This is a genomic window from Nocardioides sp. GY 10113 (assembly GCF_004919105.1).
Lineage (GTDB): Bacteria > Actinomycetota > Actinomycetes > Propionibacteriales > Nocardioidaceae > Nocardioides.
The window spans coordinates 111,473-169,143 of the sequence record NZ_STGK01000009.1 but is presented as its reverse complement, the minus strand read 5'-3'; the positions used below and the strand labels follow the sequence as shown (position 1 = coordinate 169,143).

The 57,671-nt window shown below is 73.8% G+C and carries 47 protein-coding genes (2 of these 47 running past the window's edge); 26 read left to right on the top strand and 21 right to left on the bottom strand.

Going from position 1 to position 57,671, the window contains the following annotated elements:
* Positions 1-146, bottom strand: partial view of a hypothetical protein gene (locus tag E8D34_RS21360; protein WP_240771323.1) — the 5' portion only. The gene continues 31 nt to the left of window position 1, outside the view; the window shows 146 of its 177 coding nt (coding positions 1-146); its start codon is at positions 144-146; the stop codon falls past the left edge of the window.
* Between the two features lie 67 nt (positions 147-213).
* Here E8D34_RS21360 and E8D34_RS12535 point away from each other — a divergent pair, with 67 nt between their 5' ends.
* Positions 214-2,367 carry a hypothetical protein gene (locus E8D34_RS12535; protein WP_240771322.1) on the top strand — a complete coding sequence of 718 codons (2,154 nt, stop codon included), beginning with the start codon at positions 214-216 and terminating at the stop codon, positions 2,365-2,367.
* A 164-nt stretch (positions 2,368-2,531) separates the two neighbouring features.
* Here the strand turns inward: E8D34_RS12535 and E8D34_RS12530 are convergent, their stop codons facing one another.
* The 5 genes from E8D34_RS12530 to E8D34_RS12510 form a co-directional block, all read right to left on the bottom strand.
* A complete protein-coding gene (locus tag E8D34_RS12530) occupies positions 2,532-3,533 on the bottom strand; it encodes a right-handed parallel beta-helix repeat-containing protein (protein WP_136594972.1) in 1,002 nt (333 codons plus the stop codon).
* Positions 3,534-3,690: 157 nt separating this feature from the next.
* On the bottom strand, positions 3,691-5,121 hold the full coding sequence (locus E8D34_RS12525) for a sugar porter family MFS transporter (protein WP_136594971.1): 1,431 nt from the start codon (positions 5,119-5,121) through the stop codon (positions 3,691-3,693).
* A 90-nt stretch (positions 5,122-5,211) separates the two neighbouring features.
* Positions 5,212-5,823 carry a calcium-binding protein gene (locus E8D34_RS12520; RefSeq protein ID WP_136594970.1) on the bottom strand — a complete coding sequence of 204 codons (612 nt, stop codon included), beginning with the start codon at positions 5,821-5,823 and terminating at the stop codon, positions 5,212-5,214.
* A gap of 17 nt (positions 5,824-5,840) precedes the next feature.
* Positions 5,841-6,890, bottom strand: coding sequence for a hypothetical protein (locus E8D34_RS12515; protein ID WP_136594969.1), 1,050 nt, complete (start codon positions 6,888-6,890; stop codon positions 5,841-5,843).
* A 136-nt stretch (positions 6,891-7,026) separates the two neighbouring features.
* The gene (locus tag E8D34_RS12510; RefSeq protein WP_136594968.1) at positions 7,027-8,574 is read right to left on the bottom strand and encodes a hypothetical protein; all 1,548 of its coding nucleotides are present in this window, start codon (positions 8,572-8,574) and stop codon (positions 7,027-7,029) included.
* 580 nt (positions 8,575-9,154) lie between these two features.
* On the opposite strand from E8D34_RS12510, the gene E8D34_RS21355 reads away from it, so the two are divergent.
* The gene (locus E8D34_RS21355; protein ID WP_136594967.1) at positions 9,155-10,033 is read left to right on the top strand and encodes a resuscitation-promoting factor; all 879 of its coding nucleotides are present in this window, start codon (positions 9,155-9,157) and stop codon (positions 10,031-10,033) included.
* 96 nt (positions 10,034-10,129) lie between these two features.
* Here E8D34_RS21355 and E8D34_RS12500 read toward each other — a convergent pair whose 3' ends face one another.
* Complete coding sequence (locus E8D34_RS12500) at positions 10,130-11,317, bottom strand: cation:proton antiporter (RefSeq protein ID WP_136594966.1); 1,188 nt, start codon at positions 11,315-11,317, stop codon at positions 10,130-10,132.
* A 188-nt stretch (positions 11,318-11,505) separates the two neighbouring features.
* Here E8D34_RS12500 and E8D34_RS12495 point away from each other — a divergent pair, with 188 nt between their 5' ends.
* Positions 11,506-12,915, top strand: coding sequence for a methyl-accepting chemotaxis protein (locus E8D34_RS12495; protein WP_136594965.1), 1,410 nt, complete (start codon positions 11,506-11,508; stop codon positions 12,913-12,915).
* A gap of 13 nt (positions 12,916-12,928) precedes the next feature.
* On the opposite strand, the gene E8D34_RS12490 is transcribed toward E8D34_RS12495, so the two are convergent.
* Both E8D34_RS12490 and E8D34_RS12485 read right to left on the bottom strand, forming a co-directional pair.
* Positions 12,929-14,902: a hypothetical protein gene (locus E8D34_RS12490; RefSeq protein WP_136594964.1), complete on the bottom strand. Its 1,974-nt coding sequence runs from the start codon at positions 14,900-14,902 to the stop codon at positions 12,929-12,931.
* A gap of 71 nt (positions 14,903-14,973) precedes the next feature.
* Positions 14,974-15,369 carry a DUF2237 domain-containing protein gene (locus E8D34_RS12485; protein WP_136594963.1) on the bottom strand — a complete coding sequence of 132 codons (396 nt, stop codon included), beginning with the start codon at positions 15,367-15,369 and terminating at the stop codon, positions 14,974-14,976.
* A gap of 163 nt (positions 15,370-15,532) precedes the next feature.
* Between E8D34_RS12485 and E8D34_RS12480 the strand changes: the two genes are divergently transcribed.
* Positions 15,533-16,189 (top strand): YitT family protein, encoded by a 657-nt coding sequence (locus tag E8D34_RS12480; protein WP_240771321.1) that lies wholly within the window; start codon positions 15,533-15,535, stop codon positions 16,187-16,189.
* 91 nt (positions 16,190-16,280) lie between these two features.
* On the opposite strand, the gene E8D34_RS12475 is transcribed toward E8D34_RS12480, so the two are convergent.
* Complete coding sequence (locus tag E8D34_RS12475) at positions 16,281-16,919, bottom strand: hypothetical protein (protein WP_136594961.1); 639 nt, start codon at positions 16,917-16,919, stop codon at positions 16,281-16,283.
* 64 nt (positions 16,920-16,983) lie between these two features.
* On the opposite strand from E8D34_RS12475, the gene E8D34_RS12470 reads away from it, so the two are divergent.
* Positions 16,984-17,598 (top strand): DNA-3-methyladenine glycosylase, encoded by a 615-nt coding sequence (locus E8D34_RS12470; protein ID WP_136594960.1) that lies wholly within the window; start codon positions 16,984-16,986, stop codon positions 17,596-17,598.
* Here E8D34_RS12470 and E8D34_RS12465 read toward each other — a convergent pair.
* Positions 17,595-18,485 (bottom strand): alpha/beta hydrolase fold domain-containing protein, encoded by an 891-nt coding sequence (locus E8D34_RS12465; RefSeq protein WP_136594959.1) that lies wholly within the window; start codon positions 18,483-18,485, stop codon positions 17,595-17,597. The two genes, E8D34_RS12470 and E8D34_RS12465, sit on opposite strands and share 4 nt — an antisense overlap.
* A 53-nt stretch (positions 18,486-18,538) precedes the next feature.
* Positions 18,539-19,834, bottom strand: a complete 1,296-nt coding sequence (locus tag E8D34_RS12460) for an MFS transporter (RefSeq protein WP_168929418.1) — start codon at positions 19,832-19,834, stop codon at positions 18,539-18,541.
* 74 nt (positions 19,835-19,908) lie between these two features.
* On the opposite strand from E8D34_RS12460, the gene E8D34_RS12455 reads away from it, so the two are divergent.
* From E8D34_RS12455 to E8D34_RS12445, 3 genes are read left to right on the top strand one after another with little or no spacing between them, the layout of a single operon-like run.
* Positions 19,909-20,403, top strand: a complete 495-nt coding sequence (locus tag E8D34_RS12455) for a hypothetical protein (protein WP_136594958.1) — start codon at positions 19,909-19,911, stop codon at positions 20,401-20,403.
* A 26-nt stretch (positions 20,404-20,429) separates the two neighbouring features.
* The gene (locus E8D34_RS12450; protein ID WP_240771320.1) at positions 20,430-20,966 is read left to right on the top strand and encodes a gluconokinase; all 537 of its coding nucleotides are present in this window, start codon (positions 20,430-20,432) and stop codon (positions 20,964-20,966) included.
* Positions 20,967-20,973: 7 nt separating this feature from the next.
* Positions 20,974-21,612 carry a class I SAM-dependent methyltransferase gene (locus E8D34_RS12445; RefSeq protein ID WP_136594957.1) on the top strand — a complete coding sequence of 213 codons (639 nt, stop codon included), beginning with the start codon at positions 20,974-20,976 and terminating at the stop codon, positions 21,610-21,612.
* On the opposite strand, the gene E8D34_RS12440 is transcribed toward E8D34_RS12445, so the two are convergent.
* Both E8D34_RS12440 and E8D34_RS12435 read right to left on the bottom strand, forming a co-directional pair.
* On the bottom strand, positions 21,609-22,208 hold the full coding sequence (locus E8D34_RS12440; protein ID WP_240771319.1) for a mismatch-specific DNA-glycosylase: 600 nt from the start codon (positions 22,206-22,208) through the stop codon (positions 21,609-21,611). The two genes, E8D34_RS12445 and E8D34_RS12440, sit on opposite strands and share 4 nt — an antisense overlap.
* A 42-nt stretch (positions 22,209-22,250) precedes the next feature.
* On the bottom strand, positions 22,251-23,561 hold the full coding sequence (locus tag E8D34_RS12435) for a phosphodiester glycosidase family protein (RefSeq protein ID WP_136594955.1): 1,311 nt from the start codon (positions 23,559-23,561) through the stop codon (positions 22,251-22,253).
* Positions 23,562-23,918: 357 nt separating this feature from the next.
* Between E8D34_RS12435 and E8D34_RS12430 the strand changes: the two genes are divergently transcribed.
* The 3 genes from E8D34_RS12430 (at position 23,919) to E8D34_RS12420 (ending at position 30,191) form a co-directional block, all read left to right on the top strand.
* The gene (locus E8D34_RS12430; protein WP_136594954.1) at positions 23,919-27,704 is read left to right on the top strand and encodes an OmpA family protein; all 3,786 of its coding nucleotides are present in this window, start codon (positions 23,919-23,921) and stop codon (positions 27,702-27,704) included.
* A gap of 163 nt (positions 27,705-27,867) precedes the next feature.
* On the top strand, positions 27,868-29,067 hold the full coding sequence (locus E8D34_RS12425) for a site-specific DNA-methyltransferase (RefSeq protein ID WP_136594953.1): 1,200 nt from the start codon (positions 27,868-27,870) through the stop codon (positions 29,065-29,067).
* Positions 29,064-30,191 (top strand): DNA polymerase IV, encoded by a 1,128-nt coding sequence (locus E8D34_RS12420; protein WP_136594952.1) that lies wholly within the window; start codon positions 29,064-29,066, stop codon positions 30,189-30,191. The genes E8D34_RS12425 and E8D34_RS12420 overlap by 4 nt, the downstream gene beginning before the upstream one ends.
* Positions 30,192-30,194: 3 nt before the next feature.
* Here the strand turns inward: E8D34_RS12420 and E8D34_RS12415 are convergent, their stop codons facing one another.
* Complete coding sequence (locus tag E8D34_RS12415; RefSeq protein WP_206056699.1) at positions 30,195-31,325, bottom strand: glutamate--cysteine ligase; 1,131 nt, start codon at positions 31,323-31,325, stop codon at positions 30,195-30,197.
* Positions 31,326-31,393: 68 nt separating this feature from the next.
* Between E8D34_RS12415 and E8D34_RS12410 the strand changes: the two genes are divergently transcribed.
* From E8D34_RS12410 to E8D34_RS12400, 3 genes are all read left to right on the top strand, one after another.
* Entirely contained in the window at positions 31,394-32,491 is a 1,098-nt protein-coding gene (locus tag E8D34_RS12410; protein ID WP_136594951.1) for an FUSC family protein, read from the top strand.
* Positions 32,492-32,577: 86 nt separating this feature from the next.
* The gene (locus E8D34_RS12405; RefSeq protein ID WP_276606596.1) at positions 32,578-34,251 is read left to right on the top strand and encodes a threonine/serine exporter family protein; all 1,674 of its coding nucleotides are present in this window, start codon (positions 32,578-32,580) and stop codon (positions 34,249-34,251) included.
* A gap of 109 nt (positions 34,252-34,360) precedes the next feature.
* Entirely contained in the window at positions 34,361-35,374 is a 1,014-nt protein-coding gene (locus E8D34_RS12400) for a DUF222 domain-containing protein (protein ID WP_136594950.1), read from the top strand.
* A 203-nt stretch (positions 35,375-35,577) separates the two neighbouring features.
* On the opposite strand, the gene E8D34_RS12395 is transcribed toward E8D34_RS12400, so the two are convergent.
* Together E8D34_RS12395 and E8D34_RS12390 are read right to left on the bottom strand one after the other, a co-directional pair.
* Positions 35,578-36,420: an SDR family NAD(P)-dependent oxidoreductase gene (locus E8D34_RS12395; RefSeq protein WP_136594949.1), complete on the bottom strand. Its 843-nt coding sequence runs from the start codon at positions 36,418-36,420 to the stop codon at positions 35,578-35,580.
* Positions 36,417-37,952, bottom strand: a complete 1,536-nt coding sequence (locus E8D34_RS12390) for an NAD(P)/FAD-dependent oxidoreductase (RefSeq protein WP_136594948.1) — start codon at positions 37,950-37,952, stop codon at positions 36,417-36,419. The genes E8D34_RS12395 and E8D34_RS12390 overlap by 4 nt, the downstream gene beginning before the upstream one ends.
* Positions 37,953-38,025: 73 nt before the next feature.
* Between E8D34_RS12390 and E8D34_RS12385 the strand changes: the two genes are divergently transcribed.
* Positions 38,026-38,646 carry a TetR/AcrR family transcriptional regulator gene (locus E8D34_RS12385; RefSeq protein WP_136594947.1) on the top strand — a complete coding sequence of 207 codons (621 nt, stop codon included), beginning with the start codon at positions 38,026-38,028 and terminating at the stop codon, positions 38,644-38,646.
* A 42-nt stretch (positions 38,647-38,688) separates the two neighbouring features.
* On the opposite strand, the gene rocD is transcribed toward E8D34_RS12385, so the two are convergent.
* Positions 38,689-39,918 (bottom strand): ornithine--oxo-acid transaminase, encoded by a 1,230-nt coding sequence (rocD, locus tag E8D34_RS12380; RefSeq protein WP_136595035.1) that lies wholly within the window; start codon positions 39,916-39,918, stop codon positions 38,689-38,691.
* A gap of 127 nt (positions 39,919-40,045) precedes the next feature.
* On the opposite strand from rocD, the gene hrpA reads away from it, so the two are divergent.
* From hrpA to E8D34_RS12365, 3 genes are all read left to right on the top strand, one after another.
* Positions 40,046-43,921, top strand: a complete 3,876-nt coding sequence (hrpA, locus tag E8D34_RS12375) for an ATP-dependent RNA helicase HrpA (protein WP_346763609.1) — start codon at positions 40,046-40,048, stop codon at positions 43,919-43,921.
* Between the two features lie 242 nt (positions 43,922-44,163).
* Positions 44,164-44,775, top strand: a complete 612-nt coding sequence (locus E8D34_RS12370; protein ID WP_240771318.1) for a hypothetical protein — start codon at positions 44,164-44,166, stop codon at positions 44,773-44,775.
* 257 nt (positions 44,776-45,032) lie between these two features.
* Positions 45,033-46,439: an extracellular solute-binding protein gene (locus E8D34_RS12365; protein WP_136594945.1), complete on the top strand. Its 1,407-nt coding sequence runs from the start codon at positions 45,033-45,035 to the stop codon at positions 46,437-46,439.
* Between the two features lie 9 nt (positions 46,440-46,448).
* Here the strand turns inward: E8D34_RS12365 and E8D34_RS12360 are convergent, their stop codons facing one another.
* Complete coding sequence (locus E8D34_RS12360; RefSeq protein WP_136594944.1) at positions 46,449-47,696, bottom strand: ribonuclease D; 1,248 nt, start codon at positions 47,694-47,696, stop codon at positions 46,449-46,451.
* Positions 47,696-48,307 carry a DUF3000 domain-containing protein gene (locus E8D34_RS12355; protein WP_136594943.1) on the bottom strand — a complete coding sequence of 204 codons (612 nt, stop codon included), beginning with the start codon at positions 48,305-48,307 and terminating at the stop codon, positions 47,696-47,698. The genes E8D34_RS12360 and E8D34_RS12355 overlap by 1 nt, the downstream gene beginning before the upstream one ends.
* A 70-nt stretch (positions 48,308-48,377) precedes the next feature.
* Between E8D34_RS12355 and hemE the strand changes: the two genes are divergently transcribed.
* Entirely contained in the window at positions 48,378-49,418 is a 1,041-nt protein-coding gene (gene hemE / locus E8D34_RS12350; RefSeq protein WP_240771317.1) for a uroporphyrinogen decarboxylase, read from the top strand.
* 9 nt (positions 49,419-49,427) lie between these two features.
* Here the strand turns inward: hemE and E8D34_RS12345 are convergent, their stop codons facing one another.
* Complete coding sequence (locus tag E8D34_RS12345; protein WP_136594941.1) at positions 49,428-50,228, bottom strand: NYN domain-containing protein; 801 nt, start codon at positions 50,226-50,228, stop codon at positions 49,428-49,430.
* 50 nt (positions 50,229-50,278) lie between these two features.
* Between E8D34_RS12345 and hemG the strand changes: the two genes are divergently transcribed.
* The 7 genes from hemG to E8D34_RS12310 form a co-directional block, all read left to right on the top strand.
* On the top strand, positions 50,279-51,715 hold the full coding sequence (gene hemG / locus E8D34_RS12340; protein ID WP_206056698.1) for a protoporphyrinogen oxidase: 1,437 nt from the start codon (positions 50,279-50,281) through the stop codon (positions 51,713-51,715).
* A gap of 89 nt (positions 51,716-51,804) precedes the next feature.
* The gene (locus E8D34_RS12335) at positions 51,805-52,587 is read left to right on the top strand and encodes a hypothetical protein (protein ID WP_206056697.1); all 783 of its coding nucleotides are present in this window, start codon (positions 51,805-51,807) and stop codon (positions 52,585-52,587) included.
* A gap of 90 nt (positions 52,588-52,677) precedes the next feature.
* Positions 52,678-54,738 carry a GAF domain-containing sensor histidine kinase gene (locus E8D34_RS12330; protein ID WP_136594939.1) on the top strand — a complete coding sequence of 687 codons (2,061 nt, stop codon included), beginning with the start codon at positions 52,678-52,680 and terminating at the stop codon, positions 54,736-54,738.
* A complete protein-coding gene (locus E8D34_RS12325; protein WP_206056696.1) occupies positions 54,731-55,450 on the top strand; it encodes a response regulator transcription factor in 720 nt (239 codons plus the stop codon). Before E8D34_RS12330 ends, E8D34_RS12325 begins: the two co-directional genes overlap by 8 nt.
* A gap of 89 nt (positions 55,451-55,539) precedes the next feature.
* Entirely contained in the window at positions 55,540-56,289 is a 750-nt protein-coding gene (hemQ, locus tag E8D34_RS12320) for a hydrogen peroxide-dependent heme synthase (protein ID WP_136594938.1), read from the top strand.
* Positions 56,290-56,394: 105 nt separating this feature from the next.
* A complete protein-coding gene (msrB, locus tag E8D34_RS12315; protein ID WP_136594937.1) occupies positions 56,395-56,796 on the top strand; it encodes a peptide-methionine (R)-S-oxide reductase MsrB in 402 nt (133 codons plus the stop codon).
* Positions 56,797-56,911: 115 nt separating this feature from the next.
* Positions 56,912-57,671, top strand: partial view of a DNA polymerase domain-containing protein gene (locus tag E8D34_RS12310; RefSeq protein ID WP_136594936.1) — the 5' portion only. The gene runs 347 nt beyond the window's last position; the window shows 760 of its 1,107 coding nt (coding positions 1-760); the start codon lies at positions 56,912-56,914; the stop codon falls past the right edge of the window.

Below are 57,671 nucleotides of genomic sequence, written 5' to 3'. Positions count from 1 at the left end.
CTGGGGCCGTCCCGCGCAGCGCGGGTCACGGTGACCGCGCGGGTGGCGAGGTCGGTGCCGGAGGGCCGGTACTTCGTGGTGGTGTGCGCCGACGCGCGCGGCACGGTGCGCGAGTCGCGCGAGGGCAACAACTGTGCTGCCTCCAAGGCTCGCTCCACGGTCGTGCCCCCGCCGGCTCCCCCCAGGGAGGACGCGCCGTCCGATGAGTGGTGGGTGGCGCCCACGCGGGTGCGTACCGGGCAGGTCTTCGAGTTCGCCGTCCGCATCGACGGCGGTGGCGCCGCGGTCTCGACGTCCTCGCTCGAGCTGACCGCGCCGACCGAGGGCGAGCAGGTGTCTCCGCCGTCCGACGTCACGCTCGCCGATGGGAGGGCGACGGTGGCCACGGGTGCGGTCGCGGCGGGTGACGAGACCTGGGTACGGCTGCGCTGGCGAGCGCCGGCCGGGATCACGGTGCTCCGGCTCGACGCGACCCGCACGGTCGATGGTCGGCGGGACAGCGCCGTGGCCGAGGTCCGGGTCGTTGCCGACCCCGGGGGTACGACCTTCGCCGACAACCTGGCCACCGTTCGCACCACCCGCGCCGCCACGACGAGCCCAGCGGGCGTCGCGGGGCGGGGGCTGCTCTGCTGGACCGCGATCGGGCACGGCACGGCACGTACCGTTCCCGAGTTCGCGACGGCCCGCGCGCAGGCACAGGACCTCGTCGCCGCCCAGATGGTCGAGGCGCATGCCGACGAGTGGCGGTCGCTGCCCGCGATGGGCGACGCGGACCTCATCGACGACCTGGTCCTGATGGCGCTGGTGGACCAGCGGCCCGCTGCGGCGCTCGCCGCCGCGCTGCGGGGGATGGAGCTGGCGCCCGACGATGCGGTGCACCTGACCAACGCCGCAGTGGCGGCCATCCAGCTCGACCACTCGGAGTGGGCCGTCGCGTTCACGGAGCGGGCGGGCGGGCTGCCGCTCCCGCCCGCCGTCGGCGCCGATCCGGAGGGGCTCCGTCTCGCGACGATGGGGCATGCCTGGGGGATGATGGGGGACTACGGACGGGCCGAGGCATCGATCCGGCGTGCGTTGGCCCACGACCCGACCAACCCTCTCATCCACCAGCAGCTCGGCGAGCTGCTGCGCTGCCAGCCCGACAAGGCGGGAGCGCTGCCCCACCTGCGCCGGTCCGTGCGGGTCGACGATGGCGCCGACCCGGTCGTGAGCGAGATCGCCGGTTCCCCCGAGCTCGGTCGGAGCTACCGTCCGGCGACCGAGGTCTACGACCTGTCCGGAGCGACCGATCTCACCGCGACGGTCCCGGCGCTGAACGTCACGCTCGACCAGTTCGTCGGCCTCAGCGATGCCACCGGTGCCGACGGCAACGGCTACTACCAGGCGGCGTACGACGCCGTTCGGGCCGAGCACTCCGCTGTTCGGAGCCGACGCTCGGAACGGCAGGCGGACTACTTCGCCGTGCGGGCCGGCTTCCAGCCGGTGCAGGTCCAGGACATCCAGAACGTCCTCACCCGGACCGAGTACCAGTTCGACCAGCCGCTGCTGGATGCGAGCGAGGCGCTGTGGCAGGCGCAGTCGGCGCTGCTCGACTGCACCGCCTGGGCGGGGAGGACGTACCTGTGCGGGGGCCAGGAGAGTCCGACCGTCTCCTGTGCCAACGCGCGGATGGTGTTCGCCGACTGGCTGCCGCGCGCCCAGGTGTACAGGGAGCGGCTGCTCACCTGGCTCGACCTCTACTGGAAGCACGCCAGCGGCCTGCGCGCCACGCTCGCGACGCCGGAGGCCCATGAGCTGGCGGGCGAGGTCGCCCAGGACACGATGCTCGGCCGGGTCGAGACCTTCCTCTGGTACGTCGAGAGCGCCTCGTCGGCGCTGGGTCGGCACCGCGACGAGACCGACTCGTGCTTCGGCAGCGAGGCGCCCACCCCGGAGCAGCAGGTCGACGTCGAGGTGGTGGGCGGGGCGCCGAGCGTGTGCACCGACGACGCCAAGCGGATCGGCGGTCAGATCGATCTCAAGGTGGTCACCTTCAAGGTCACCTGCGAGAAGTGGAGCCTCGAGGCCGCCGCCCCGCTGGTGCCGGCCCTGGCCGCGTTCGCGAAGGTCGAGGTGACGTGGGCGGGCAACGGCGCGACGTACTACGTCGGGGTGAAGTCCTCCCTCCCGGACGCGCCCGTGGCCTGGGAGCAGGCCCTGTACCTGGAGACGAAGGTCCGCAACGGTGCGGTCGAAGTGACCGACTTCGGCGGCGAGGCTGGACTGGCGTACGAGGCGGGTGTCGGGATCGTGGTGCAGTACGCCGACGACGACAAGGTCAGGTTCAGCGCCATGGCGGCCTACGCGGACGAGCTGAAGGGGCAGTGACGTGGGGCCTGTCGCACGGCGCGGCGACTACCGCGCGATCAAGTGGCGCACCGCTGAGGGCCCGCTGTCGGGCGGAGTGCCGCACCGGCGAATGGCAGCCGGGCGGCGAGCCCGCCGACCGTCGGCGCGGGCGCTGTGCGGGGCATTGAGGCGGCTGGTCGGGCTCAGGGCGAGCAGGTCAACCCCAGGCACTGGGCGGGCTCGCCGTTGTTCCGCGCCACGTTGCCCCAGGCGCGCACCGGCGCCCACGCGACGATGCCCCAGGCGGTGTTCCAGGCCGCGTAGTTCTCCGCCAGCGTCGTGCGGGTGGCGCCCGCCTCGACCCAGATGCCGTCGACGCCGTTGGCGATCGCCCGGTTCTTCTTCACGAGGCTTCCGGTGACCGTGCCGTCGAGGTAGATGCCGGTCTCTGACGCCTTCTTGGCGGTGTTCCCGACGACCCGGTTCCCGCTGGTGCCCCCGGTCAGCGCGAGGCCGGACCTGCCGGCGCCGACGACGGTGTTGCGCTGGATCAGGTTGCCCGTCGACTCCACGCCGTCGGACAGGATCCCGAACCAGGCGGGGCCCGTCACGACGTTCCTGACGACCTTGGTTCCCGTGGCTCGGACGATGACGCCCCACGTACCGCCGTAGATCCGGTTGCCGGCCAGGACCGTGCCCCGCGAGTAGTCGACGATCAGGCCCGTGCTGCCCGTGGTCGTGACGTGGCGGACGAGATTGTCGCTGCCGTAGGAGACCGAGAGCGCCACCCCGTTCCCCTTGAGGGTGACGTCCTCCACGACGCTCCGGTTCGTGATGTCCAGCCAGATGCCGTTGGTGAACTGCTGGATCCGCCCGCCCCCGGTGATCGTCACGTCGTCGTACGGCTGGTGCACGTAGATGCCCCACCGCAGGGGCTCGTACCCCGGACCGGTGCCGTCGATCGTGTGCCCGTTGAGGTCGATCGTGATCCCGCTCGCTCCGGCCACGAGGCCGTTGCCCGGGCAGTTGTAGAGGTCGTTGCCCACCACCACGTCGGACGTGATCACCTGGCCGCACGACACCTTCGTCGGGTGGCCGCTGCCGGCCACCGCCGGCGGCGGGGCCCCAACGACCATCAGGGACAGGGCGACAGCGACCGCGCCGACCAGCAGGTGCCTGCTTCCGATCCCGATCTTGCTGCTCATGGTGGTCCCCTTCGTCGCGGACTTGTCTCGGAGGTCGCCGGCAAGCCCGCTGATCCGGAGCCGACGGTGAAAGCCCCCATCCCACGCTCACGCCGAGTCGCTCGGCGGCCCAGGGCCCAACGGCCACAGAACCGGGCCGTTGGGCTCGGGGACGGCGTCAGTACCGGTTGCGGATCGCCCGCTGCAGCTCCTTGGGGTCCTCCCACATCCGCTGGACCTCCTCCAGCGTCCGCCCCTTCGTCTCCGGGATGAACCGGGCGTTGAACCACAGCGTGACGCCGCAGAAGCCGGCGAACATCAGGAACGCGGTCGAGGTGCTGGTGAACTCCACGACGCTCAGGAAGAACTGCGTGACCAGCCAGGCCGCCATCCAGTTCAGGGCGGTCGCGGTCGCGACGCCCTTGCCGCGCACCTGGGCCGGGAAGACCTCGTTGATCACCGTCCACACGATCGGGCCGAGCGAGAAGGCGAAGCTGGCGATGAAGACGACCATGCCCACCAGCGCCAGGTGGCCGGCGTTGCCGGGCGCACCGCTGGCGGCGTCCGAGGTGGTGACCTTGTCGAGACGGAAGAACGCGCCGGCGACCAGCAGCAGGCTGAGCAGCATGCCCCAGGACCCGATGGTGAGCAGCGGCTTGCGGCCGAAGCGGTCGACCCAGAAGACCGCGACGAGGGTGGCGACCACGTTGACGCCGCCGACGGCCCACAGCGTGGCCAGGCTCTGCTGGGTGGGGGAGTCGAAGCCGGCGGCCGCGAAGATGACGTTGGCGTAGTAGATGATCGCGTTGATGCCGCTGAGCTGCTGGAGCACGGCCAGGCCGGCGGCCACGACGAGGGGCTTGCGCCACCGCGCGGAGAAGACCTCGCCCCAGTCGGCCTGCTCGTCGGCCGCGATCGCCTCGGAGATCTCGCGGATGCGCGTCGCGGGATCGGCCTCGGGCTCGGCCCGGCGCACGACGTCCTCGGCCTCCTCGATCCGGCCGACCTTGACGTACCAGGTGGCGGAGTCGCGCAGCGGCACGATCGCCAGTACCAGCAGGACCGCCGGCAGGGCGGCGATGGCCAGCATCACCCGCCACGTCGAGTTCTCGATCAGCAGGTAGTTGGCCCAATAGGCGAGGAAGATCCCGACCGTCACGGCCATCTGGTACATCGAGACCATCCGGCCGCGATCACGGGCGGCGGCGTTCTCGGAGCCGTACAGCGGACCGGCGACCGACGCGATGCCGACGCCGGCGCCGAGCACCAGCCGGCCGATGGTCAGTACGACGGTCCCGGGCGCGAAGGCCTCCAGCAGTGTGCCGACGACGAAGATGGCCGCCGCGAGCATCAGCGCCGCGCGCCGGCCGAGCCGGTCGGCGATGACGCCGGCCGCCAGGGCGCCGACCATCGCGCCCAGGGTGACCCAGCTGGTGATGATCTCGATGACCAGCGTGCTCGGGTCGAAGTCCTCCTTGATCCCGCCCAACGCCCCCGAGATCACGCCCTGGTCGTAGCCGAACAGCAGGCCGCACAGCAGCAGCACCAGCCCGACGGCGTACACGTAGCGGCTGGTCTTGGCCGGCCGGTCCATCTGCGTTGATGTCACCCGAGACTCCTGCCCTCAGGCAGGATCGTGGCACAGGAGCGACGCGCCGGGAACCGTCGAAGTGGGGTGGTTCGGCCCGGAGGCCGGCCGTCAGGGATGGGCGGAGAACTTCTCGCAGCCGACGAAGCGGTCCCGGGGGTCGCGGCCGTCGCCGCGGTAGACGCGGTCGTGCCCCGGCCCGCAGCGGATCACGTCGCGGCGACCGTCCACCCCCACGAACACGGCGTCGGAGCCCCGGCCGAGGCGCACCGTGTCGGCGCCGGAGCCCAGGTACACGACGTCGCCGTCGGGCCCGCCGACCACGACGTCCCGGCCGGCCCGGTCCTCGAAGGTGTTGGTGCCGGGGCCGCCGACCAGCGTGTCGTCCCCCGGACCTCCGACGAGGATGTCGAACCCGGGGCCGCCGGAGACCAGGTCGTCGCCCGGTCCGCCGAACCCGAGGTCGCCGCTGGGCCCTTCGAGCAGCGGGTTCGGGCCGAGGTAGAGGTCGTCGTCACCCGTGCCGCCGTAGACGCGGTCCGCCCCGCGCAGGGAGCGGATGACGTCGTCGCCGGCGTGGCCCCGGATCAGGTCGCCGGCGTTCGTGCCGCGGAGCACGTCGTCCCCCGGACCGCCGTCGATCGTGACGGCCACGACCGGTGGTGCGGCGCCGAGGAGCAGGCCGGTGACCCCGGCGGCGACGACGGCACGGATCCAGAGCATCGTAGTCCTCCCGGGCCTCAGCGGTCGGCGAGCACCACGGGTGGGGGTGCGTAGTAGAGCGATGGCTCGGCGGGCAGCGGCACCCGCCAGATCCTGCTGGCGCGCTCGCAGGCGCCGCTGAGGTCGCAGCGCAGGATCGCCGCGCGGCCGGCGTCGCTCTGCGCCAGGGTCAGGAAGTGAGCGTCGTCCTCCCAGACCGCGTGCCAGTCGAGGCGGCCGGTGATCGTGGCCTGGCGCCGACCGGTCCGCCCGTCGGCCACCCACCACCGGTCGGTCCCGGCGGCGTCGAAGTAGACCGGAGCCGCGACCACGTGCTCGCCGTCGGCGGTCCACTGGTGCGGGTGCAGCCGGCAGCTGCGCCACAGCGTCCGGCTCGGGCGCGAGAGCACGGCGACGCGGTTGCAGAACTCGCCGCGGCGAGGAGCGCTGAGCACGACCTTGTCCTGGCGCGTGTCGGCGTCGATGGCCGCCTGCCCGTGGATGCGCCGCAGCGTGTCGCGCCGGTAGTTCCACCACTGGGTGGCCGGGTCGCGCCAGTGGGCCCTCCGGCCGAGCAGGACGCGGGAGTCGGTGACCGCGGCGAGGGTGGCCAGCCTTAGCTCGCGGCGCGCGACGGTCCGACCGGACCGTGGGCGCACCACCGAGACCACCGACCGCACCTGCAGGCTGCCGGGCCAGGACTGGATCGCCAGCCGCCGCCCGCTCGGCGACACTCGCGCCTCGATCCAGTTCCGCGACCGGATGATCCGGCGCCGCTCCCCGGCGCGGCTGACGAACGTGAGCACGACCCGGCGCCGGGGTCCGACGTTGTAGTCGCGGACCACGTAGCCGCCGGCCACGACCCACAGGGCCTCGTGCCGGCCCCGGGTCGTCGCCGGCACCCGGCGGTCGCCGTCGCGGATCGTGTCGCGCACCAGGTAGGCCACCGAGGGGTCGTCGCCGCGCGGCAGCGCCGCCGGGTCGATGTGCGGCGCGCCCCGGCCGACGGCCGGTGACGCGGTGAGCAGCGCCGCCGCCACGACCAGTGCCACGGCGACCGCGAGTCGACGCCGACCCGAGCTCCTCATGTCTCGATCTCTACGCCGCCGCGGTGCCGGAGGGCAGGGGCGTCGGTCAGCGGGCGGTGGGGACCAACGGCCCGACCCGCGCGGAGCGTTCCGCCTGGGCCGCTGCTCGTCGGAGGGTCGACAGGGTGCGTCGGGTCTAGCGGCGTACGCGCCAGCGCAGCCGGCTGACCGAACCCCGGTTCCCGAATCGGTCCACGCCGTACGCCCGGAGGTCGTGGGTGCCCGGTCCGACCCGGAACCGGACCGTCGCGTCAGTCACCGGACGCCGGGCGCTGCCGCCGCACCGGCGCCACTCGCCCCGGTTCAGCGAGCAGTGCAGGACCGCGGGCTCGTCGGAGCGCATCGCGACCTCCTTCACCCCCGAGCGCCGCCCGTGGAGCTCCATCGTCCGGGTGGCATGCCCGCGGAAGGCGACGAACGGTGCGGTGCCGTCGACGTAGAACCTTCGGGACGCGGTGGCGGTCAGTGCGACCCGGTCGGTCCCGCGCACCGTCAGGGTGTGGTGGCCGTCGGTGATGCCGGTGAGGACGAGGGTCGCGCCGCAGGGCGACCACTCGCCGCGGTCCATCCGGCACTCCTGGGTGGTCAGCGGCTCGTCGGGTGCGATCGCGAACGACCGCTTGCGCGTCGCACGCCGCTCGGGCGGCGACACGGCGATGGTCGGCGGCGTCACGTCGTACTCGAAGGTGTCCTCGAGCGTGCCGACGTTGCCGACGAGGTCGATGGCGCGCACCCGGAAGTGGTAGGGCCCGCTGCCCGCGGTCGGCGTCAGCACGGCCGATCGTCCGCACGGCTGCCAGTCGGGCTCGGCTCCGGTCGGCGTCAGGCTGCACTCGGTCGTGGCCGGGTGTGGCTCGACCTGCAGCCAGCGCCATGTCAGCGGGGCGTCGTCGGCGCCGACGAGCTCCGCAGGGGCCGCACTGAAGCGGTTCGCCAGGAACGCCGGCTTCGTGCCGTCGACGGTGAAGCCGAAGGTGTTGGTGAGTCCCGTCGTCGTGTCGGGGAGGATGCTGCGGACCCAGAACGTGTGGCCGCCGTCGGCCACCCCGGTGTACGCCGCCGGACTGGTGCACGGCTGCCACGCCTTCCCCTCGAGCCGGCACTCGTAGGTCACGCCGGGGACTCGCGAGGCGAACGCGAACGACGCCGCGGGGCCGGTGAGCGTGGCTCCGTCGATCACAGGGGCATCGGGATGGCGCTGGTAGGTGAACGACCGGGTGACGGTGGTGGTGTGCCCCGCCTCGTCGGTCGCCGTCACCGCGAGGACCCAGCTGCCGAACGACAGCGTCGGGTGGTAGGGCGTTCCGGCGGAGCAGGCGTCGCCGCTGTGGTAGCCGGCGGCGCTGGTGATCGTGCACCGGACCGTCACCGCGGAGGCGCTGTCGGAGACGACGATGTCCCAGTAGGGCGGCCGCACCTCGGGGTAGAACGCGGGGTCGCCCTCGCCGCCGTCGGTCGGCGCGACCGTCAGCGTCGGCGGAGAGTGGTCGACGACGATGGTGGTGGACGCGGACAGGCCGTTGACATCGAGACGGACGGTGTGGACGCCCTCCGTCAGGCCGGAGACGTCGTAGGTCGCCGGCAGCGAGGTGGCGATCCCGGCCGGGCGGTCGTCGATGGTGAAGTCGAACGCGGAGGCCGAGACGAAGCCGGTGGCGTTGAAGGTCGCGCTGGAGTCGACCACGCGGGGGCTCGCCCACACCTGTAGCTCGGAATCGGCTTCGGCGGCGGGTGGATCGGTCACCCCGATGGCGCCGAGGAGGAGCGCGGACGCGACTACCAGAGATCGTCGACGTCGCCTCACCGTTGTTCCCCCCTCGGCAGCGGTCCGTCGGCTGCGCGCGGACGTTAGCACGGCCGCGCAGGCGGGCCGCCGGTAGCGGAGGAGGGCCGGACTAGCCCACATTCAAATGTGGCCTTTATCACACGTCAAGATGCCTTCTGGCCTGCGAGTTCCACTTTCGGCGACCCGGATCCGCGCTGTTTGGCGGCCGGAGCGATTTCAGGTGGCCTCCGACGTCACCTACCGTCGTTGGCGCGCACGTGGTTCGCCGGCTAGGTCCGGTGGCTCGTCCCGCCGCCGACTCGCGGTGGCCCCCAAGGCGGTGGCCCCGATGGTGGTGGCCCCGACAGGAGGGGCCGGTTGGGCGAGGAGCGTGGCGCGAGCCGCGAGGCATGGGGCCGCAGTTCGGCCTGCCTCGGGCACCCCGAGTCACCGCCGGCGGTGAGCGCTGCCCGGACACACCCTACGAGTGAGGAGACGCATGCCCATGCGTGCCATCACCCGCGCCGTGCGAGGCGGCGCCACTTCCATCGTGGCCGGCGCGCTCGTCGTCGGCCTCGCCGCGGCGGCCACCGCCGACCCGACCGACCCGTCGACCCCGACCGCGGAGCCGACGAGCGATCCCACTGTCACCACCGAGCCGCCCGCCCCGGACGCGAGCGTCCCGGTGGTCGACGACCGCATCGCCGTCCGCCTCAAGGTCGGCCGCAAGGCCCGCGAGCGCGTGAAGACCGACGCCGCCCGTCCCCAGGGACTGCTGGAGGACGCCGGCGTCCGGGTCGACGGCGACGACAAGGTGCGCCTGGTCCGCGACGGCCGCACGGTCCGCTCCGCCGAGCGGCGCGAGCTGCGCCAGGGGGACCTGGTCAAGGTCGTCCGGGTGCGCCACATCAACCGCGTCCGCACCGTCGACGTCGACCACGGCCAGCGCACCCGGAAGGTCGCCTCGCTGGCCCCCGGCAAGCGCAAGGTCGCGCAGCGCGGCCGCGACGGCGTGCGCAAGATCCGCGTCCACAGCGAGTGGCGCAACGGCCGCCGCCTCAGCCGTGAGGTGCGCACGCGGTGGGTCCGCAAGCCCCAGCCGCGCGTCGTGCTGGTCGGCCAGGCGCGGCGGAGCGTCTCGGGCACCGGCGGCCTGAACTGGGCCGGCCTCGCCCGCTGCGAGTCCGGTGGCAACCCCCGCGCGGTCAACCCCGCCGGCTACTACGGCCTCTACCAGTTCGACCTCGGCACCTGGCGCAGCGTCGGCGGCGCCGGCATCCCCAGCCAGGCCTCGGCGTCCGAGCAGACCTTCCGGGCCAAGAAGCTCTACGCCGCACGCGGCCGCTCCCCGTGGCCCTACTGCGGTCGCTTCCTCTGAGGTAGGCGGTTCCACGCCAGCGACGGCCCGGCCCGGGGTTCCCGGGCCGGGCCGTCGGGCGTCCGGCGGCCCAGGGTCGGCGCGCGTCCCGCCCGCCTACCCGTCGCGGGCGCCGGCAGGCTCCGGGGCGTCGTCCGAGCCGGCGAACCACCGTGCGACGACGACGTCGGTGGAGGAGTGAGCGATGATCGAGACCGCGATCGTCACCGCCGCCAGCTCGAAGAGCTGCGTCGCGTGCGGGGAGCCCGAGGTCAGCACGAGCAGGCCGTAGGTGACCGAGGCGAAGCCCTTCGGTCCGAACCACGCCGCGGCCATGAACTCGCGCCTGGGCAGCTTGCCGGGCAGGGCGACCCCGAGCGCCACCGGCCGCACCACCACCAGCAGTACGACGACGAGCGCCCACCCGGCGGCCCCGATCCCGGTGAACAGCGACACCGAGAGCAGCGCGCCGAAGACGAGGATCGCGGCCAGCTTGACCAGCTCGGCGACCAGCTCGCCGAACTGCTCGAACGCCTGCTGCATCTGCGGGGCCACGGCCACCACGGTCGCGCCGGCGGTGAAGGCGGCCAGGAACGCGTTGGCATGGGTCAGCTCGCAGGCGGCGAAGAGCACCAGGCCGATCGCGAACACGTTGAGCGGCTGGTACCGGCCGTGGGCGCTGAACCAGCGCGAGGCCTCGAGCTTCAGCAGCACCCACGGGATGACGAAGCCGAACGCGACACCCAGCGCCAGCTCGCCGAGGATCACGGCGAGGTGCGGGCTGTCGTGCTCGGAGACCGCGATCAGCAGGATCACGACCGGCAGCGCGAGCCCGTCGTTGAGCCCGGACTCGACGTTGAGCAGGGTGCGCAGCCGGGCCGGGATCTCGTGGCGGCCCACGATCGCCTCGGCGAAGACGGGGTCGGTCGGCGCCAGCACGGCGGAGAGCAGCATCGCCTCCACCCAGCCCAGCCCGACCAGCCAGTGCGCGGCGAGCGCGCCGAGCGCGAACGTGACCGGCAGGCCGATGGTCAGCGCCCGTCCCGGCAGGTGCCACACGTTCGCCAGCTGCGCCCGGGTGGCGTGCATGCCGTCGGTGAAGAGCACCGCGAACAGCGCGACCTCGGCCAGGTCGATCACCAGCGGGTCGGTCGGGCTGATGTGCAGCCAGCCGAAGCCGCCGTCCCCGATCAGGAAGCCGGCGGCCAGGAAGACGACCGCCGTGGACAGGATCGAGCGGTGCGCCCGCCCGGAGACCAGGACGGCGACCATCAGGGTCAGCGCGAACGCGACGAAGAGCTCCATCCCACCTCCGCTCGAGCGGCCGGGCCGACCGCGTCCTGCCTATGCTCTCGCGCCGCGGTCGCGCAAGGCGGCCGATCGGGGAGCGGGACGTCCCGGGTGCCGGGCTCAGGTTGTGCAGCGCCGTACCGATGGGGTGGGACAAGGACCACCGCAGTGATGCGCGTGATCGATCCCGAGGAGACCGACGCATGAGCCTGACCATCGACCGCGCCCCCGTCGCCGCGCCCGCCGCAGGGGGGCAGGCTGTCCCGCCGTCCCCGGAGGGTCCCGAGGACGCGGTACGCCGGCCGCTCGCCTGGCTCCCGCGCGGAGTCCGGCTGTCGGAGGAGGAGTTCCTCCCCCGACACCGGATGATCGCGCTCGTCGCCTGGTGCCACATCCCGCTGCTGGCGGCGCTCGCGTTGCTGTGGAACCCGGCGGGTGCCGAGCACCAGGCGCACGGCGGGGGACTGTGGACGGTGTTCGCCGGCCTCGGTCTGATGGCCGTGCTGCTGCGGGTGGGGCAGCAGGCGAGCGATCAGGCGCTCCGGGCCGGTGCCGTGTCCAGCGCCCTCGTGCTGTCGTCGGTGCTGCTGGTGCACATCTCCGGTGGCATGACCGACATGCACCTGCACTTCTTTGTGACTGTCGCCCTGGTCGCGCTGTACCAGATGTGGACGCCCTTCCTGCTGGCGATCGGCATCGTCGCGGTCCACCACGTGGGCATGGGGCTGGCCGCCGCCGACATGGTCTTCTCCGACCCGCGGGCGCGGGCGCACCCGGTCGTGTTCGCGCTGCTGCACGCCGTGCTGCTGCTCGGGGAGTGCGCCGCGCTGGCCGCGGGCTGGCGGGCCACCGAGAAGGCCGAGGAGGCCCGTCGGACCCAGCAGGCGCGCGCCGAGGAGACCGCGGCGGCACAGTCCTTCGCCGAGCGTGAGCTCGCCCAGCAGCAGGCGGAGGCGGCCGAGGCCGCCCGGGCCGAGCTCGACGCCCGCCGCGAGCGCGCGGACGTGCTGGCGCAGCGGATGACCGTGCTCCACGCCGCCGGCGAGTCGTTGCGCTCGGGTGTGGCCGAGTCGGAGTCCGTGATGGCGGGCCTGGTCACGTCGGCCGCCGAGATCGAGGGTGCGGCCGGCGGCGTCTCGCAGGTCGTCGGCTCGGCGCACGCCAGCGTCGCGCACTCCCGCGAGGTGGTGGCGCGGCTCGAGGAGTCGGTGTCGCAGATCGCCACCATCTCCCAGACGATCGCCGGCATCGCCGCTCAGACGAACCTGCTCGCGCTCAACGCCTCGATCGAGGCCGCGCGGGCCGGGGACGCGGGCCGCGGGTTCGCGGTCGTCGCCGGCGAGGTGAAGGACCTCGCCGCGGAGACCTCGCGGGCGACCGCCTCGATCGAGTCGGTGCTGGCGCAGGTGCGCGCCGGCACGCAGGACGTGCTCTCGGCAGCGGCCGAGATCGCCGACGTCTTCTCCTCCGTGGCGGGTGCCCAGGAGTCGATCGCGCGACTGGCCACCGAGCAGCTCTCCGCCGTCGACCAGGCACGCACCGCCATCGGCGGCGTCGCCGCCACCACCCATGAGGTGACCGCCGAGGTCGAGAGCCTGGCGGCCGGGGCCTGACCCCTGTCGTGGGTCAGGGCGCGGCGGGCTCCGGTGCCTCCGCACCTGCGGGCGGCGTGGGCGGCGCCGGCCGCGCCGTGCGCGCCACGCCGTCGAAGTAGGCGTAGGTCATGGCCAGGGTGGTGAACGGGACCAGCAGCCCGGCGACCACGCCGGGCACCAGGTTGACCAGCACGAACGGGGCCTGCGCCACCACCAGCACGAGGGAGCCCAGCAACCCGCCGACCAGGGTCGACAGGGCGGCGCCGAGCACGAGCAGGAGCAGCACCTTCACGAACTGGCCGCGGACCAGGTGCCAGCTGCGGCGCAGTGCGGCCACCCCCGAGACGCCCTCGAGCTGCACCACCATCACGAAGAGGCTCCAGGCGGTGAAGAACAGCAGCGCCAGCAGCGCGAGCCAGAGCGTCGCCAGCAGCAGCACCAGCGCGACCGTCCACAGCACGGCGGTGCCGAGCAGCGCCCCGGCGCGCGCCGTCGCCGCGGCGTAGGACCGGCGGACGGTCGCCGTACGTCCCGCGTCGAGCTCGCCGAAGGCGGTCGCCGTGGCGGCCTGGGCGAACAGGATCGCGATCATCAGGGCCACCGACGCCACCACCGTGGACGTGAGGCCCTGGGCGAACTGGCCGATCGCCCCGGTGACCAGGGAGACCGCCGCCACGCCGGCGCCGATGCCCCCGAAGAGGCGCCACCGCGTCCAGTAGACCCACCACGCCACCGCGAGCGTCTGCCCGAGCGGCCGCTCGGCGGTCGCCGGCCAGGCGCGGGCCGCCTTCCACGACGTACGGCGGACCAACCATCCCGCGGCGCCCAGGAGCACCGCCAGGACCAGCAGCGTCGGCCCCGGGGCGTCGGTGAACCGGAGCAGCAGCACCGAGCCCTGCCCGACCACGTCGCAGAAGAAGTCCGTGGTCTTGGCGCCGTAGACCGAGCCGCCGGGCACCGGGTAGCTCCTGTCGCCGCTGCCGGCCGACCACGTGAACGGCTCGGTCCACTGTCCCTTCGAGGCCGGGCCGGTGGCGCCGCTGTAGAACGCCGGCGACTCCCGTTGGCCCCACCGCCCCAGGTAGCCGATCCAGGGGTACTGCGCGACGGCCCGCTCGGCGTCGGACGGGATCGTGCGCACCACCGGCGTGATCGCGCTGGTGCCGAGGGTGTTGTCGCAGCCGAAGCCCTGGGTGGTGGAGCGGAGCAGGAACAGGTCCGAGGTGAAGTGGCTCGCGTGGGACCCGGAGGCGACGTACACCTCGGGGTGGGTGCCGTTGGCGAGGCTGAGCTTGGGGTCGTCCCAGTCGGAGCGCTCGGAGCCCTCGTGCGCGCTGTAGACCGCGAGCACGGGCTCGGTCTGGAGCGCCTCCGCCACGGTCCCGACGTCGAACTCGAGCTGGATCCGCTCCCAGTCGCCCTCGTGCTTGTTGTTGAAGTCGTTGAAGGGGTAGAAGAACCAGTACTGCAGCGCCAGCCGCCCCGGCTCGTCGGGCTGGGTCGCGACGTGTGCGTAGACCGTGCTCGGCGTCCCCGCGAAGACGCGGTTCGCCCACTTCTCGTAGGCGCAGCCGGGCTTGAGGGGGTCGCCGGGGAAGTCCAGGGACCAGTCCCTCAGGCCGCGGGACAGCTCCTCGGCGCCGGGCCCCACCGTGACCAGGTCGTCGAAGGTCCACGGGCCGCGCAGCGCGACCGAGTCGTTGTCCATCAGCGCGTCGACGTCGGAGGGCCGGTACGGCTCGCCCGGCCCGCACTCCTCGGGATGGTGGACCAGGCGGACGACCGGCGCGAACCGCTCGGCCAGCTGCTGCTCCTGGTCCTGCTCCGTCCGGGCCTCGCCGGCCGGGTGCCGTCCCGCCGGGGTCTGCCCTGTCCAGGCTCGTGCCGGGGGCGTGCCCGCCGGGTCGGCGCCCGCCGCCGGGGGGAGCAGGAGCATCCAGAACACGACCAGGCAGCCGGCGAGGGCCAGCGGGCGGCGGACCGCGCGGGTGCGGAGGAGCGGCACGCCCGCCAGTCTCGTCGCCTCCCCGCCACGTCGGACAGGGCCGGTCGGCCCCCGGGCGCGGCCCGGGTGACTCAGTGCGCGTCGAGGCTGCGCGGGTCGTCGGGCACGTCGACGGCGTGCTCCCGCAGCGCCTCCAGCGGCACCACCGACAGCGCCAGCTCGCTGGTCGAGGCCAGCAGCACGGGCGCGGCCACGCCGGCGTCGTACGACTGGAGCCAGCGGGCCGCTACCACGCACCACCGGTCGCCCGGGACGAGGCCGGGGAAGCGCCACTCCGGCCGTGGGGTGCTCAGGTCGTTGCCGACCTCGCGCTGGTGGGCCAGGAACTCCGTGGTCATCACCGCGCAGACCGCGTGCAGCCCGACGTCTCGCTCGCCGCACGCGCAGTTGCCGTCGCGATGGAAGCCGGTCATCGGGTCGGTGCCGCACGGCTCCAGGTCGCCGCCGAGCACGTTGCGCTCGCTCATGCCTCCGATCTTGCCCGCATCTGCGCGGCGAGGCGAGAGATCGCCGATCGCTGCGTGCCGGACGGCGCCGTGCCCACGGCGCGACCGCCCGCCGGCGGCCCGTGGTTCGGATCACATCGCCGTCGCGTGGGCGTCGGCGTGCCGTGGCCGGCAGGGTTTTCATGTGAGCACCGTGGAGATCGACGACGCAGCGCCCCTGTCGGAGCAGCCCGTGGACGGATCGAGCGCGCCGCCGCACTCGCTGGTGGACGACCTGTTCGCGATCGTCACCGGCACCCTGACGATCTCCTTCGGCCTGCTCCTGCTGCGCCAGGCGGAGGTCGTCACCGGCGGCACCGCGGGCCTCTCCCTGCTGGTCTCCTACGGCACCGCGATCCCGTTCGGCGTGCTGTTCGTGGTGATCAACCTGCCGTTCTTCGCCCTCGCCCTGCGCCGCAAGGGATGGCGCTTCACGCTGACCAGCCTGGCCTGCGTCGGCATCGTCTCCGCGCTCGCCGAGGTGCACCCGCGCTTCATCGACCTGGCCTCGATCGACCCGTTGTACGCCGCGCTGCTCGGCAACCTGCTGGCCGGGCTCGGCCTGCTCGTCCTCTTCCGGCACGGCGCCAGCGTGGGTGGCTTCAACATCGTCGCGATCCTGGCCCAGGAGCGGCTGGGCCTGCGCGCGGGCTACGTGCAGATGGCGCTGGACGCCGGGGTCGTGCTCGGTGCGCTGGCGGTGAGCGACCTCCGGATCGTCGCGATCTCCGCGGTCGGCGCGGTGGCGCTGAACCTGGTGCTGGCCCTCAACCACCGGCCGGGCCGCTACCTCGGCATGTGAGGCGGCCGCAACCCCCGGCTCGCGGGGACTCAACCCCCGGCTCGCGGGGACTCAACCCCCGGCTCGCGGGGGCCTGACCCCCGGCTCGGGCTCAGCCGCAGTTGTCGCAGACGCCCGTCGCGGGCAGCGCCATGAAGCAGGTCGGGCAGACCGCGACCACGGGCTCCGGCTTCGCGGGCGCCTTCGGCTCCTTGGGTGTGCGGGTGCGACCGGACGGGCTCCGGGTCGGCTTGGTGTCGACCGGCACCGTCGACTCCACCACCGGCGGCGCCTCGACCACGGGCGGCTCCCAGCCCGGCGGGGCGGGCTCGGTGATCCCGAACGACTCGAGCACCGCGCGGGCCGCGTCGGTCGGGCGGTGCTTGGGGCGGGTGACGATGTCGAACCGGGACGCGGCGCCCTCCAGGAAGGTCGGCGCGTTCGGCTGCAGCTGCGGCGGCAGCTGGCGGTGACGCCAGCGCTGCGGCGCCGGTCCGCGCTGCGTGATGGTGACCAGCTCGGGCCGGTCCCAGGCGGCCAGGGTCCAGTCGTCGTGATGGCTGATCGCCCAGATCGCGACCGGCTGGTCGCCGGCGTCGGCGGCGGCCTGGAGGGCGATCCGCTCGGTGTTGGAGAACCGCCCCTGGACCCGAAGCACCCCGGGCAGCGGCTGTTCGACCTTGTACTCGGCATCCTCGAGGATCTCGATGAGCGTGCCGAGCGGCTCGGGCTGTTCTGTGCTGCTCTCCATGACGATCCCGACGGTAGCCCCAAAGGGTGAACGACACGCCATCGGAAGCGGTGAGAATTGCGTCATGCAGACCGACGACGTGGCAGCCGCGGCCCGGGGCCTGCTCGGCCGCGTGCTCTCCGCCCACGGCGTCGCGGTCCGGATCACCGAGGTGGAGGCGTACGGCGGCAGCCGGGACCCGGCCTCGCACGCCTTCACCCGCCCCCCGCGCTCGGAGATCATGTACGGCCCGCCGTGGCGGCTCTACGTCTACCGCTCGTACGGGATCCACCACTGCGCCAACGTGGTCACCGGCCCGACGGAGCACGGCGCGGCGGTGCTGGTCCGGTCCGGGGAGGTGGTCGCCGGCCTGGACCTGGCCCGGGTACGCCGCGGCGGGGTCGCCGACGCCCGGCTGGCCCGTGGCCCCGGCAACCTCGCCCAGGCCCTCGCGATCACGCTGGCGGACAAGGGCACGGACCTGCTGGCCCCACCCGCCGGCAGGGAGCTCGCCGAGCCGGAGGCCGAGGCCCCGCGCCTCGGGCCGGCCGTCGACCACGGACTGCCGGTCGCGGCGGGGCCCCGGGTCGGGGTGTCCCGGGCCGCCGACGTGCCGTGGCGGTTCTGGCTCGAGGGCGACCCGACGGTCTCGGCGTACCGGCGCAGCCCGCGGGCACCCGCTCCGGCTCCGAGGGGCTAGGCGAGGGCGTAGCCGATGTGGTCGATCATCTCCGCGCGTGCCCGGCGCCCCTCGGGCGTGGGCAGCAGCGGGTAGACGTGCAGCGCCCCCGGCTGCTCGTGGTAGGTCAGGTCGTTGCCGGCCGCCCGCAGGGCGTCGCGCAACAGCCGGGCGTCCGGCGCGCAGATGTCGCGGTCCCCGATCCACAGGTCGACCGGCGGCAGACCGTCGGCGGGCCCGAACAGCGGGCTGATCGTCGGATCGTCCAGCGGCGTGCCGTCGGCCCACACCCGGGCCACCTCGTGCAGTGCGGCGCGCGCCAGCCAGGGGTCGTGCGGCTCCAGCGCCTCGACCTCGGGGTTCGACATCGTCAGGTCCAGCCACGGCGCCATCGCGGTGACGCCGCGGATGCAGGTGGCGCCCCGCGCCGCGGCCTGCTGGGCGGCGACCAGGACCAGGTTGCCGCCGGCGGAGTCGCCGACCAGGTACGTCGGTCGCCCCTCGCCGTTGCTGCGGTCGACGATGGTGGCCATCATCTCGTTCGCCTCGCGGGCGGTGTGCTGCGGCGCCAGGCCGTAGATCGGCACCAGCACCGCCGCGTCGACCTCGCGGGCGAGTTGCGCGATCAACTGCCAGTGCGGACCGACGATCTCGCTGACGAAGGCGCCGCCGTGCGCGTAGACGACGGTCGGCACGTCGTAGTACGCCGTGTCCTCCCGGGTCACCGCGTAGGCGGGGAAGCCCGCGATGTCGTGCATGCTCACCAGGAGCCCGTCGACCACCTTCGCCGGCGGCTCGGGCGAGCCCTTGGGCTCCGAGAGCAGCCGCTCCCCGCCGAGCGGATCGGCGAATCGGCGCTTGCGGGTGGCGCGGGTGTACAGCCCGATCGCCTGCATCTGCCAGGACATGGTGCTTGCCGACCTTCCTCGTCGTCCGTCCTCGAAACGTCCTGAGACGTCCCTCAGGTCACCATGGTGGAGCCGCGCTCGACCGTCTCCCGCGGGATCAGGCGCCTGATCCGGACCCGGTGGCGCCAGATCTGCGCCGCACCGAGCCCCCAGAGCAGGTACTGCACGGACATCGCAGCGGTGAATGCCTCGGCAGAGTAGTCGGTCGAGGCGCCCGGGGTCAGCAGATCCAGCACGGCGCCGACGCCGAAGACCGCCAGCAGGGCGGCGACGAAGCCGCCCTGGTTGATGATCCCGCTGGCACTGGCGAGCCGGTGCGGAGGGTTGCTGGTGCGGGCCACGTCGAACCCGATCATCGACACCGGACCCGCGCAGCCGCACACCACCATCAGGGCGGCGAGCAGCCACAGCGGCGCCTGGCCGGGCCAGGCAAGGACGGCGGTCCAGGTGCCGGCGGTGGCCGCGACGGTCACCAGCGCCGCCGTCGAGCGCCGGTACGGGTGGCGGCCGACCAGCCAGCCCAGCGCGGGCCCCGAGGCGACGGTGGCGACCACGATCAGCGTCAGCAGGGCGCCGGCGGTCGTCTCGGAGACGCCCTCGCTGACCACCAGGAACGGGAACCCCCACAGCAGCGCCAGCAGGTGGGCGCTGAACGGGGTGCTGAAGTGCACCCAGAAGCCGAGCCGCGTCCCGGGCTGGGCCCACGAGTCGCGCAGGCTGCCGAGCAGGGCCCGTCGCGACATCGGGTGGCCGCGCTCGTGGCGCCGGCTGGGGGAGTCGTCGACCACGAGCAGCAGCAGGACCAGGAGCGCCGGCCCGACCGCGGCAGCGGTCAGGTAGGCGCCGCTCCAGCCCAGCTCGCGCAGCGCCCAGGTCATCGGCACCGCCGCCGCGATCGCGCCGATCTGGCCGGTGCTGCCGGTCAGCTGCACCACCAGCGGGATCCGACGGGCCGAGAACCAGCTGCTGACCAGGCGGAGCACGCAGATGAACGTCATCGCGTCGCCCATCCCGACCAGCGTCCGGGCCAGCAGCGCCTCCGGGTAGGAGCCCGCGAGGGCGAACCCTGTCTGCGCGAGGCTGACCAGGGTGACGCCGGCGGTCAGCACCGTGCGCGGGCCGAAGCGGTCCACCAGCAGGCCGACCGGGATCTGCATGCCGGCGTACACCATCAGCTGCAGCATGGTGAACGACGCCAGCTGGCTCGCCGACAGCCCGAAGCGGTCGGTCGCGGCCAAGCCGGCGACCGCGAGGCTGGTGCGGTGGAAGACCGCCAGCACGTAGATGGCGAGCGCCACGCCCCAGACCAGCCATGCGCGCCGCGGGGTGGTGGCGGGCGGCTGGTTCACGACCTGATCCTAGGTGCGCCGACCCTGTGGAGAGCGCCCGGCATCGTCGCGCGAGATCCTCCAGGGTGGGGCGCATGGCTCCCGATGACCGCGCCCCCGATGACCGCGCCCCCGATGACCGTGCCCCCGACGACCGTGCACCCGACGACCGTGCCGGCTTCCCGCCGCTGCTCCCGCCCGACCAGATGCCGCCGATCGTCGACCAGCGCAGCCTCGAGCGCACCTGGCGTGCCCTGATGGGGCCGCTGGGGTTCGCCGGGCCCCAGCTGTGGGTGATGATCCTGGCCGAGGGGCGCCCGCTGGGGCTGACCAAGGTGGAGGCGGCGCCGCTGCGACCCGAGCCCGGCGAGGTGGCCGGCCTGCTCGACCTGCTGCGGGACGTGGTCGCCGCGGACGAGGAGCTGGCGTTCCTCTTCGCCCGCCCCGGCCGCACCCGCAGCGGCGACGACGTCGCGTGGGCGCGGCTCCTGGCCGGTTCGCCCGGCGGCTGGCCGGTGCACGTCGCCAACGACCGGGAGCTGTGGGTGATCACCCCTGACGACCTGACCGGGTGGGCCGACGTCGGCTGAGCCCGGCCGGCGGGCAGACTGGCGGCATGACCAGCGCGCGGGTGCCCGAGGAGCGACCGCTCCTGGTGGTGATGGGCGTGTCCGGCTCCGGCAAGTCGACCGTCGGCGCCGCGCTGGCCGCGCGCCTCGGGGTCCCGTTCGTCGACGGCGACGACCTCCACCCGCCGGGCAACGTCGCCAAGATGAGCGCCGGGGTACCGCTCGACGACGCCGACCGCGCGCCGTGGCTGGACGCCGTCGGCGGCTGGCTCGCGGGACGCGACGGGGACGGCGGGGTGGTCGCCTGCTCGGCGCTGAAGCGGGCCTACCGCGACCGGCTGCGCGAGCACGCGCCGCGGCTTCGCCTGGTCCACCTGGTCGGCGCCCGCGCCACCATCGCGCGCCGGCAGGCCGACCGCCCCGGCCACTTCATGCCGGCCGCGCTGCTCGACTCCCAGTACGACGCCCTCGAGCCGCTCGACGCGGACGAGCCCGGCCTGGTGCTCGACGTGGACCGGGAGCCGGCAGCGGTCGTGGCCGACTACCTCGAACGGACCGACGGGGCACCCGGCCGGGTGTCATGATCGGGAGATGAGCTCGGAGCGAGGCACCCTCGGTCAGCGGGTCTTCGCCCGGATCTACCCCCGGGTGATGGAGCGGGCCGAGCGCGGCGCGCACGGCGCGCTCCGGGCGCGGCACCTGTCCCGGGCGCGCGGCCGCACCCTCGACCTCGGCACGGGCAACGGCTACTCGGTCCCGCACTACCCGGCGGAGGTGGCCGAGCTGGTGATGGTCGAGCCGAACCCGGTGCTGCGGGGCCAGCTGCAGGGCGTGGTCGGCCGGATCCGCGCACCGCGCTGGGAGATCCTGGACGGCGACGCCTACCGGCTCCCGTTCGAGGACGACTCCTTCGACACCGTCGCCGCGTCGCTGGTGTTCTGCTCCCTCGACGACCCCGACCTGGCGCTGCGCGAGGTGCATCGCGTGCTGCGGGCGGAGGGCACGTTCCTCTTCCACGAGCACGTCCGCGGCCGCGGCGCGCGCGGCGTGGTCCACGACCTGATCTCCCCGGTCCAGCGCCGGCTGGGCGACGGCTGCCGGCCCAACCGGGACTTCCTCGACACGGTCGGCCGTTCCCCGTTCGACCTGGTCGAGGTCGAGGAGCTGGACATGCCCGGCGGCAGCGCGTGGGTGCCGCTGGTGATCGGCGCCGCCAGCCCCGCTCGCTAGGCCTCCCGCTCGGGCAGCAGGCCCGCGGCGGCGCCCACCTCGGCGTACGCCCGGGCCAGGGAGTCGACGGTCTCGTGGGCGTTCAGCCCGCTCGGGTTCGGCACCACCCACAGCTCAGCGGGTCCCATCGGCTCGGGCTGCCGGCCCGGCCTCGCCGTACGCCGCCCGAACGCCGTCCGGTACGCCGTGATGCCGGCGACCGCCACCACCCGAGGCCGCTCCCGCTCCACCAGGGCGGTCAGCTCGGCGCCGCCGGCGCGCAGCTCGTCGTCGGAGAGCTCGGAGGCCTTGGCGGTGGCCCGGTGCACGATGTTGGTGATCCCGATGCCGCGCTCGCGCAGCAGGTCGCGCGCGGTGTCGTCCATCCCGGCGGCCGGGTCGATCGGGGTGGTGATCACGCCGGCGCGCAGCAGCGCGGGGTAGAACCGGTTGCCCGGGTGGGCGAAGTGGGTGCTGGTCGCGGCGGTCCACAGACCGGGGTTGATCCCGACGAAGAGCAGTCGCAGCTCGTGCTCGGGGCGCGTGGGCAGCAGGTCGGGGACCACCGCGTCCCGGAAGGACTCGAGCTCTGCCCGGGAGAAGGTTCGGCGCGCCACGCCTCCACCCTGCCGCATCGGCCCGGGCGGCTCAGCCCGGGCTCAGTCGCCGGGCCGGTGGTAGGCCACCACCAGGGCGTTGGCGACGGGGCGCTGCCGGCCGTCCGAGGGGGAGCTGAGCAGCCGGATCCTGTCCTCGCGGAGGCCGGCCAACGTCGAGGAGCCGCCGCCGTCGAGGTTCAGGCCGGCCACGGCGCCGAGGGAGCGCAGCTTCTTGGCCACCTCGACCATCGTGTAGCCGTCGCTGCTCTCCTGCCGGCCCTCGACGACGAGCAGGATGATCCGGCCGCGCTGGCGGTCGATGCCGATCGCCGTGCGCGGGTGCAGCTCGCTGTCCTCGGTGGCCAGGACCTCGCCCTTGTCGAGCACGATCTCGTTCCCGGTCACCGCGGTGCGGATCCCCTCGGCCGGGCGCCCGGTGGTGCGGACCCGGTCGCCGACCGCGAGCGCGTCGAACTGGGCGGCCGGCAGCGCGCCGCGCGCGACCAGGATCCGGCCGGTGAACTCCTGGCCGGCGGGGAAGACCGTGCGCTTCTCCACGATCCGGCCGTCCTCCACCCGCAGCATCCGCACATCCCGACGCTGGCCGTCGGTCCAGCGGAAGCCGGACGTGGTGCCCCACGCAGGGGTGTAGATCCCGATGCCGTTCGGCATCACCTGGGCGGAGTTGAAGTTGGTGACGGCGACCTGGGCCCGGTTCCCGATCGCGATCGTCACCGGGACCTGTCCGATCCGCGGCACGCCCCGGGCGTCGAGGTAGAACCCCGCGTTCCAGCCGCTGGTCCGTCCGTTGACCAGCCGCCCCTCGTCCACGCCGACCCCGAGCGGTGCGCCGGTGTCGCCGATGTCGAAGAAGTCGCCGTTGACGCCGGCGACGCCGTCGCGGGTGCGGCGCACCATCCGGGTCGTCGGCGCGGTCCGCGCCACCGCGCTCGGGTGGGCGACGCGGATCCCGACGCCCGGCTTGCGCCACTTCGCGGTCAGCACGTGGTAGCGGATCCGGCGCTCCGCCGACGTCTCCCGGTAGGCGGAGGCCACCACTCCCGGGGCGACCCGGTAGCGGTACTCGCGCTCGACCGTGGCCCGGGCCAGGGTGCGCGCCGCCCGGGGCGTGACGTGGGGGCCGATCACGCGGTCCGAGGTCTGCCAGGTCGACGGGTCCGAACCGGCCGGGCGGAGTCGGGTGCCGTCCTCGGTCGAGCGCCCGGTCGACAGGTCGACCGGCGGCGCGAGCGCGGAGCTCAGGGCCGCGACGTCCGCCGCGGCCGGCGGTGTCGGGCGGTCGACCACGACCGCTGCGGTGGTGGTGGCCAGGGCGGCACTGAGCAGCAGGACGGGGAAGCGGCGACGCATGGCAGCCGATGCTAGGTACGCCGGGTCGACCTTCCCGGGACCTCGGGCGGCGCGCCCGGCGATCGCGGCCCGGGGTGGCGGAGGTCGTCTCCTGGTGTGACCCAGCCCACAGCCCAGGGTCTTCAGTTCGCGCGCCCCGTGACCGATAGGGCCGCCCGAGTGCTCTGCGAAAGGGCGGCCCGGTGCTGGGGGAGCGAGGGGCGGGGGCGGCGTAGGACGCCTCCGTGCCGCGGACCGCCAGAGCCCGCTGGTGACCGCCTCTCGGCTTCCGTGGTGCGCCGTGCCGGGGGCCCGCCGCCTCCGAGCGGGCGAGAGGCGCCCGCGGCAACCAGCACCTGCGAAAGGCGCGCCGACACCGTGCGACCACGACTCACCGCCCCGCTCCGCCTGATCCTGGCCGTCGTACTGGCCGCCGTCGGGCTGCAGGTCCCGCTCGCGGCGCTCTCCGCGCCCGCCGGCGCGGCGACCGGCACGCCGTTCGCCTGCCCGCAGAGGTTCTTCCAGGTCAGCGGCAGCAGCAACGGCGGGTTCTACGAGTACAACGCGGGCACCAACGCGATGAGCCGCGTGGGCTCGGGTGCCGCGAGCGGCATGAACGCGATCGGCTACAACACCGCCGACGACTACATCTACGGGGTGGCGAGCTCCAAGCTGTACCGCATCGACGCCACCGGCACCTACACCGGCGGCACCGCGATCACCGGGTCCTTCAACGGGGCCGGGACCGGGGCGGTCGCCGGTGACTTCTACGGCGGGAAGCTGATCACCGCCCCGCTCGGCAACGGTCTCTGGTCGTCGGTCGACGTCGCCACGGCTGCCTCGACGACCTTCTCGGTGACCGCGGCCGCCAACGGCTTCGCGCCCGCTGGCGACTGGTACGCCGCCGACCTCACCGTCCAGGGTGACGTCGCCTACGGGTTGAACGACCAGACGCTCTACATCGTCAAGATGGACACCCGCCAGGTGTCGACCCGGATCCTCAGCGGCCCGACCAACGGCAACTACGGCGCCGCCTACAGCGACTCCTCCGGCAACGCGTTCTTCTACAACAACAGCGACGGCCAGGTCTTCCTGGTCACCGCGGCCGAGCTGGCGAAGGCGACCGGGTCCTCGGCCCAGCCCACCGCCGTCCTGGTCGGCGGCGGCCCGACGACCCCGAAGCTGGCGGCCTCCAACGACGGTGCCACCTGCCCGGACGCGGTGAGCCCCTACGTGCCCGAGGTCGACGACAGCAAGAGCGCCGCGACGAACATCGGCGACACCACCGCCACCCTCACCGGCAACGCGACCGCGAACAACAGCACCGCGACCCTCTCGTTCTGCGTCGGAACCGACCCCGCGCTGGACGGCTGCACGACCGTCGCCGCGACCCCGGGCTCGATCACGGGGACCTCGCCGACCGACTTCACGGCGGGCCTCACCGACCTCGACCCCGGTACGACGTACTACTACCGCCCCGTCGCCGAGAACGCCGTCGGCACCAACGAGGGCGAGATCAAGTCCTTCACGACGACCGACTCGGCCCCGGAGAGCCAGACCATCACGTTCGACGCGCTGGACGGCATGACGATGGGTGACGCCGATCAGGCGCTCTCGGCGTCGGCGTCGAGCGGGCTGGCGGTGGCGTTCACCAGTCTCACCCCGAGCGTGTGCACGGTGGTGGCGGGCAAGGTCCACGCGGTGGCGGCCGGCACCTGTGAGGTCGCGGCCGACCAGGCCGGCGACGCCGACCACGCGGCGGCGGACCGGGTGACCCGGTCGTTCGCGATCGACAAGAAGAGCCAGACGATCAGCGTCTCGGGTCCCAACGGCGACCGTGAGCTGGCGTTCGGTGCCTCCGGCACGGTCACCGCGTCGGCCTCGTCGGGGCTGGACGTGGCGTGGACGAACACCACCCCGGACGTGTGCGACGTGGACCGCGACACCGGGTCGGTGACGATGCTGGCGGTCGAGGACTGCGTGATCACCTTCGCGCAGGCCGGTGACGGCACCTATGCGGCGGCGCCGGGCACGAGCCTGACCATCGCTGGCGTGAAGGCCGCGCAGTCGATCACGTTCGACGCGCTGGACGGCATGACGATGGGTGATGCGGACCAGTCGCTGTCGGCGACCGCGTCCAGCGGGCTCACGGTTGCGTTCAGCAGCCTGGCCCCGAGCGTGTGCACGGTCGTGGACGGCCAGGTCCACGTGCTGGCGGCCGGCACCTGCGTGATCGCGGCCGACCAGGCCGGCGACGCCGACCACGCGGCGGCGGAGCGGGTGACCCGGTCGTTCGCGGCGGACCTGCGCGAGCAGACGATCACCGTGAGCGGTCCGAACGCGGACCGTGAGCTCGCGTTCGGTGCCTCCGGCACGGTCACGGCGACCGCTTCCTCGGGGCTGGACGTGGCGTGGACGAACACCACCCCGGACGTGTGCGACGTGGACCCCGACACCGGGTCGGTGACGATCGTGGCGGTCGAGGACTGCGTGATCACCTTCGCGCAGGCCGGTGACGGCACCTATGCGGCGGCGCCGGGCACGAGCCTGACCATCGTCGGCGTGAAGGCCGACCAGGCCATCGACGTGGACGGCCCGTCCACCGCACTCGCCGGCGACGGCGTGACGGTCACCGCGACCGCCGACTCGGGGCTGGACGTGGCGTGGACGAACACCACGCCGGACGTGTGCGACGTGGACCCGGACACCGGCTCGGTGACGATGCTGGCCGCCGGCTCCTGCGTGATCGAGTTCGCCCAGGCCGGTGACGAGGACTACGCCGCGGCGCCGGGCGAGAGCCTGACCATCGTGGTCAGCAAGGCCGACCGCCCCCAGACGATCGACGTCACCGTGCGGGACCGGGCGTTCACCGACGCGGTCGTCGACGTCGACGCCTCGGCCAGCTCCGGGCTGCCGGTCGCCGTCACCGTCGTCTCCGGCGACTGCGCCGTCGCCGACGGCCAGGCCACGGCCACCGGCGCCACGACCTGCGTGCTGGAGGCCACCCAGGCCGGCGACGACCTGTGGGCCGCGGCCGACCCGGTCCGTCGTACCGTCGTCTTCGCCGACCCGGCCGACGACCGGGTCACCGTCGACGGGGCCTCGTTCGACGGTGACCGACCGCTGCTCGACGTGCTTGCCAACGACCCGGCCGGCCTCACCCTGACCGCGGTCACGGGCGCCGCCCACGGCACCGCCGGCCTGAGCGCCGGCAAGGTCTCCTACCTGCCGGCCGAGGGCTACCGGGGTGCGGACACGCTCACCTACACCGTCACCGACGGCAGCGGTGACACCGCGACCGCCGTGGTGCGGGTGACCGTCCGCAACGCGGCCCCGACCGTCTCCGACGTCCGCACGCGTCAGCTCGCGGGCAGCACGGTCCAGGTCGAGGTCTCGGCGACGGACCCGAACGGCGACGACCTGGTCCTCGCCGCTCGGTCCCGCACCGAGGGCGTCCGGGTGAAGGTCGAGGGGATGACCGTCCGGGTCACGGCCGCGCCGCGCGTCTCCGGCAAGGCGGACGTCGAGCTGACGGTCACCGACGGCGCCGGCGGCACGGCGACCGCCACGCTGCGCGACCGGGTGCGTCCGCAGCCGGTGCGCTCCGCGACGCGGTCGCTGACCAGCGACGGCACCACCGTCGCGTGGTCGAAGGCCCGGACCGACGACGCCGGCTACCGCGTCCGCGTCGACGGCGAGGCGATCTGCACGACGGCTCGGCTCAGCTGCACGGTGGACCGGGTCCTCGGTCCGGACTTCAAGGTCACCGTCGAGGTGCTCGGCAAGAACCTGACCCGGTCCGCCAACGTCCGCGCGGCGACCGTCGGCACCGGTGAGGTCCTGATCGCGACCGTCTACTTCGAGCCGGACGAGGACACCCTCACCCGCGCCCAGCGTCGGGCGCTGAACCGGGTGGTGCGGAAGATCCAGCGGATCGGGTTCCACACCGCGCACCTGGCGGGCTACACGGACTCGGACGGCTCGATCGCCTACAACCTCGACCTCTCGCGGCGGCGCAGCAACAACATCGCCGCCTACCTCGACGCCCGCGGCGGCATCGACAGCGAGCAGTCCTGGTTCGGCCTGGACGACCCGGTCGCGGACAACGCGACCGCGCAGGGCAAGGCCGCGAACCGGCGGGTGGAGATCCTCGTGCGGTACTGACCGAGGATCGCGGGCGCGAGCCCGCGGGAGCGCGACCTCCGGCGCCGCAGGCCCTGCCTGCGGCGCCGGAGGCGTCTCCGGGAGGCCAGCCGTCGAGGTCGGCGGCGCGCGGACAACCACGGGAAACCGCCTGCCGATGGCGCGGATCGCCGAAGATGGGAGCGTGCCGGCGCCGTGGAACACCTTCGTCGAGGGGGACAACCTCGACGTGCTGCCCACCCTGGCCGCCGGGTCGGTCGACCTGATCTACGTCGACCCGCCCTACAACACCGGCAACGACTTCGCCTACCACGACGACTTCCGCGGCGGGCGCGGCAGCGGTGCGGTCGGCCGCCACGGCGCGTGGACGGCGATGATGCGACCCCGCTTGGACGAGGCCAGGCGGGTGCTGGCGCCCGGCGGAGCGATCTTCGTCAGCATCGACGACCACGAGGTGGCCTACCTGCGGCTGCTGATGGACGAGGTGTTCGGCGAGGCGAACCTGCTCGGCCAGATCGTGGTCAACCTCAATCCGAAGGGGCGCCAGCTCGGACGCGGCTTCGCCACGTCGCACGAGTACCTGCTGGCCTACGCCCGCGACCTGCCCCGCTGCGTGCTCGACGCCTCCAGCCCGACCGGGGTGATGGAGTCGGACTTCCCGCTGCTCACCGACGACGGCCGCCGCTACCGGCGCCTGCCGCTGCGCAACACCAACAAGAAGTTCAACCCCGCCACCGCGCCGACCCTGCACTTCCCGCTCTGGGGCGACCCCACGACGGGCCGGGTCGCCGCCGCGCCGTTCACCGGGGCGACCCGGGTCGAGCCCGTCTTCGGGGACGGGCGGCCCGCCGTCTGGCGCTGGTCGGTGCCGCGGATCGAGGAGCGCGCCGACGATCTGGAGTGCCGGGTGGTCCGCGGGGCCCGTGGCGAGCGTGTCGACGTCTTCCAGCGCGACTGGCTGCAGCCGGCCGACGGGGCCAGTCGCCGCAAGAAGCTGCGCACCATCTGGCTGGCCGAGGAGGTCGGTTCCACCGACACCGCGGTGGCCGAGCTGAAGGCGCTCGTCGGTCACGTCTTCGAGTCGCCGAAGCCGACCGGCCTGGTCCGGCGGATCCTGGAGACCATGCCCGCCGACGCCCGGGTGCTGGACTTCTTCGCCGGGAGCGGCACCACCGGGCACGCGGTGGCGCTCGCCAACACCGCCGACGGCGGCACCCGCACCTGCCTGTCGGTGAACTCGGCGGAGCCGACCCGCCCCGGGAGCAACGCCGCGCGCGCCGGCTACCCGACCGTCGCCGCCATCACCAGGGCCCGGCTCCGCGCGGTCGCCGAGCGGCACGGCGGCGGGTACGTCGAGCGGACGGCCGACGTGCCGGTCGGATGACCCCCGTCCTGCACGTCGACCTCGACCAGTTCCTGGCCGCGGTCGAGGTGCTGCGCCACCCCGAGCTGGCGGGGCGGCCGGTGGTCGTCGGTGGCCGCGGCGACCCGAGCGAGCGGGGCGTGGTGTCGACCGCGTCGTACGAGGCGCGCGCGTACGGCGTCGGCTCCGGCACGCCGCTGCGGATCGCCGCCCGCCGGTGCCCCGACGCCGTCTTCCTGCCGGTCGACCGGGGACACTACGAGGAGGTCTCCGCTCGGGTGTTCGACGCGATCCGAGCCCTGACCTGGGCGGGGCGGCCGCTGCTGGTGCAGGTGCTCGGCTGGGACGAGGCGTTCCTCGGCGCGGACCCCGGCGACGGCGCCGCGCCCGAGGGAGCGGAGCCCGCGGAGCCGGAGCCCGCGGAGCGGGTCGCGGCGGCGGTCCGCGCAGCGGTGCTGGCCGCCGAGGGGCTCTCCTGCTGCGTCGGGATCGGCGACAACAAGCTGCAGGCGAAGCTGGCCACCGGCTTGGCGAAGCCGCGGCCGGGCGAGCCCGGCGAGGGCCCGGTGGCCGGCTCCGGCGTCGCCCGGATCGGCGACGACACCTGGTTCCCGCTGCTGGGGCAGCGGCCCACGCGCGCGTTGTGGGGGATCGGGTCGCGGACGGCGGCCCGGCTCGCCGAACTCGACATCGACACGGTCGAGGACCTGGCCCGCGCGGACCCCGCGCTGTTGGCGGGCGCGTTCGGCCCCAGGACCGGCCCGTGGCTGCGCCGCCTCGGCCGCGGCGTCGACCCGAGCCCGGTCGACCCGACACCGTGGGTGCCCCGCGGCCACGGCCGCGAGGAGACCTTCCAGACCGACCTCACCGACTGGGACGAGGTCGCCGCTCAGGTACGCCGGATCGCCCGCCTGGTCGCCGCGGACATCCGCGCCGAGGGCCGGCCGGCGGTACGGGTCGAGCTGAAGCTGCGCTACGTGCCGTTCTTCACGATCACCCGCAGCCACCAGCTGCCCGCCCCGACCCCCGACGCCGACGTGCTGGCCGAGGAGGCCGCGGCGCTGCTCGACCGGGTGGAGCGGGACCGGCCGGTGCGGCTGCTCGGCGTACGCCTCCAGATGGCGCCGCCCGCCGAGGGCTACTGACTCCTAGCGCAGGTCGGCGCGGAGCTCGGAGACGACGGAGTCGACGACGGCCACGAGGTCGTTGCCGGTCCGCTCCGCGACGCGGCGCTGGCGCAGGTAGGAGGGTCCGCGCTCGACGATGTCGAGCACCGCCGCCAGCTCCGCCTCGCAGCCGAGCCGCTCGGCGACCGGCATCAGCCGCGGGACCAGCTCGACGAGGTCGTCGGTGACCAGGCGCTCGTGGGAGGCGGCGTCGAGGATCACGATCGCGTCGATGCCGTAGCGCGCGGCGCGCCACTTGTTCTCCTGCACGTGCCACGGCGGCATCGTCGGCAGCTGCTCGCCGGCCGCGGCCCGCTCGTCGAGCCAGACCACCAGGCAGTGCATCAGCGCCACCAGCGGGGCCAGGTCGGCGAACGTGGAGACGCCGTCACAGATCCGGTTCTCCAGCGTTCCGAGGTTCACCGCCGGGCGCAGGTCCCAGCGGATCTCGCTGAGCTCGTCGATCACCCCGGTGACCAGCTGGTCCTCCGCGAACCCCTCGAACTCCTCCCAGCGCTCGAACTGGAAGGGCAGCCCGGCGGTCGGCAGCTGCTGGAACATCAGCGCCCGGTTGGAGGCGTAGCCGGTGTCGACGCCCGCCCAGATCGGCGAGGAGGCGGAGAGCGCCTGCAGGTGGGGGTAGTAGGTGAGCAGCGCGGAGAGCACCGGCATCACCCGCTCCACGGCCGGCATCCCGACGTGGACGTGCACGCCCCAGATGAGCATCTGGCGCCCCCACCACTGCGTGCGGTTGATCAGCTCGGCGTACCGGACCCCCTCGGTCAGCTGCTGGCCCGTCCAGGAGGCGAAGGGGTGCGTGCCCGCGCCGAACAGGTCCAGGTCGAGCGCGTCGCAGGCCGGCAGCACGTAGGAGAGGGTGTCGCGCAGCTCGGCCATCGCCGACGGCACGGTCGGGTGCACGCCGGTGACCACCTCGATGGTGTTCTTCAGCAGCTCCTTGTGCAGCCGGCTCGGGTCCGGCATCCGCGCCTTGGCGCGGGCGAACAGGTGGGCGGCGTCGTTGCGGAGGTCGCGCGTACGGCGGTCGACCAGCGCGAACTCCCACTCGACGCCCAGCGTCGGCTCGGGGGAGGCGTGGAAGTCGATCCGCACGACCAAAGCGTTCCACACCACGCGTCCGGCGCGGACCTCGGCAGGGCATGGCGTGGAAAGATCGGGCCATGGACGCGCCCCTGGACCGGCTGTGGGCGCGGGGGCGACTCTCGGCGCGACAGCGGGTGAGCCGCTGGCGCGGCAAGATGTTCGCGGTCGCGCAGTGCTCGATCGCGGCAGGGGTCGCATGGCTGGTGGCCACGGAGGTCTTCGGCCACACCACTCCCTTCTTCGCGCCGGTCGCCGCGGTGGTCTCGCTCGGGACCTCCTACGGACAGCGACTGCGGCGGGTGGCCGAGGTGACGGTCGGCGTCGCGATCGGTGTCTTCATCGCCGACGTGCTGGTGCTCTGGCTCGGCACCGGCGCCTGGCAGCTGTCGCTGATCGTGGCGCTGGCGATGTCGACCGCGCTGCTGCTCGATGCCGGCATCCTCTTCGTCAACCAGGCAGCGGTGCAGTCGATCGTGGTGGCCACCCTGATCACCAACCCGGCGGACGCACTGACGCGGTGGACCGACGCGCTGATCGGCGGCGCGGTGGCGTTGGTCGCCGCGGCCGTGGTGCCCGCTGCGCCGCTGCGCCGGCCCCGCGAGCAGGCGGCGGCGGTCGCCCGCAAGATCGCCGCGCTGCTGCGCGCGGCCAGTCAGGTGATGATCGACGGCGAGAGCCAGCCCGCGCTGGACCTGCTGGCCGACGCCCGGGCCACCGACCGGATGATCCGCGAGCTCCAGGCCGCCGCCAGCGAGGGGATGTCGGTGGTCAGCTCCTCGCCGTTCCGCCGGCGGCACCGGGAGCCGGTGCGGCAGATGGCCGAGCTGGTCGACCCCCTGGACCGGGCGCTGCGCAGCACCCGGGTGCTGGTCCGGCAGGTCGCGGTGGCGGCGTACCGGCGGCGCGAGGTCCCGGGTTCGTACGCCGACCTGACCGCCGACCTGGCGCTGGCGGTCGACGAGGTCGCGGCCGAGCTGGCGGGGAACCGGATGCCGGTCGCCGCGCGCGACGGACTGCTCGCGCTGGGCATGGCGACGGGGCTGGTGGAGCGGACCAGCGAGCTGACCGGCGCCGCGATCCTGGCCCAGGTCCGCTCGATCACGGTCGACATGCTGCTGGTCACCGGGATGGACCAGCTGGAGGCCACCGACGCGCTGCCACCGCCCGGGCGCTGACCCGGTCCGCGTGCTGATGCGGGTCGCCGCCGGCCCGATACCCCCGGTGGGTGGGCTGGTTCCCGCGGTTCTGTCACCATCACGGGATGAGTGACGACCGGCGTCTGGTGCAGACACTCGACCTCTGCCTCCGGGTCGGGGAGGTGCTGCTCTCGTCGGGCGCCGGCGCGGCCGACGTGACCGCGACGATGCGGGCGCTGGCGCAGGCGCTGGGGATCCGTCACCCGCAGATCGACGTCACGTTCACGTCGCTCTCGATGAGCGTCCAGAAGGGCCCCGAGGAGCCGTCGCTCTTCCAGATCCGGCAGGTCACCCACCGTGACATCGACTACGAGGACCTGACCCGGGTGGACCACCTGGTCCGCGACGTGATCGCGGAGCGGGTCGACCTGGTCGAGGCCCGCGCCCGGGTGGCTCGGATCGTCTCCTCCGGGCATGCGCGGCCCCGCTGGGCCGCCACGCTCGGCTGGGGCGGGATGTGTGCCGGCATCGGTGTGCAGCTCGGCGGCTCGGGGACGGTGGTGATCGCCGCCTTCCTGGCGGCGGTCGCGATCGACCGGTTGCAGCACCTGATGACGCGGCGGCTGATCCCGTTCTTCTACCAGCAGATCGCCGGTGGTGCGCTGGCGACGGTGCTCGCCGCCCTGACCACGCGGGTCGCCGACGCCTGGGTCCATCTCGACGCCTCGCTGGTGGTCAGCGCGAACATCATCATGCTGCTCGCCGGGATCGGCTTCATGGGCGCCGTCCAGGACGCGCTGTCGGGGTTCTACGTCACCGGCAGCGCCCGGATGCTCGAGGCCATGCTGGCCACCATCGGCGTCATCGCCGGGGTCGGCGGCGGCCTCAGCCTGGCCGCGGCGATCGGGCTGGACATGCCGCGCCTGGAGCCGGCCCGCACCGACCTGGTCGGCATCGGCGTCGCCGCGCTCGGCGCCGCCTTCGCGGCGGCGTCGTTCGGCTATGCCTCGTACGCGCCGATGCGGACCCTGGCGCCGATCGGCGCGATGGCCGCGCTGGCACTGACGGTCACCTTCGCTGTGGAGACGCAGGACTTCGGTCGGGCCTGGGCGGTCGGCCTCGCGGCGTTCGCGATCGGCCTCCTCGCCTACCGGGTCGCGGGCCGGCTGCAGGTGCCGCCGCTGATCGTGGTGGTCTCGGCGATGGTGCCGCTGCTGCCCGGTCTGTCGATCTACCGCGGCCTGGCGCTGATCGGCGAGGGCAACGACGCCGCGACCGCCGACGGCATCCTGGCCATGGTCACGGCGTTCTCGATCGCGATCGCGCTGGCCGCCGGCGTCATCCTGGGCGAGTACGTCGCCCAGCCGGTCGCTCGCGAGGCCCGCAAGGTGCCGATCCGGCTCTCGGGCCCGCGCCTGGTCGGCGTCACCCGGAGCAAGACCCGCGCGCTGCTCAAGCGGGAGCGCGCGGCCGAGCGGGCGGCGCAGGAGGCCGAGACGGTGCTGATCCCGACCGGCGACGTGCAGGAGATCCGGGAGCAGCGGACCGAGGTGCTCGCGGATGCCGAGGCTGATCCGGACGGCGCGTCCGCTGCCGAGCCGGGGGCCGTGTCCGGGCCGGAGCTGGAGCCGGAATCCGAGGTCGAGGCCGGGCCCGGGGTGGAGTCAGAGGTGGAGCCGGAGCAGGCGCCGGAGCCCGATCTGGGACCGGCGCGGGTGGAGATCTCGCTGCAGGAGATCCGGAAGGCGCGGGAGGCGCGGGAGGCGGGTTCGGGGGAGGGCCAGGGGCCGACCGCCTGAGCCCCTGCGCGGCGGCGGGCCCGGCGTTTCACCGATTCTGACGATCGAACTCCAGTTCGTTTCCCGCGTAGAATCGGCGTACGCCGCCACCGCTCCCGAAGGCCGCACCATGACCCTGCTCCCCGGTCCCGTCCCGCACCGGATCACCCGTGCGGTCGCCGTCTGCCGGGCCGAGCTGGCCGGGGTCGCCGACGCACAGGCGGCCTACCTGGCGACCGGGGAGAAGGAGACGTTGCTCGCGGACCTGGTCGCGTTGGACGCCCAGGTCGCCGAGCTGCGGCTGCGGACCATGGCCGCGTCGTCGGACGTGGCCGATGCGCACGGGGCGAGGGACGTGGCCGGGTGGCTGGCCCATCGCGCCAACGTCGAGGTCGCTCGGGTCCGCGGCGAGGGACGGCTGGCGGAGGCGATCGACCAACGCTGGCCCCGCGTCGGCGCGGCGATGGCGGACGGGCGGTTGTCGCTGGACCAGGCCAAGGTCATCGTGCACGCCCTCGACGTGCTCCCGGAGCGGGTCGGGGCCGACGTCCGGTCCGATGCCGAGGCGCGGCTGGTCGCGCTCGGGACCGGGGAGGCGTTCGAGTGCGGCGGGTTGGGGATGCTGCCCCAGCACCTGCGGGTCCTCGGCCGGCGGGTGCTGGACGTGGTCGCGCAGGAGGTCGCCGAGGACGAGGAGGCCCGCCGGGTGCACGAGGAGGAGACCCAAGCCCAGGCAGCGCTGTCGGTGCGGATGAAACCGCTCGGCGACGGCGCCACCCGGATCACCATCACGCTCCCGGACGCGACCGCGACCCGCCTGGCGACCTACCTCGACGCGCTCACCTCACCCCGCATCGCGGGCGGCACGAACCCCGACCTCGATCGACTGCCGCGCCACCGCACCCTCGGGCACGCGTTCTGCGCGCTGCTGGACCGGCTCGACCCGGCGACGCTGCCCGAGCACGGCGGCGACGCCACCACCGTCATGGTGACCATCGGACTCGACGACCTCGAGAAGCGGCTCGGCACACGACCCCGTCCGCCCCGCGGGCAGGCTCGAGTCGTGTGCCCCACATCCCGGAATGGCGGGTTCTCAGGCACACGACCCCCGCCACCACTGCCGGCACGAGCACACGTCCCGTGAACCCGGGGAGCGTCTTGCGGTGCAGTGGGGACTGCGATCGCACGCGGCGGTCGGGGTCCACCGGCTCGGCGTTCGAGGGCCGGTGATCGCACTGCGTTCACCGCATGAACCGAAGGCCCGAGGTTCGACCAATCCGGTTGTGACGTCGAGCAGACGCCCCGCCCGCGTGCTGAAGCGTCGAGCTGGGCGCACCCCTCGCAGGCTCAGACCACCTTCGTCTTCGCCGGCATCACCTTGCGCGCCACCAGCGCCACCACGTCCTCGTAGCGCGACCCGGTGAACTTCTGGAACGTGTGCAGGGCGTGCGCGTCCAGGCCGACCAGCACCCGGGCCCGGTTCTTCAGGATCCCGCCGACGATGATCTCCGCGGCCTTCTCCGGCGTCATCGAGGCCAGCTTCTCGTCGAAGAGCTTGGCGGTGGCGGCCTTGTCCTCCTTGGCCGAGACCCGGGCGTTGCGGGCGATCGCGGTCTTGATCCCGCCGGGGTGGACGGCGGTGACGCCGACCGGGTGCCCGGCGATCAGCATCTCCTCGCGGACCGCCTCGGTGAAGCCGCGGACCGCGAACTTGGTGGCGTTGTAGGCGCTCTGGCCCGGCATCGCCATCAGGCCGAACAGCGAGGAGAGGTTGACCAGGTGCCCGTCGCCGGACGCGATCAGGTGCGGCAGGAACTCCTTGGTGCCGTGCACGACGCCCCAGAAGTTGATGCCGACGATCCAGTCCATGTCCTCGTAGGTCAGGTCGACCGCGTCGCCGGCCAGCGCGACGCCGGCGTTGTTGACGACGACGTTGACCCGACCGAAGTGCTCGGCCACCGCCGCGGCGTACGCCGTGAAGGCCTCCCGGTCGGCGACGTCGAGCCGGTCCGCGCGCACCTCGGGGGCGCCGGCGTCCTTGACCAGCGCGACCGTCTCGTCCAGGCCGGCCTCGTCGACGTCGGAGAGCGCGAGCAGCGCGCCACGGCGGGCGCAGTTGACCGCCAGCGCCCGGCCGATGCCGGAGCCGGCGCCGGTGATCACGACCACCTTGTTCTTGAGGGTCTTCATGCGGTCACGCTCTCCTTCTCGGTGCCGGGCTGTGCGCCGGGCGGGGTGTCTGACTGGACGGCGGGTGCGGGGTCGACCACCTGGTAGGCGCCCCGGTCGAAGCGGGCCAGGTGGCGGCGGAAGGTGAAGGTATGCCCGGGCCACAGCGTGGTGTTGTTGCCGAACCGGTCCAGGTACCACGACGCGCAGCCACCGGTGGTCCACACCGTGCTGCCCATCCGCTCCTGGACGTGCTCGTTCCAGGCCTCCTGGGCGGCGGGCGTCGGCTCGACCGGCGCCCAGCCGGATCGGCGCAGCGCGTCGACGGCGTCGACGACGTACCGGACCTGGGACTCGATGATGAAGACCATGCTGGAGTGGCCCAGCGCGGTGTTCGGCCCGACCAGCTGGAACAGGTTGGGGAAGCCGTGGATCGTGGTGCCCTTGTAGGCCCGCATCCCGGTCTCGGTCCACACCTCGGCGAGGGTGCGGCCGTCGCGACCGGTGATCCGCTCCGCGATCGGCGGGTCGGTGACGTGGAAGCCGGTGGCGATCACCAGTACGTCGACCTCGCGGTGGGTGCCGTCGGCGTCGACGATGCCCCCCGGGGTGATCCGGTCGATGCGGGTGGTGACGAGCTCGACGTTGTCGGCGGCGAGCGCCGGGTACCAGGCGTTGGAGATCAGGATCCGCTTGCAGCCGGCCCGGTAGTCCGGTGTCACCGCGGCGCGCAGCGCGGGGTCGGTGATGCCGCGCCGGATGTTGGCCTTGGCCGCGGCCTCGGTCAGCGCCTGGAGCCTCGGGAACCGGACGAACGCCGGCACCCGCGCCTCCAGTGCTGTGTAGACGCCCGCGCGGACCGCCCGCTGCACCGCCGGCACGCGCCGGAACAGCCGCTTCTCCAGGTCGCTGGTGCGCCGCTCGTTGCGGGGGATCACCCAGTTCGGGGTGCGCTGGTAGACGTCGACCCGCGCGGCCACCTTCCGCAGCTCGGGCACGGCCTGGATCGCGGAGGCGCCGGTGCCGATCACGGCGACCCGCCGGCCGGCCAGCTCCACGTCGTGGTCCCAGCGCGCGGTGTGGAACACCGGGCCGGCGAAGGAGCCGATGCCCTCGATCTCGGGGAGCCGGGGCTCCGACAGCCCGCCGGCGCCGGCGATCAGCGTCCGGGCGGCGTACTCCCCGGCGGTGCTGGTGACGATCCAGCGCCCGAGCCCGGCGTCCCAGCGGGCGTCCAGCACCTCGGTGCCGAGGCGGAACCGGTCCAGCGTGCCGGAGTCGGCGGCGACCCTGCGCAGGTAGGCGAGGATCTCGGGCTGCGGCGAGTACGCCGCGGACCACTCCGGGTTGAGTGCGAACGAGAACGAGTAGAGCTGGCTGGGCACGTCGCACGCGGCGCCGGGGTAGGTGTTGGCGTGCCAGGTGCCGCCGACGTCGTCGTCCTTCTCGATGACGAGGAAGTCGGTCTCGCCCGCCTCCTGGAGCTTGATCGCCGTGCACAGCCCGGCGAAGCCCGCGCCGATGATCAGGTGGTCGACGTCGGTCCGCTGCATGGGCGCGACGCTACGGGCGCTATTGAACAGATGTCAATAGACTCTGTTGAACGAATGCCAATAGGGTGGGTGGATGCCCCCGACCGCCTCGAGCCCCCATACCTCCGGGACGGCGCGGGTGCGTCTGTCGCCCGAGCGGCGCCGCGAGCAGCTGCTCGCGCTCGGCGTGCAGCTGTTCAGCCAGGGCTCGATCGAGGAGATCTCGATCGACCGGCTGGCCGAGGTCGCCGGCGTCTCCCGCGGGCTGCTCTACCACTACTTCGGGAGCAAGCAGGGGTTCTACGAGGCGGTCGTCCAGTGCGCCGCCGACGACCTGGTCGCGCAGACGGCGCCGAGCGAGGACCCCGACCCGATGGTCCGGCTGCGGCACTCGATGGCGGCGTACGTCGACTACGTGGTCGACAACCTCGCGGGGTACCGGTCGCTGGTGCGCGCCGCGGCCGGCGGCAACGAGACCCTGCGCCGGATCTACGACGAGGCGCGGGCCGCGCTGACCGACCGGATCTTCCGGCCCGAGGGTGCCGGCGAGCTGATCCCGGACACCCCGGCCACCCGGCTGCTGGTGCGCGGGTGGGCGGCCTTCGCCGAGGAGACCGTGCTCGCGTGGTGCGCGGAGCCCGACGGGCTGACCCGCGACGACGTGGTGCGGATCCTCAGCGACGCGCTGCCGGCGCTGGTCGCCGCTCTCGGCTGACCGGCGCCGGCAGGCCGCGGCCGGTCAGCCGGGTCAGGCGGGTCAGGCGGCGCGCTCGGCCGCCAGCACCGCCTCGAGCTGGTCCAGGCCCCAGGAGAGGTCCTCGGCCGAGATCGTCAGCGGCGGAGCCAGGCGGATCGTGGATCCGTGGGTGTCCTTGGCCAGCACGCCGCGCGCCATCAGCCGCTCGCAGACCTCGCGTCCGGTGCCGATCGAGGGGTCGATGTCCACGCCGGCCCACAGTCCGCGCACCCGGACGCCGACCACGCCGCGGCCGACCATCGCCTCGAGGCGCTCGCGCAGCAGCGTGCCCAGCTCGGCGGCGCGCGCCTGCGGCTCGCCGTCGGCGAGCATCCGGACCACCTCGGTGCCCACTGCGCAGGCCAGCGGGTTGCCGCCGAACGTGGAGCCGTGCTGGCCGGGTCGGAGCACGCCGAGCACGTCGCGGTCGCCGACCACCGCGGAGACCGGCACGATGCCGCCGCCGAGCGCCTTGCCCAGCACGTAGAGGTCCGGTACGACGCCCTCGTGGTCGCACGCGAAGGTGCGCCCGGTGCGGCCGAGTCCGGCCTGGATCTCGTCGGCGACGAAGAGCACGTCGTGGCGGGTGCAGGCCTCGCGGACGCCGCGCAGGTAGCCCTCGGGCGGGATCACGACGCCGCCCTCGCCCTGGATCGGCTCGATCAGCACGGCCACCGTGTCGGGGGTGATCGCGGCCTCGAGGGCCGCCAGGTCGCCGTACGGGACCATGTCGAAGCCGGGCGTGAACGGGCCGAACCCGTTCCGCGCGTCGGGGTCGTCGGAGAAGCCGACGATGGTGGTGGTGCGGCCGTGGAAGTTGCCGGCGGCGACGATGATCCGGGCTCGGTCGTCGGCGACGCCCTTGACCTCGTAGCCCCACTTGCGGCTGACCTTGATCGCGGTCTCGACGGCCTCCGCGCCGGTGTTCATGGGCAGCACGAGGTCCTTGCCGCACAGGTCGCCGAGCCCGGCGCAGAAGTCGGCGAAGTGGTCGTGGATGAAGGCGCGGCTGGTCAGCGTGAGCCGGCCCAGCTGCTCGCGGGCGACCTCGACCAGTCGCGGGTTGCTGTGCCCGAAGTTGAGCGCGGAGTAGCCGGCCAGCAGGTCCAGGAACCGGCGACCGTCGACGTCGGTCATCCAGGCGCCCTCGGCGTGCTCGATGACCACCGGCAGCGGGTGGTAGTTGTGCGCCGTGCGGGCCTCGGCCCGCTCCACGGCCTCCGGCGTGCTCGTGGGCGCGGTCGGAATCATCGTGGTCATCGGGCCTCCCTCGTCGATGCGGTATCGCCAGATTGTCTGACAATCTGTGCGGCCACCGTAGCCCACGACCTCACCGAAACCCACTCGCCGGTCCGGATCGGGAACAATGGGCGGCGCTGTGAAGATCACCTACCCCGCCGAGCTGCCCGTCAGCGGTCGCCGCGACGACATCGCCGAGGCCATCCGCGACCACCAGGTGGTCATCGTCGCCGGCGAGACCGGCTCCGGGAAGACCACCCAGCTGCCCAAGATCTGCCTCGAGCTGGGCCGCGGCGGCGAGGGACCCGACGGGCGCCCGCGGATGATCGGGCACACCCAGCCGCGCCGGATCGCCGCGCGCTCGGTGGCCGAGCGGATCGCCGAGGAGCTCGGCGTCGACCTGGGCGACCTGGTCGGCTACCAGGTCCGGTTCACCGACCGGACCTCGAAGGCCAGCCGGCTCAAGCTGATGACCGACGGCATCCTGCTCGCCGAGCTGCAGCGCGATCGCGAGCTGCGCCGCTACGACACGATCATCATCGACGAGGCCCACGAGCGCAGCCTCAACATCGACTTCCTGCTCGGCTACCTCAAGCAGCTGCTGCCGCGTCGCCCCGACCTGAAGCTGATCATCACCTCCGCGACCATCGACCCGGAGCGCTTCGCCGAGCACTTCGCCGACGCCGACGGCGAGCCGGCGCCGATCATCGAGGTCTCCGGCCGTACCTACCCGGTCGAGGTCCGCTACCGCCCCCTGATGGACGTCGCCGAGGATGACGACGAGGGGGAGATGGTCGTCCGCGACCAGACCGAGGCGATCGTCGACGCGGTCAAGGAGCTCTCCGCGGAGGGGCCCGGCGACATCCTGGTCTTCCTGCCCGGCGAGCGGGAGATCCGGGACACCGCCGAGGCCCTCTCCCCGCTGGCCGAGGGGCCGCGCGGCATCGACGTGCTGCCGCTGTTCAGCCGCCTCTCCGCGGCCGAGCAGCACCGCGTCTTCGCCCCGGCCGCCACCTCCCGGCGCCGGGTGGTGCTGGCCACCAACGTCGCCGAGACCTCGCTGACGGTGCCCGGCATCCGGTACGTCGTCGACAGCGGCGTCGCGCGGATCTCGCGGTACTCGGCGCGCACCAAGGTGCAGCGGCTGCCGATCGAGCCGATCAGCCAGGCGTCGGCCAACCAGCGCTCCGGCCGGTGCGGCCGCGTCGCCGCCGGCGTCGCGATCCGCCTCTACGCGGAGGAGGACTTCGAGGGCCGCCCGGAGTTCACCGACCCCGAGATCCTGCGCACCAACCTGGCCTCGGTGATCCTGCAGATGACCTCGCTCGGGCTGGGCGACATCGGCCGGTTCCCGTTCGTGGAGCCGCCGGACCGCCGCAACGTGCAGGCCGGCACGCAGCTGCTCGAGGAGCTCGGCGCGATGACGGGCGCGGGTCGCCTGACCAAGACCGGGCGCCGCCTGGCTCGGCTGCCGATCGACCCGCGGCTGGCCCGGATGCTGATCGAGGCCGAGCGCCTCGGCTGCGTGCGCGACGTGCTGGTGATCACCGCGGCCCTCTCGCTGCAGGATCCCCGTGAGCGACCCGCCGAGCAGAAGCCGCAGGCGGACCAGGCCCATGCCCGGTTCAAGGCCGAGGGGTCGGACTTCCTGACCTGGCTCAACCTGTGGCGCTACCTGCGCCAGCAGCAGCGCGACCTCTCCTCCAGCGCCTTCCGACGGATGTGCAGGCGCGAGTTCCTCAACTACCTGCGGGTGCGGGAGTGGCAGGAGTTCGAGTCGCAGCTGCGCCGGGTGGCCAAGGAGATGGGGCTGACCATCGAACCGGTGGTTGAGGTGCGAGGCGAAGCGAGCCTCGAAACCACCGCCGCCTACGACGCCGACGGCATCCACCAGGCGCTGCTCTCCGGCCTGCTCAGCCACATCGGCGCGCTGGAGGAGAGGGAGAAGCCGGCGCCGGGCCGCGGCAACCAGCGCGGCCGCGACCAGCGCCGTCCGGGCCCCCGGGAGTACCTCGGCGCCCGCGGCGCGAAGTTCGCGATCTTCCCCGGCTCCGGCCTGGCCCGGAGGAACCCGCAGTTCCTGATGGCCGGCGAGCTGGTCGAGACGGGGCGCCTCTGGGCCCGCCAGAACGCCGAGATCAAGCCCGAGTGGGCCGAGCGGATCGGCGCCCACCTGGTCAAGCGCACCTACTCGGAGCCCGTCTGGTCGCGCAAGCGCGCCTCGGTCGTCGCGCGCGAGCGGGTCACCCTGTACGGCGTCCCGCTGGTGGCCGACCGCCCGGTCAACTACGGCCGGATCGACCCCGAGCTCTCGCGCGAGCTCTTCATCCGGCACGCGCTGGTCTACGGCGAGTGGTCCACCCGGCACCACTTCTTCGGCCACAACCGTCGGCTGCTGGCCGAGGCGGAGGAGCTCGAGCACCGCGCCCGCCGCCGCGACCTGGTCGTCGACGAGCACGCGCTCTTCGACTTCTACGACGCCCGGGTCGGCAAGGAGGTCGTCTCCGGCGCCCACTTCGACCAGTGGTGGAAGCAGGCCCGGCGCGCCGACCCCGACCTGCTGACCTTCGATCCCGCGATGCTCACCCACGACGCCGCCGAGGAGGTCAGCGCCGAGGACTACCCGGAGCAGTGGGCCTCCGCCGAGGGGCTGACCTTCCCGATCAGCTACCACTTCGAGCCGGGCGCCCGCGACGACGGCCTGACCATCGACATCCCCGTGGCCACCCTCAACCGGGTCGCCGACGACGACTTCTCCTGGCACGTGCCGGGCCTGCGCGTCGAGCTCGTCACCGAGCTGCTGCGCGGCCTGCCCAAGGCGCTGCGGGTGCAGTGCGTGCCCGCGCCCAACACCGCCCGGGAGTTCCTGGAGGCGGTCCCGCCCGGCGACGAGCCGCTGCTGGACGCGCTCGAGCGCTACCTGCGCTCCACCCGGGGCGTGCACATCCCGCGGGAGTCGTGGGACCTGGTCGGGCTGCCCGCGCACCTGCGGCCGACCTACCGGGTGGTCGACGAGCGCGGCCGGGAGCAGTCGCGCGGCAAGGACCTGGCCGCGCTGAAGGCGCCGCTGGCCGGCGAGTTCACCAGGGCGCTGGCCGCGGTGGCCACCGACACCGGGCTGGCCCGCAGCGGCGAGACCGCCTGGGTCTTCGGGGACCTGCCGGCCGAGGTCACCGAGACTCGCGCCGGGCACCAGGTCACGGCCCACCCGGCGCTGGTCGACGAGGGCCGCACGGTGGGTGTGGAGATCTTCGGGTCGGCCGAGGAGGCCGAGGACCGGCACCGGCACGGCGTGGCCCGGCTGCTCCTGCTCGCGCTCGGGACGGCGCCGTTGAAGGGGCAGCTCGACGCCCTGCCGATGGCCGACCGACTGGCGCTGGCCGGCTCGCCCTACCGCAGCATCGACGCGCTGCTCGCCGACTGCCTGAGGGCGGTCGTGCTGGAGCGGCTGGCCGAGCGGGTGCCCCGCGGCAAGGAGGCGTACGACGCCCTGCTGGGCGACGTCCGCGGCCGGGCCGCCGATGCGGTCCGCGACCACCTGCAGCTGGTGCTGCGGGCGCTGGAGGCGTGGCGGGAGACCGACAAGGCGCTCAGCGGTCGCGTCGAGATGCCCGCGCTGCCGGCGGTGACCGACCTGCAGGCCCAGGCCGGCCGGCTGGTCTTCGACGGCTTCATCGGCGGCGCCGCCGAGGGCAGCAGCGCGGGCACCGGCCCGGCCCGGCTGCGCCGCTACCCGACGTACCTCGCGGCGATGCGGCAGCGCCGGGCGCGGCTCGGCGAGGGGATGGGCGCGGTGGTCAAGGACCGCGACGCGATGAGCCTGGTCGGGCCGCTTCAGGAGGCGTACCTGCACCGGATGGCGGCGCTCCCGGCGGGGCGGCCCGCGGGGCCCGCGCTGGAGGAGGTCCGGTGGATGCTGGAGGAGTACCGGGTCTCGCTGTGGGCGTCCTCGCTGGGCACCGACGGCAAGGTCAGCGACGTGCGGATCCGCAAGGCGCTGGACCGGCTCGGCTGACCCCGGCCGCCCGCGGCGGCCGTCGGCCCGAGTTCGCCGTTGATGCCATCGGGTCACCCACGGCGACCAGGGCCGCGGTGGGTGCATCCGTGGCTGCTGCGCGAGCCTCCGCATCCGACCTGGCCGCGTTGTCGGTGGCTCGGAGGGACTCCGTCCCGCCTTCGCTCCTCCGCCTTGCCAGGTCGGCGCGGAAACTCGCTCGCAAAGCCACGGATGCTGGCGCCGCGACCTAGGCTGGATCGGTGCCAGAAGCAACGCCCGGCCCCCGGCCGCACCACCGCCCCGCCCGCCGCGACGGCGGCTTCTTCGAGGGGTTCGAGGGCGGGACGGACCCGGCCGCGTTGAGCGAGGCGGCCGACCAGGCGGCCGCGCTGCTGGTGCGCGGCGCGCGCGGCGCCGACGAGGCGGCGGTGGCCGAGCGGATCGTGCGCCTGGCCGACACCGAGGGCATCGAGGCGATCGCGGAGGTCTGGGCGGGTGCCCCCGCCGACTCGCTGGCGGGCTGCCTGTGGCGGCTCTTCGTGCTGCGGTCCTGGGTGCACGCCGACGCCGCCGGCGTCGCCCGCGAGTTCGACGCGGGCCGGCGCAGCGCGGAGGTCGCCGAGGTGGTCGCCGGGGTCGCCGACCCGCCCGGGCCGGACGAGCTGCGAGTCATGGTCGACGCCGTCTTGCGGGGGATCGGCAGCGCCGACTTCGCGGACGTGCTGTTCCGCGCCTCGGCGTTCTCCCGGGTGGTGGCGGTCGGTCGCGCGCACCTGCCCGGCGCCGACGAGCAGGGGGTGCGGAGGATGCTGGTGCTGGCCGAGCAGCTCGAGGCCGCGGGGCACCTGGAGATGGCGCAGAGCCTCGGCTAGGTCCGGCCTCGACGGCCTTCTCCGAATTCCGGCGGATCTGGCCCCAACGCCTAGACTGGGAACCGCAAGCACGCCGGGCCGCGGCAGCCCCGGGTCCCAAAATTAGCCGCTACGAGCGGCCCTGCGCCGTGAGGCGCTCCCGGTCCGGTGTGCTTGCCCTCACAGCCCCTCCGCTCGCTTGGGCCGGCCTGGGTGGCCCTCGGTAGGGTGGCCCGCGCGCGAGCAGCCGCTCGCGGGAACAGGGGTGTGGTCAGCGGATGAGTTCGGCGCGTGTGGGCTGGCGGACGACCCTCGTGGTCGTGATCGTGGTGCTGGCGGTCGTCGCGGCGATGGTGGCCATCTCCGAGACCCGGCCCGAGCCGCGGGCCGAACGCCCCCCGGCGCCCTCGGGGGACACCACCAGCTCGCCCGGGCACACCCGGCTGGAGTTCGCGGTGTGGGGGACCGACCCCGAGATCAAGGCCTACCAGCAGGTCGTCGACACCTACAACGAGCAGACCGCCGGGGTCGACGTGGTGATCCGCTCGTGGCCCACGGCCGAGGAGATGAACGCCGCGGTGCGCTCCGGCGACGCGCAACCCGACCTGTTCCTGCTGCGCCGCGACGACCTCGCCGAGACGCTGGAGAACGGGCGCAGCGTGCCGCTGCTCGACCTGCTCGACGCCCGCGGCCTGAACATCGGCGACGACTACTCGCGGGACTCGATCTCTGCGTTCTCCGCCGACGACGACCTGCAGTGCATGCCCTATGGCTCCTCGCCGATGGTGATCTACTACAACACCGACCTCGTCGATTTCGACAAGATGGCCGCCCGCGGCCTCCAGGTGCCGCAGGAGGACCGTCGCGGCTGGACGCTCGACCAGTTCCGGGATGCGGCCGAGTTCGCCAGCCGCCCCCGCCGCGGCACCCGCGGCGTCTACATCGAGCCGACGCTGGAGGGCCTCGCGCCCTTCGTGCTCTCCGGCGGCGGCGACCTGTTCAACGACACCACCAGCCCGACCTCCCTGGCGCTGGGCGAGAACGACTCCACCGACGCGATGCGTCGCACCCTGGAGGTGCTGCGCGACCCGCAGCTGACCCTCAGCAGCGCCCAGCTCGCCCGCAGGTCCGGCCTGGAGTGGTTCGAGCAGGGCAAGGTCGGCATGGTCGCCGGTTACCGCAGCCTCACCCCGGATCTGCGCCGGGTCGAGGGCCTGCGCTTCGACGTGATGCCGATGCCCTCGCTCGGCTCCACCGACACGCTGGGCGAGCTGACCGGCGTCTGCCTCGGCGCCACCGCGAAGCAGCACTCGGTCGCGAAGGCCGCGGACTTCCTGATCTACCTGGTCGGCGACGAGTCCGTGGCCACGGTCGCCCGGCTCGGCTACCTCCAGCCGGCCAACCTCGAGGTCGCCTTCTCCGAGGCGTTCCGCCAGCCCGGCCTGCGGCCGAACAACGCCGAGGTGTTCATCGAGGCGCTGCGCGACATCCAGATGCTGCCGCTGCGCGACGACTACGACGAGCTGGAGGCGCTGGTCGGCCCGCAGCTGCGTCAGCTGCTGATGCGCCCGGTGCTGGACGACCTGGACGTGCGCCTCGACGCGATCGACGAGACGTCGCGCCAGCTGCTCGACCCCACGCTGCGCACGGAGGATGCCAGCGCCACGCCCTCCCCGACGGACTAGCCCGACCGGTCAGCTCGCGTCGGCGTCCAGCACGGCCTGGGCCAGGGCCGGGGCGGTCAGCCCGACCTGCCAGCTGCGCGAGCCGAGGACGGAGAGCTGGTCGATCAGGCCTTCCAGCAGCGCCACCGGCTCCCGGGTCTTCGGCGGGGTCCACATCGCCCGGCGCAGGTGGTCGGGGGTGAGCAGGTTCTCCGTGGGCAGGTCGTGCTCCTCGGCGATCGCGGAGAGCGAGGCCCGGGCCAGCTCGAGACGTCGTGCGGCGACCGGGTCCTTCTCCGCCCAGGCGCGCGGCACCGGCGGGCCGTCGCTGGGCGCGTTGCGCGCCGGCAGCTCGTCCTCCGGCAGCTGGGCGGCGCGCTGCAGCGCGTCCACCCAGGTCGAGGCGTAGCGCGAGGCGCCCCGGCCGTGGAACCCCTGGGTGCCCATCAGGCCGCCCCGGCTGCTCGGCATGGCCGAGGCGGCCGCCACGATCGCAGAGTCGGGGATCAGGCGCCCGGGGGTGACGTCGCGCTCGGCGGCGATCGAGTCCCGCGCCTCCCAGAGCAGCTTCACCGCCGCCAGCGAGCGCCGTCCACGGACCTTGTGCATGCCCGACGTACGCCGCCAGGCATCCACGCGCGGGGTCGGCTCGAAGCCGCGGAGGTACTCGAACTCCTGCCGCGCCCAGTCGTCCTTGCCGGCCTCGACCAGCTGGTCGGCGATCAGGTCGCGGAGCTCCACCAGCACCTCGACGTCGAGGGCGGCGTACTCCAACCAGGGCTCGGGCAGCGGCCGGGTCGACCAGTCCACCGCCGAGTGCTCCTTGAGCATCTGCCGGCCCAGCAGGGTCTCCACCAGGGTGGCCAGGCCGACGCGGGGGTAGTTCAGCAGCCGCCCGGCGAGCTCGGTGTCGAAGAGCGCGGCGGGCCGCAGCCCGACCTCGGCCAGGCACGGCAGGTCCTGGGTGGCGGCGTGCAGGATCCACTCGGCGTCGCCGAAGGCCTCCTGCAGCGGGGCCAGGGAGTCGAAGGCGATCGGGTCGATCAGGCCGATCCCGGCGCCGGTGCGCTTGACCTGGATCAGGTAGGCCCGGCTGGAGTACCGGTAGCCGGAGGCGCGCTCGGCGTCGATCGCGATCGGACCGGTGCCAGCGGCCACCGCGGCGCAGTAGGCGGCCAGGGCGGCCTCGTCCTCGATCACCGGCGGGAGGCCGTCGGCGAGACGGAGCAGGGGCGCCGGTTCCGGCGCCTCTGCCGCGCCCTCGATCTGTTCAGCCATCAGGGGGTGAAGCCTCGCTGTCCACGGCGGGAGGGGATGACGGCGACGCCCTCGGGGACCGGCTCCAGTCCGCCGGCGGTGCAGAGCAGCTCGCCCCAGGCCTCCGCGTGCGCGGCGAGGTCGCCGGGGTCGACCGGGGTCCACGACGCCCGGATCTCGAGCTGCGCGGTGCCGGGCTCGTCGGCCATGGCGCCGTAGCTGTCGGTCGCCACCCGGGTGACCGTGCCCGAGGCGGCCACGTGCTCGGCGCCGTGGGCCTCCAGCGACTCGATCAGCCAGGTCCAGCCGACGTCGGTCAGCATCGGGTCGGTGGCCAGGGCGGCGTCGATCTCGGCGCGGCAGTAGGCCACGCACCGGAAGGTGCCCTCCCAGGCGTCGTTGCCCGCCGGGTCGTGCAGCACCACCAGGCGTCCGGTGGCGACCTCCTCGTCGTCCACGGTGACGTCGGCCGAGAGCGCGGTCGCGTGCGGGGCGATCCGCTGCGGCGCGGGCATCTCCTCGCAGAAGACCTCCGGGCGGAACCGGGCGGCGCGCAGGCGGGCCACCGCCGTCGTGAACTCCGGGGGCGCGGCGCTGCCTGACCCCCCGAGCGATTCCTGCCGGGCCACCATGCCCTCAATGTAGGCGCTACGGGCGCTCTCGATGTGCACCCCACGCCGTCGACCTGCGACGCTTGGGGGCGTGACGGATCTCGTGGACAGCGCATTCCTGAAGGCCGCCCGGGGTGAGGACGCCCCCCACACGCCGGTCTGGTTCATGCGGCAGGCGGGTCGCTCGCTGCCCGAGTACCTCAAGGTGCGCGAGGGCGTCGCGATGCTCGACGCCTGCGCCGACCCGGAGATGATCGTCGAGATCACGCTGCAGCCGGTCCGCCGCTACGGCGTCGACGCCGCCATCTTCTTCTCCGACATCGTGCTGCCGCTCAAGGCGGTCGGCGTCGACCTCGACATCGTCCCCGGCGTGGGCCCGGTGGTGGCCGACCCGGTGCGCACGCTGGCCGACGTCGAGGCGATCCCGGACCTGACGCCCGAGCACATCGGGTTCATCACCGAGGCCGTTCAGGGCCTGGTCGGCGAGCTCGCGACCATCAACGGCGGCACGCCGCTGATCGGGTTCGCCGGCGCGCCGTTCACGGTGGCGTCGTACCTGGTCGAGGGCGGCCCCTCGAAGGAGCACGCCAAGACCAAGGCGCTGATGTTCTCCCAGCCCGACGTCTGGGACGCGCTGATGCGCAAGATCGCGGGTGTCTCCTCGGCGTTCCTCGCCGCCCAGGTCGCCGCCGGCGCCTCCGCGGTCCAGCTCTTCGACTCCTGGGCCGGCGCGCTCACCCCGGCCGACTACGTGCGCTACGTGAAGCCGCACTCGGCGCGGGTGCTGGCCGAGGTCGGCGAGCTCGGCGTGCCGCGGATCCACTTCGGCGTCGGTACGTCGAACCTGCTGGCCGAGATGGGCGATGCCGGTGCCGACATCGTCGGCGTGGACTGGCGCACCCCGCTGGACCGGGCCATCGAGGTGGTCGGCGACCGTGGCGTCCAGGGCAACCTGGACCCGACGCTGGTCTTCGCGCCGACCGAGGTGATGACCGCTCGCGCCGCCGAGGTGATCGAGGCCGGCCGGGCCGCGAAGAGCCACATCTTCAACCTGGGCCACGGGGTCATCCCGAGCACCGACCCCGACCAGCTGGCACGGCTGACGGAGTTCGTGCAGTCCTACCCGCGCTGACCCGCCGGGTCAGTCGGCCTTCTTGGCCGCGCTCTTCTTGGCGGTCGACCGGCGCGCCGGGGCCTTCTTCGGCGCGCCGCCCTTGAGCCGGACCTGCACGCCGTTGCCGGACTTCTCGGTGACGAGGTACGGCTGCCCCTCGACCAGGTCGACGAGCTTGGCGAAGCCGTACAGGCGCGGGTCGAACGAGGAGTTCGCGGAGCGCAGGTACTGGCCGATCGCGCCGAGGTCGGCCCAGCCGTCGTCCTGGGACTGCTTGTTCACCGCCCGGGTCAGCAGGCTCTGCAGGTTCGGCAGCGGCGGGTCCTCGCCCTCGGGAGCGGAGCCGGTCGCCTGGTCCGTCGGCTCCTCGTCGGCGTCGTCGCCGAGCAGCTCCAGGTAGATGAAGGTGTCGCAGGCCGCCACCAGGGAGGCGGGGGTCTTGCGCAGGCCGAGGCCGTACACGGTCTTGCCGCCCTCGCGCAGCCGGGTTGCCAGCCGGGTGAAGTCGCTGTCGCTGGAGACCAGCGCGAAGGCGTCCAGGTTCCCGGAGTAGAGCAGGTCCATCGCGTCGATGATCAGCGCCGAGTCGGTCGCGTTCTTCCCCGTCGTGTAGGCGAACTGCTGCACCGGCGCGATCGCGTGCTGGTTGAGCTGTGTCTTCCAACCCGTCAGCTGCGAGGTGGTCCAGTCGCCGTAGGCGCGCTTGACGGTCGCCACGCCGTACTGCGCGAGCTCGGAGAGCAGCGCGCTGGCGTGCCGCGGGGAGGTGTTGTCGGCGTCGATGAGGACGGCCACACGCACGTTCGGGGTCGGGCTGCTGGTCGTCATGGCGCCACCCTCCCACGGCGGTGGGGACGCCGGATGCGAGAGTGGGTGCCGTGGATCAGCGTGTCGTGGTCGTCGGCGGAGGCATCGCGGGACTGGTCGCCGCGCGTGAGCTCGCGGCCGCCGGGCGGACTGTCCTGCTGCTGGAGGGCAGTCCCACGGTGGGCGGCAAGCTGCGCCGCGGCGAGGTCGCCGGGATCACCCTCGACGTCGGTGCCGAGGCGATCGTCAACCGCCGCCCCGAGGGCGTCGCGCTGGCCCGTGAGCTCGGCATCGGACTGGTCCGCCCGAGCGCCGCGACCTCCCGGATCTGGACCCGCGGCGCCCTGCGCCCGCTGCCGCGCACCCTGATGGGCGCGCCCCTGGACCTGGCCCAGCTGGCCGACTCCGGGGTGCTCGGCGACGAGGGCCTGCGGGCGGCCCGCCGGGAGCCGGAGCTGGCCGCGACCACGCTGACCGAGGCCGAGACCGACCTCTCCGTCGGTGACCTGGTCGACCGGCGCTACGGACCCGAGGTCACCGACCGGCTGGTCGAGCCCCTGCTCGGGGGCGTCTACGCCGGCCGCGCCCGGGAGATCTCGGTGCGGGCCGCGATCCCGAGCCTGCTCGACCTCGCCGAGCGGGGGTCGATCACCGCCCAGGCCGGGGGAGTGCCCCCCAGCGCCGCCGGCTCGATCTTCACCGGTATCCCGGGCGGCATGTGGCGCCTGCCCGTCGAGCTGGGCCGGGCCCTGGTCGCGACCGGCCGGGTGGAGATCCGCACCGGGGCGATGGCCACCGGCCTGCGGCGTACGGCGGACGGTTTCGAGGTGACCGTCCGCACCGCCGGGGACGAGCGGCTGGAGACGGCGGACGAGGTCGTGCTCGCGACGCCGGCGGCGCCGACCGCCCGGCTGCTCGCCACCGTGGCGCCGGCGGCCTCCGGCGAGCTCGCGCGCGTCGAGTACGCCTCGACCGCGGTGGTCACCTTCGCCTTCCACGCCGATGATCCCGGTGTGCGTGCGGCCCTGGACGTCGGCGCCTCGGGCTTCCTGGTGCCTCCCGTCGACGGTCGGCGGATCAAGGCCGCCACCTTCTCCTTCGCCAAGTGGGACTGGGTCCGCGCCGGCGGCGCGACCCCCGAGGGCGATCTGCTCGTGCTGCGGACGTCGGTGGGCCGGATCGGGGAGGAGGAGACCCTCCAGGTCCCCGACGAGGAGCTGGTCGCCGCCTCGCTGGCCGACCTCGCCGAGGCCACGGGGCTCAGCGCCGAGCCGGTCGACGCCCGGGTCCAGCGGTGGGGCGGCGGCCTCCCGCAGTACGCCGTCGGCCACCTCGACCGCGTCGCGCGGATCCGTGCCGGGGTGGCCGCGGTGCCCGGCCTCGCGGTCTGCGGGGCGGCGTACGACGGCGTCGGGATCCCCGCGGTGATCGCCTCGGCGCAGCGGGCGGCGGCCGAGCTCGTGGCGGGGTCGTGCGCGGGGGACACGGGGGACAGCCCGGAAGGCTGAGGTGTGCCCCGTTGTCCCTGTCGGTCGGGACAACGGGCCCGTGAGGGTCGGGTCATCGACACACCCCTCTCACGAGAAGGAGCTCAGCCATGAGCACCCACACCACCGACACCACCACCCCGGCCCGCAGCGAGGTCGTCGAGGTCGCCGAGGTTGCCGAGACCGCCCGGAGCTGGTCCGCCTGGGCCGGGCGCGCCTCCGGCGCGGCGGACGGAGACGCCTTCGGACGCGCCCCGCGGGGGTGGGCGCTCTCCGGTCTGCTCGCCGGCCTCGCCGGGGCCGGCGCGATCGCCTCCTCGATGGCGGTCACCGCGGTCTACGACCCCGCCCTCGAGGGCGACGCGGTCGCGATCAACGAGGCGCTGGGCGACCAGGTGCCGCAGATGCTGGCGTTCCACCTGCTCGGCATGGCCAGCGCGATCCTGCTGCTGGTCTTCTCCGCCGGGCTGTTCCGCCGGCTGCGCGCGGCGGCGCCGGCGGACAGCATCGCCCCGCTCGTGGCCACCTTCGGCGCGGTCGGCACGGCCTTCGTGCTTCTGCTCGGCACCGGGCTGGACACCGAGTTCATCTTCGCCGTCGGCCGCGAGGACCTCGTGGTGCCCGAGGCCGCGGTCTTCTTCAACCACTGGATCGGCACCATCCCGTGGTGCTGGGGGCTGCTCGGCCTCTCCGGCGTCGCGCTGTTCCCGCTGTCCCGGGCGGGCGGCGTGCCGCGCTGGCTCGGCGTGGTCGGCCTGCTCGGCGGCGGCCTCACGCTGCTGCTCGGCGTCTCGCCGCTGCAGTACATGGCCGGCATGGTGGCCCCCCTCGGCCTGATCGTGGTGGCGCTCGGCTTCCTGGTCGGAGACCGGGCGTTCCGCGGCCGGGCCTGACCGGGGACTGAGGCGCGGATGCGCGTGGTCCTGCGGGACACTTCGGCCGGTCCGACCCGTCGCGGGTCGGACCGGCTGCACAATGTGCCGGTGCGCACCGACGGCCGGACCGGCGAAGCGGCCGGCAGTCCGGCCGCCGCCCTGCTGCTCCCGGCGCTCTGCGTCGCCCTGGTCCCCCTCGCGGCCTGGCTCGACGCCGGTGCCCCGGCCACCGGTCCCGGGGCCGAGATCGCCGGCGGCCCCGGGTGGCCGTGGACCCTGATCGGCGCGCTGCTCGGCACGTTGGCCGGGGTCGTCCTGGCCCGCGACCGCCGCCAGGTGTTCGGCTGGGTGCTCGCCGGCTTCGGCCTGTTCTGGGCACTCGACGGCCTCGCCCAGAGCTACGTCCACGCCGGGCTGACCGCCACCGGGTCGTGGCCGGGGATGACCTTCGCGCTGTGGTTCCTCAACCGGTTCGGGGCCTACCTCACCGTGATCACGGCGATCCTGCTGATGGTCTTCCCCACCGGCCGGTTCCTGCCCGGCCGCTGGCGGACGTGGTGCCGGGCGGTCGTCGCGCTGGTGGCGGTCGCGGGCCTGACGTTCCTGGTCGTCCCGTCCGCCGACCGGGTCCCCGCCGACCTGCCGCCGGACGTCGACCCCGATCCCACCACGATCGACGCGCTCGCGGGGCTCGTCGACCCGCTGGTCGCGCTGGCGCAGGCGGCGCTCGTCGGCACACTGCTCTTCGCGCTGGTCACCGTGGTGGTCCGGTACCGGCGGACGAGCGGCGCCGCGCGGGACCAGATGCGCTGGCTGGCCTGGAGCGCGGTGGTGCTGCTCGTCGCGGTGCCCGCCGGCCTCGTGGTCCGGCTGCCCGGCACCGACTACGTCGTCCTGCTGCTGGTCACCGTGCTGCCGCCGGCCGCGATGACGGTCGCGATCGTGCGGCCCTCACTGGTCCCGATCCAGGACCTGCTGGGGCGGACCATCGTGCTCGCCGTGGTGCTGGCCGCGCTCGCCGCCGCCGACGTGGCGGTGCTCGCCGCGCTCACCGTCGCGCTCGACGACGCCCTCACCCAGGCCCAGGTGGTCGCGGTCGTGCTGGTGGTCGCGGTGCTGCTCTACGGCCCGCTGCGCTCCCGGCTCTCCGCCGCCGTACGCCGCCTGATGCTCGGCGAGCGCGGCAGCCGGTACGACGCCGTGGCCGGCCTCGCCGCCACCCTCGAGGCCACCGACGACCCCGAGGAGCAGCTGGCCGCCGCGGCGCGCGCCGTCGCCGCCGCCTTCGGGGTCCGGTTCGTCAGCCTGGAGGTGGGCGGGGGCGGGGTCGGGACGCGGCGGGTGACCAGCCACGGCACCCGGCCGGCGGCGGTGCGCAGCCTGCCGATCACCTACCGCGGCCGGCAGGTCGGCGTCCTGGTGCTGCCCGCGCGCGGGCTGCGCAGCCGGCTCACGGCGCGTGACGAGGCGCTGGTCGGCGACCTGGTCCGCCAGGCCGTCGCCGCGGCGCGCACCAGCCGCCTTGCCGAGGAGGTCCAGGAGAGCCGCGAGCGGCTGGTCACCGCCCGGGAGGAGGAGCGTCGGCGGATCCGGCGCGACCTGCACGACGGGCTCGGGCCGGCGCTGGGCGGGGTGGTCTTCCAGCTGGAGTCCGCGCGGCTGCTGGTGGACCGTGACCCGGACGCCGCGACGGCCCAGATCGAGGCCGTCACCGGCCATGTGCAGGAGGTGGTCGCCGACGTGCGCCGCCTCGTGCACGACCTGCGGCCGCCGGCGCTGGACGACCGCGGCCTGGTCGGCGCCCTGCGGCAGCAGGCCGACCTGCTCGACCCGCCGGCGACCGTGGAGGCCGGCGCGCTCGGCCCGCTGCCCGCGGCGGTCGAGGTGGCGGCGTACCGGATCGCGGGGGAGGCGATGACCAACGCCGCCCGCCACGCCGGCGCCACGGCCTGCGCCGTCCGGCTCGCCGTGGCCGACGGGCACCTGCTGCTCGAGGTCGCCGACAACGGGATCGGGATCGCGGACGGCACGCCCGCCGGCGTCGGCCTGGTCGGCCTCAGGGAGCGCGCCGACGAGCTGGGTGGACGCAGCGAGGTCGCCTGCCCGCCGGGCGGCGGCACCGTGGTCCGGGCCTGGCTGCCGCTGCGACAGGAGGGGAACGATGACTGAGGACGGCACGATCGGCTCGGAGATCCGCGTGGTGGTGGTCGACGACCACCAGATCGTCCGCGAGGGCCTGGCGGCCCTGCTCGCCGCGCTGGACGGGATCGCCGTCGTCGGCACCGCCGGCGACGGCCGCGAGGCGGTCCACCTGGTCGGCGAGCTGGCCGGCGGGTCGGTCGGCGGGCCGGTCGGCGGGTCGCGGGTCGACGTGGTGGTGATGGACATCCAGATGCCGCACCTGGACGGCATCGAGGCGACCCGGTTCCTGGTCGGCCGCCACCCGGGACTGCGCGTCGTCATGCTGACCATGAACGAGGACGACGAGACCATCCTGGCGGCGATCCGGGCGGGCGCGGTCGGCTACCTGCTCAAGGGGTCCGGCGCCGCGGAGGTGGAGCGCGCGATCCGCGCCGCCGCCGAGGGCGGGATGGTGTTCGGCGCGTCCCTGGCGGCGCGGGTCGCCGCCTTCTTCGCCGGTGCCCGCAGCGAGCCGGCGGCACCGGAGGAGCCGTTCCCGGACCTCTCCGAGCGGGAGCGGGAGGTGCTGCGGCTGCTTGCCCGCGGCCGCTCCAACGACGAGATCGCCGGCGCGCTGTACGTCTCCAACAAGACCGTCCGCAACACCGTCTCCGGCATCTACACCAAGCTGCACGCGACCGGCCGCGCCGACGCCATCGTCAAGGCGCGCGAGGCCGGCTACGGGCGCGACGGGGCGTGAGCCGGGTGTGAGCCGGGTGTGACCGGACTCGCCGCCCGACGGCTGGTCGGCGGCTGGGTCGGGCGCGCGGCGCCGGGCAGAATGGGGCCATGAGCGAGACCCAGCCCGGTGCGAACGACCCGCAGGCCGCGATCAAGAGCAACGCCGCCAAGATCAACGAGCTCAACGAGACCATCCGGTTCACGATGTGGTCGGTGTTCAAGCTCGAGCGCCCCTTCGGCCCCGACGCCGAGGTCGAGCGCAAGACCGAGCTCGCCGAGCTCGAGCAGCTGCTCGCGGACCTGGCCGCCGAGGACGTGGTGGTCCGCGGCCTCTACGACGTCGCCGGCCTGCGCGCCGACGCGGACCTGATGGTCTGGTGGCACGCCGCCGACAGCGACCAGCTGCAGCGCGCCTACCACCGGCTGCGCCGGACCGCCTTCGGCTCGCGGCTCGCGCCGGTCTGGTCGCAGATGGCCCTGCACCGGCCCGCGGAGTTCAACCGCAGCCACCTGCCGGCGTTCCTCGCCGACGAGCGGGTCCACGACTACGTCGCGGTCTACCCCTTCGTCCGCTCCTACGAGTGGTACCTGCTGGAGGACGGCGAGCGCCGCCGCCTGCTCGCCGAGCACGGCCAGATGGCCCGCGGCTACCCCGACGTGCGCGCCAACACCGTGCCCAGCTTCGCGCTCGGCGACTACGAGTGGCTGCTGGCCTTCGAGGCCGACGACCTGACCCGGATCGTGGACCTGATGCGCCACCTGCGCGGCTCGGAGACCCGCCGCCACGTGCGCGAGGAGGTGCCGTTCTACACCGGCCGCCGGGTGGACGCCGCCGAGGTGCTCGACTACCTGCCCTGATCGGAAACGGGTCGTGTGCCCCATCACCCGTCCGGGCGGGGTGTGAGGCACACGACCGCGCCGCCGACCGGGCGGACGACTGGTGCTCCCAGGTAATCTCGCGGCATGGGTTACAACGTCGACAAGACGGACGCGGAGTGGCGCGAGGAGCTCTCCCCGGAGGAGTTCCAGGTGCTCCGCCAGGCCGGCACCGAGCGTGCCTTCACCGGTGAGTACACCGACACCGAGACCAAGGGTGTCTACCGCTGCAAGGCCTGCCAGGCCGAGCTGTTCGAGTCCGACACCAAGTTCCACTCCGGGTGCGGGTGGCCGAGCTTCTACCAGCCGATCACCGACACCATCGAGTACCTCGAGGACAACAGCCACGGCATGAAGCGGGTCGAGGTCCGCTGCGCCAACTGCGGCTCCCACCTCGGCCACGTCTTCCCCGACGGCTACGGCACGCCGACCGGCGACCGTTACTGCATCAACTCGATCAGCCTGACGCTGGAGCCCAAGGACGCCTGAGCGCCTCGGTTTCGAGGCTCGTCGCCAGCGCTCCTCGCACCTCAACCGGCGGCGGCCGGTGGTTGAGGTGCGAGCGGAGCGAGCCTCGAAACCACCGCCGCACTAGGGTCCAGGCATGGCGAAGACCCCGGCGGCGACCGTCCAGGCAGGCGACCGGGAGGTCCGGGTCTCCAGCCCGGACCGGGTGATCTACGAGGCCACCGACGCCACCGGTGAGGTGACCAAGCTGATGGTCGCCGAGTACTTCGCATCGGTCGAGGACGGGCTGATGCGCGCGCTGCGCGACCGGCCCACCGCGCTGGAGCGCTGGCCCTCGGGGGTGCGTGAGGGATTCAAGCTGGCCACCGGACCGTTCGACAAGGACGCCGAGGCGTTCTACCAGAAGCGGGTGCCCAAGGGAGCGCCCGACTACCTGGAGTCGGTCGAGATCACGTTCCCCTCGGGCCGGCACGCCGAGGAGATCTGCCCGACCGAGATCGCCGTCCCGGTGTGGTGCGCCCACATGGGCACGCTGACCTTCCACCCCTGGCCGGTACGCCGCACCGACGACCCCGGCTCCCTCGACCGGCCCGACGAGCTGCGGATCGACCTCGACCCCCAGCCCGGCACGACGTTCGGGGACGCGGTGCGGGTGGCGGGCGTCGTACGGGAGCTGCTGGCCGAGCTCGGCATCACCGGCTTCGTGAAGACCTCCGGCAACCGCGGCGTGCACGTCTACGTGCGGATCGAGCCGCGCTGGGAGTTCCTCGACGTCCGGCACGCCGCGATCGGGCTGGGCCGCGAGCTCGCCCGGCGCGACGACCAGGTCACCACGGCGTGGTGGAAGGAGGAGCGCGGGGAGCGGATCTTCGTCGACTTCAACCAGAACAACCGCG

Coding starts and splice junctions, on each gene's coding strand:
- E8D34_RS12530 (WP_136594972.1), bottom strand. CDS start 3,533: ATGAGCAGCAAGATCGGGATCGGAAGCAGGCACCTGCTGGTCGGCGCG.
- E8D34_RS12520 (WP_136594970.1), bottom strand. CDS start 5,823: ATGCTCTGGATCCGTGCCGTCGTCGCCGCCGGGGTCACCGGCCTGCTC.
- E8D34_RS12515 (WP_136594969.1), bottom strand. CDS start 6,890: ATGAGGAGCTCGGGTCGGCGTCGACTCGCGGTCGCCGTGGCACTGGTC.
- E8D34_RS21355 (WP_136594967.1), top strand. CDS start 9,155: ATGCCCATGCGTGCCATCACCCGCGCCGTGCGAGGCGGCGCCACTTCC.
- E8D34_RS12500 (WP_136594966.1), bottom strand. CDS start 11,317: ATGGAGCTCTTCGTCGCGTTCGCGCTGACCCTGATGGTCGCCGTCCTG.
- E8D34_RS12495 (WP_136594965.1), top strand. CDS start 11,506: ATGAGCCTGACCATCGACCGCGCCCCCGTCGCCGCGCCCGCCGCAGGG.
- E8D34_RS12485 (WP_136594963.1), bottom strand. CDS start 15,369: ATGAGCGAGCGCAACGTGCTCGGCGGCGACCTGGAGCCGTGCGGCACC.
- E8D34_RS12475 (WP_136594961.1), bottom strand. CDS start 16,919: ATGGAGAGCAGCACAGAACAGCCCGAGCCGCTCGGCACGCTCATCGAG.
- E8D34_RS12470 (WP_136594960.1), top strand. CDS start 16,984: ATGCAGACCGACGACGTGGCAGCCGCGGCCCGGGGCCTGCTCGGCCGC.
- E8D34_RS12465 (WP_136594959.1), bottom strand. CDS start 18,485: ATGTCCTGGCAGATGCAGGCGATCGGGCTGTACACCCGCGCCACCCGC.
- E8D34_RS12455 (WP_136594958.1), top strand. CDS start 19,909: ATGGCTCCCGATGACCGCGCCCCCGATGACCGCGCCCCCGATGACCGT.
- E8D34_RS12450 (WP_240771320.1), top strand. CDS start 20,430: ATGACCAGCGCGCGGGTGCCCGAGGAGCGACCGCTCCTGGTGGTGATG.
- E8D34_RS12445 (WP_136594957.1), top strand. CDS start 20,974: ATGAGCTCGGAGCGAGGCACCCTCGGTCAGCGGGTCTTCGCCCGGATC.
- E8D34_RS12435 (WP_136594955.1), bottom strand. CDS start 23,561: ATGCGTCGCCGCTTCCCCGTCCTGCTGCTCAGTGCCGCCCTGGCCACC.
- E8D34_RS12420 (WP_136594952.1), top strand. CDS start 29,064: ATGACCCCCGTCCTGCACGTCGACCTCGACCAGTTCCTGGCCGCGGTC.
- E8D34_RS12410 (WP_136594951.1), top strand. CDS start 31,394: ATGGACGCGCCCCTGGACCGGCTGTGGGCGCGGGGGCGACTCTCGGCG.
- E8D34_RS12405 (WP_276606596.1), top strand. CDS start 32,578: ATGAGTGACGACCGGCGTCTGGTGCAGACACTCGACCTCTGCCTCCGG.
- E8D34_RS12400 (WP_136594950.1), top strand. CDS start 34,361: ATGACCCTGCTCCCCGGTCCCGTCCCGCACCGGATCACCCGTGCGGTC.
- E8D34_RS12395 (WP_136594949.1), bottom strand. CDS start 36,420: ATGAAGACCCTCAAGAACAAGGTGGTCGTGATCACCGGCGCCGGCTCC.
- E8D34_RS12390 (WP_136594948.1), bottom strand. CDS start 37,952: ATGCAGCGGACCGACGTCGACCACCTGATCATCGGCGCGGGCTTCGCC.
- E8D34_RS12385 (WP_136594947.1), top strand. CDS start 38,026: ATGCCCCCGACCGCCTCGAGCCCCCATACCTCCGGGACGGCGCGGGTG.
- rocD (WP_136595035.1), bottom strand. CDS start 39,918: ATGATTCCGACCGCGCCCACGAGCACGCCGGAGGCCGTGGAGCGGGCC.
- E8D34_RS12365 (WP_136594945.1), top strand. CDS start 45,033: ATGAGTTCGGCGCGTGTGGGCTGGCGGACGACCCTCGTGGTCGTGATC.
- E8D34_RS12360 (WP_136594944.1), bottom strand. CDS start 47,696: ATGGCTGAACAGATCGAGGGCGCGGCAGAGGCGCCGGAACCGGCGCCC.
- E8D34_RS12355 (WP_136594943.1), bottom strand. CDS start 48,307: ATGGTGGCCCGGCAGGAATCGCTCGGGGGGTCAGGCAGCGCCGCGCCC.
- E8D34_RS12345 (WP_136594941.1), bottom strand. CDS start 50,228: ATGACGACCAGCAGCCCGACCCCGAACGTGCGTGTGGCCGTCCTCATC.
- E8D34_RS12335 (WP_206056697.1), top strand. CDS start 51,805: ATGAGCACCCACACCACCGACACCACCACCCCGGCCCGCAGCGAGGTC.
- E8D34_RS12325 (WP_206056696.1), top strand. CDS start 54,731: ATGACTGAGGACGGCACGATCGGCTCGGAGATCCGCGTGGTGGTGGTC.
- hemQ (WP_136594938.1), top strand. CDS start 55,540: ATGAGCGAGACCCAGCCCGGTGCGAACGACCCGCAGGCCGCGATCAAG.
- msrB (WP_136594937.1), top strand. CDS start 56,395: ATGGGTTACAACGTCGACAAGACGGACGCGGAGTGGCGCGAGGAGCTC.